Origin of the sequence: Sedimentibacter sp. B4, assembly GCF_000309315.1 — a bacterium.
GTDB classification, from domain to species: Bacteria; Bacillota; Clostridia; order Tissierellales; family Sedimentibacteraceae; genus Sedimentibacter; species Sedimentibacter saalensis.
In genome coordinates this window covers 57672-106890 of the sequence record NZ_CANG01000030.1, presented here as the reverse complement: position 1 = coordinate 106890, position 49219 = coordinate 57672, and the positions used below count along the sequence as shown (strand labels likewise).

The following is a 49219-nucleotide window of genomic DNA, read 5'->3' as shown; positions in this document are numbered from 1 at the left end:
TGAAATAAAATTTGGGAATCCAAAAGAAGAAGTACCTGGAACAAACATAATACTGCCAGAACATCCATCAATGATAAAAGCAGAAGATGCAGATTTAACGCACATGAGAAAATCACTGATAAAAAATGCAGTAGCAACATACAATGCAACACCTAATGATGCTGACATAGATTTCCTTGCAGAAGAAACAAACACAAATGTTGAATTTGTAAAAGAAGTATTAGCTTCATTGTAACAAAAAAATGGCCTAATTAAGGCCGTTTTTTTATTGTGAATAGAAAAAGTTTAAAATGATGTTTAAAAAAAATAGTGAGTGGTATAATCATTATATAACGATTTTTGGAGGGAATATGTACAAAGAAGAATTAGCAATTATTTCACAGGCAGCGTTGAATGAAGTTGAAGGATATGAATTTTACAAAATGGCAAGCGAAAGAGCATCATCGGACGGAACAAGGGAAGCTTTTAAAGAACTTGCAAACGAAGAATTGAAGCATGCTGAGTACTTAAGAAAATTGTGGACTCAGTTAAGTGGCGGCGGAGAAATAAAAATAGAAGATATTTTAGGCTCAGGTGTAGTTATTCCATCACCGGAAATTTATAGGTGGGATAAGGTAGATAAAAAAGACACTTCTGTTGCAATGTCTGTTTTTGGAATAGGAATGCAGATGGAGCAGAGTTCAATTGATTTTTATGAAAAAGCTAAAGTAAAAGTACAATCTCAAGCAAGTAAGGATTTGTTCGGCATATTATCAGGATGGGAAAAAGTACATCTTCTGCAGTTTAGTGAACAATATGGTATATTGAAGGAAGACTGGTGGGCTGAACAGGGTTTTGCACCGTTTTAAAAAATTTATCGGCAGTTGTGTGCAACTGCTTTTTTTTATTGCAAATATGGATTGTGAAAATTCTGAAAATATAGGATAATATGAAATGTATGAATAATGCTAAATCTTATAGGAGTGAAAAATGAAGGTATTTTCAATAATAGGAATATCAAAGTCTGGAAAGACAACAACAATAGAAAACATAATCAAGGAACTTATTAAAAGAAATTATTCAGTGGGAACGGTAAAAGAAATTCATTCTCACAATTTTAAAATGGATGTTGACGGGACAAATACACACAGGCATAAGAATGCTGGCTCCACACTTATTACAGCAAGAGGTGCTAATGAAACTGACGTATTGTTCCAAAGAAAATTGAATTTAAATGAAATTCTTGATTTTTACTCTCACGATTATGTAATATTGGAGGGAGTAAGAGGTACATGGGTGCCTACTATAGTTACAGCTCACGATGTTCAGGGGATTGAAGACAGAATCAGTGAAACAACATTTGCAATTTCAGGTGTGATTTCAGGAGATTTAAGCGAATACAATGAAATTCCTGCAATAAATTCTATTTCGGAAATAGAAAAATTAGTAGACTTAATAGAAGAAAAGGTGTTTGACCGCCTACCTGACATGAAAGATGAATGTTGCATGAAGTGTGGACATACTTGCAAGGAATTAAGCTCATTGATATTAAAAGGAGAAAAAAGTAGGTATGATTGTGTTTTAAGTGAACAGAAGGTAATTCTGAAAATTAATGGAAAAGAGATAACCATGGTTCCTTTTGTGCAGAAAATTCTTAAGAATTCTGTTGAGGCGGTTGCCGGAGAAATAAACGGTTTTTCAGAAAACGGAAATATAGAAATTCTGATAAAAAGATAATATTTACCTAGCTGCGCTAGCAGCTTTTTTGTTTTCTGTTTGTATCATAAACATTCAGTAACGTGAATCAGAAACCTGGAATATATTATATAAACAATAAAATGGAGGTTGAAATGAGCACTAACGAATCTAGTTTTAATTCCAGGAACCTAAATCCTTTAGATATATATGTGTTGCCGGGATACACAGTGGAGGTATTTGCTCAGGGTTTGAATTCACCGGTAAGCATGGTTTTTGATGAAGACGGCAGCATAATAATTGGAGAATCAGGGGAAGTAGATGGTAACGCAAGAGTAATGCGTATTAGAAACGGCAGCTATGAGGTTGTAGCTGAAGGCTTCAATGTTCCTCTTTCAGGAGTTAATGTACTGAATGGGGATAAATATGTCTCTCACAAGGGAGTTATAACGTTATTAAGACAAGATGGAACAAGATATAATTTAATAACAGGTCTCCCAAGTCTTGGTGACTATACAAACAGCCAGGTAGTGTTTGGTTCTGATGGAAAAATGTATTTTGGTCAGGGCTCAGCCACAAATTCGGGAGTTGTGGGGCCTGACAACAGCTGGACTGCATTTCATCCATATTTTCATGATTTCCCGGCAGAAGACATTGAACTGGTTGGACAAAATTTTGTGTCATACAACTTTTTTTCTTATTCTCCAACGGATTACGCATTCACAGGTGCATTTCGTCCTTTTGGAACACCAAACAGACCTGATTCTGTTGTGCTGGGAAACTTAAGGCCCACAAGCTGTATATACAGGGCAGAACTTGACGGTTCGAATCTTGAGGTTTATGCATGGGGTGTGACACAGCCGTACAGAGTAAAATTTGACCGGTTTAACAGATTGTATGCTACCAATCTCACATACGACGTGAGGGGAAGCAGACCCATAAAAGATTGTCCTGATGGATTTTTACTCATAAATCAAGGGTCATGGTATGGATTTCCTGATTTTTGTGTAGGCCTTCCTGTCACATTGCCTCAGTTCAGACCTGACGTAGGTCCTCAGCCTGAATTTTTAATGTCAAGGCATCCTATGATTCCTCCCAAACCCTTTGCAACCATTGAACCCCATGCAGGAGTTAGAGGTTTTGACTTTGACTACACTCAGGAATTCGGACCATATGGAGATGCTTATGTTGCACTGTCAGGAAGCATATATCCAGTAACAACAGGAGGGTATCCTCTTCCTGGAGTAGGCAGAAGAATTGTCAGGATTGACATGAACGACGGCAATGTGAGTACATTTGCCATTAACAGAACAGGACTCGGAGCTTCATTTACGGGAGGCGGCGGATTTGAAAGACCCATGGATGTTGTCTTCGGACCGGACGGAGCCATGTATGTGCTTGATTATAATGTGGCTGTCCCCATGAATCCAAATCTTTACGTTCCAAATACAGGAGTAATATGGAAAATCAGCAGGACATAAATAATATAGCTTATTGCAGAAAAAAGCAGACTAAGTCTGCTTTTTTTCTGCAAATATAATTTCATTAACTTTTCCTATGATAATCAACATATATTCCGCCTTTATTCATTAAATCTGTCAATTGGGCTTGGGGGAATTATGTATGTTTGCTCAGGTGCTCCTGTTTCGCCGGCAACTACCGGAACCATGTCAACTTTATAATCGGTTTTTATGCCGGGGAAAATTCGGAAATTTAAAACGTTCACAGTATAATAATTTTCAGCTAAAACTCTCATGTTGTACGTGGTATAATAATATTGTGAGGTATCCATGGGATCACGTATTACAGGCAGTAAAATATCCGGAACTCTTCCGCTTGAATCTGTTGTTTGCTGAGAATATGACTGCACTTCACCTCCTTCCATTGTCCTATATACCATAACAGATGCGTTTTCAACCGGAAGCGCTCCAAGTGCTGTAAAGACTCTGACAGTCAATGTTCCAGTTTCCGCACTCTCAGGAGTTTCTGATGGAGGCTGTGATGGTGTTTCTAAAGTTTTTACCATCATATTTTTAGCAGTATACGGTTTTGGAGTGATATATCTATTATTATATTTATAATAATCCATGAAAAAAAGTCACCTCTTAATTTTATGTATTTAAGATATAATATGATAAGAAAAAGATATTGTTAAAGTTTATATTTTCATTATATTAAACTAGTTTAATTTTTAGTCATTGAAAAAATACTGAAAATATAAGATAATATATATAATAAATATCATGATAAGGAGTATTATATGAGCGATCAAATAATATTAAAAGTAAACGGACAAGAGATAGCAATGGTTCCATTTGTGCAGAAAATTTTGATAAATTCAATCGAAGCAGTTACAAAGGAACTTAACGGCTGCCCTGAAAATGGAGACATAGAAATAAGCATAAAAAGACAGAAATAAGAAGGAGTGAAAAATGTACATAAAAGCATCTAAGGATTTAATTGAATTTATAAAAAAATCTCCGAGTGTTTTTCATGCAGTTGATGCATTGAAGACAGAACTTAAGTCAGAAGGATTTGAAGAACTGACAGAAGGAAAAAAATGGAACATTCAAAAAGGAAGCAATTATTTTGTTACCAGAAATCATTCATCGATAATAGCTATTAAAGTCGGAGAAAATTTAGATGACTACAGCTTCAACATAGTTGCTTCACACTGTGATTCTCCAAGTTTTAAGATTAAGGACAATTATAAAATTGAAGCAAGTAAAAAATATGTCCAGCTAAATACTGAAAAATACGGCGGAATGATTTATTCCACTTGGCTTGACAGGCCTCTTTCTGTTGCAGGAAGAATTATTGCAAAAAACGGAGAAAACTTTGAAACAGTACTGGTAAATATAGACAAGAACCTTGTTTTGATACCTAATGTTGCCATACATATGAACAAGGAAATCAACTCAGGCATGAAGTACAACGAGCAGGTTGACCTGCTGCCGCTGTACGGAATATGTGCAGAAGGAAAAGACAGCTTCATGGATTTAGTTAGCAGCTGTGCAGGGGTACAAAAGGAAAATATCATCAGCACAGACTTATTCCTTTACAACAGGACAGAGCCCACTGTATGGGGAGAAAAAGACGAGTTCATGTCATCACAAAAGCTTGACAATCTTCAGTGTGCATATGCAACACTGAAGGGATTTTTAAGAGGCAGCAACACAAAGTCAGTCAACGTTTATTGCTGCTTTGACAATGAAGAAGTTGGCAGTGGAACTAAACAAGGAGCAGCATCAACATTTTTGGAGGATGTTCTTAAAAGAATAAATGACAATCTGGGTAAATCCAGTGAAGAATATCTTTGTGCCCTTGCTTCTTCATTTTTGATTTCAGCTGACAATGCACATGCAGTTCATCCAAATCATCCTGAATTAAGTGATCCCACTAACCGAGTGTACATGAACGAAGGAATTGTAATAAAACACAATGCAAACCAAAAGTATACCACAGACGCAGTAAGCTCAGCTTTGTTTAAGGAATTCTGCAAAAGAGCAGATGTACCATATCAAAATTACACTAATCGCTCTGATGTTGCAGGAGGAAGTACACTTGGAAACATTGCATCATCAAAAGTTAGCATAAACATGGTTGATATAGGTCTTGCACAGCTTTCCATGCATTCATCCTACGAAACTGCCGGTATAAAAGACACATTGTATTTAATTAAAGCTTCAGAAGAATTTTTCAATTCACACATTATAGAAAAGTCATCTGGTGTTTTGTCCGTGACAAAGTAACAAGATGAATAGGAATAGGTGAACATATGAAAGAATATAAAAGACAATATCCGATTTTTTCTTTATGTGGTCTTAATTGCGGCTTGTGCCCAAGATACCACACAGACGGACATTCAAAATGTCCCGGATGCGGAGGCGAAGAGTTCCATTTAAAGCATCCCACATGTTCTGTCATCACATGCAGCAAAAGTCATGACAATGTAGAATATTGTTTCCAGTGCACTTCTTTTCCATGCGAAAAATACAGGGAAGAAAGCAACAAAGATTCTTTCATCACTTATAAAAATGTTCTTTTGGATTTCAAGAAAGCAGAAAGTGCGGGCATTGAAAAATATATAGAAATTTTAAATGAAAAAATAAAAGTATTTCAATATCTCATGGAAAATTTCAATGACGGAAGAAGAAAAAACTTTTTCTGCACAGCAGTTAACTTGCTTGAAATTGAAGATTTAAGAGAAGTCTTACTTTCAATAAAAAATCTTGATGTTCAAGATGAACAGAAAACAAAAAAAGCTGTTTTTCTCTTTGAAAAGAAGGCAAAAGATAAAAATATACAGCTTAAGTTAAGAAAATAAAGTATAAGACCCTTCAAGGGTCTTTTATTCTATTTTGCAGCCTGTTTGCTCAATTCGCTGCCTTATTATGCTTTCTTCTGTAAGATCTCCATATCCAACCTCTATGGATCCTCTTCCAATATCAATATTTATCATTTTAACACCTGGAATTTCGCTGAGGGCATTTTTTATTTGTGTCTTCATTTCAGTGTTTTGCAGTCTGTCAACGTTGTAATGAACTTTATTCATAATATTAATTCCTTTCAATAGTATTTAAATTAGTATTTGTTTAAAACATAAAAAATATTAAAAGTTTAACAGCATATTAAAAAGGGTATAAAAGGTAAAAACATAAGGTAATGAAATGGATAACTTTAAGGTCATTGAATGTGCTAAAAACATTTAGCAAAAAAGAAAAAATAAATTAAATTACAGAATGATTAAAGATATAGATGTACAGCAATCAGTTTGTTTCAGGAGGTGTTTATGCTTATAACATCAATGTTAAGGGTTGTTCTGACCCGCTCATTAAAGCCCTTTGTTTTTACGGGGAGAAACGAGAATAAACTTAAATTTGAATCTCTTGAAGATCTGGGATTGTACGTTCATATTCCATTTTGCAGGAGTGTCTGTAGGTTCTGTCCCTATTTCAAGGAAGTATATGACAAACATAAGGCTGAATCGTACAAAAAAGCACTTCTTAAGGAAATAGACATTGTGTGCAGAAATCTTAAGGAGAAAAAGAATGCTGCAAGCCTGTACTTTGGAGGAGGTACTCCTGCACTCATGATAGATGATATGAAAGAAATTATTGACAAGCTTAAAAATTATTTCATCATTGAAGGCGGCATAGGCGTTGAACTTCATCCGGAAGATATTAAAGAATCAACACTTGATAAATTAAAGAATATTGGTATTAATATGGTGAGTATAGGACTTCAGTCTTTTGATGAAAAGTGTCTGCAAAGGCTGGGAAGAAAAAATGATCTTTTTGAAGAAAAGCTGAATCTCATCAAAAGTTATGAATTTGATGTTGTTGATGTTGACTTGATCTTTGCTATTCCAGGTCAGACGGACAAAATTTTGCTGAAAGATATTACGGTTGCATTTGATAACGGAGCCACTCAAGTTTCAACATATCCTTTTATAGATTTTACTTTTACAGACAATGACTATAAGGCAATGCCGGAAAAAACAAAAAAAAGGATGCTTAAAAAGCTTACAGAATACTGCAGCAAAATTAACATAGAAAGAACTTCTGTTTGGACATTTGCAAAGAAAGGAACAAAACGCTATTCTTCAGTTACGAGAGATAATTTTATTGGTTTTGGTGTGTCAGCAGCAACTCTTTTAAAAAATACATTTAAAATAAACACATTTTCAATTTCTGAGTACATAAAAAGAATAAACAACAGCATTCTTCCATCTTCATTGACTCTGTATTTCACAAAAAGGCAAAGAGCAGTATATTATTTGTTCTGGAGCGCTTACTCCTTAAAAATTGATATTCAGAAATTTGAAAGAATCATTGGAGAATCCATTGATAAGATGTTCGGCTTTGAACTTTTACTGGCTGAAAAATTAAATCTCTTGGTTAAAAACAAAGATTTCTATGAACTAACACCGAAATCTTCATACTGGTATCATATTATAGAGCAGTCTTACACGAGAAAATACATCGATAAAGTATGGAATGTTTTAAGAAAAGAAGCATTTCCAGGTAAAATAGTCTTAAGATAAATATACTATTATGAAGAGTAAATTGCATAATTCGATTGGTAAAATATTGGAGGTAATTATGCTTTCGAAAATTAAGACCTGTGTTTTGTATGGACTTGAAGGATATGAAATTGATGTTGAAACAGATTTATCAGGAGGACTCCCGAATTTTAGCATTGTGGGACTTCCTGATATTTCAATTAAGGAATCGAAGGAAAGAGTTCGCTCAGCAGTGAAGAACAGCGGATACAGCTTTCCTGTAAGCAGGATTACCGTTAATCTAGCTCCTGCAAATTTGAAAAAGGAAGGAAGCCAGATCGACCTTCCTATTGCTGTGGGAATTCTTGCAGCCAGCAAAGTTATAAAGGAAAAAATCGGTAATAAGACAATAATTATAGGAGAATTGTCCCTGGACGGCAAAATTACCGCTGTTGAAGGGGCACTGCCCATGGTAATATCCATGAGGAATAATAATTTTGAAAGAATAATAATTCCTGAAGACAACAAGGAAGAATGCGGCGCCCTAGAAGGAATAGAAGTAGTGCCAGTCAATAATTTAATCAGATTGGTTGAATATCTTAACAAAGAAATTGAAATAGCTCCATTTAAAAAAGATTATGAAAAATTACATCAGTATGAAGTTTTCAATGAAGATTTTTCAGAAATTAAGGGACAGCCTGCCATGAAAAGAGCTGTAGAAATCGCTGCTGCAGGAATGCACAACGTGCTGCTCCTTGGATCACCGGGCTCAGGCAAGACTATGATAGCAAGAAGAATTCCAACCATACTTCCTGATTTAACATTTGAAGAGTCCCTGGAAGTTACAAAAATATACAGCATATCCGGTTTGTTGTCAGGCAAAGGTCTCATAAGGAAAAGACCTTTCCGTTCACCTCATCACACCTCCTCACGAGTTGCAATGGCTGGAGGAGGTTCAAAGCCAAGCCCTGGAGAAGTATCTCTGGCTCACTACGGCGTCTTGTTTCTCGATGAAATCCCAGAGTTTCCTAAAAATGTGCTGGAAGTTTTAAGACAGCCCATGGAAGACGGGAAAATTTCCATATCAAGGGCCAACGGCTCCTTTACATTTCCTGCTAAATTTATGCTTGTAGCCGCCATGAATCCGTGCTGCTGCGGGTACCTGGGCGACTCAACTCATGAATGCACCTGCACCCAGGGTCAGATAGATAAATACCTTGGGAAAATTTCTGGCCCCTTGTTAAACCGCATTGACATACAGGTTGAAGTTTCTCCGGTAAAATATGAAGATTTGAAAAATACAAATGAAGAGGAATCTTCTGCTGAAATCAAAAAAAGAATAATAAATGCACGCAATATTCAAAAGGAAAGATATAAGGAACTTGGTATCATAACAAATTCTGAGCTTTCAGGAAGATATATTTCAAAATACTGCAAAACAAACAGTGAATCAGAAAACCTTCTAAAAAGTGCCTTTGAAACACTTGGTTTAAGCGCCAGGGCATACAACAAAATATTGAAGGTAGCAAGAACAATTGCTGATTTGGAAGGCTGTGAGAATATAAAAACCATCCATGTGGCAGAAGCAATTCAGTATAGAAACCTTGACAGGAAGTACTGGAGGTAATAATGGACAGCTTGAACATAAATCAAAAAACCATTGGCTGGCTAAATTCTGCCAGAGGAATATCAAACGGAAAAATAGAAAAATTACTTAACTATTTTGAAGGAAACACAACATATCTGTGGGATAATTTTGAGTGTGAGAAAAAGAATCTGCAGCTAAAGGAAGAAATCATAAGAGAACTTTCAAGAACGAAAGACAGCTTTGAAGAAAACATGCTTAAAAAATTAAATAAACATAATGCATTTGCCGTGGCCATTTTTGATGATGATTACCCTTTGCTGCTTAAGGAAATAGCATTGCCGCCTTACATTTTGTATTGCAGGGGAAGCATAAAAAACATAGACAATCTATCAATTTCAGTTGTAGGTTCCAGAAAGGCAACAAGTTATGGAAAATGGGCTGCAGAAAAATTCACCAGGGAACTTTCTGAACTTGGAGTTAATATAGTAAGCGGTCTTGCTGCAGGAATTGATTCTGTAGCACACAAAACAGCACTGAAGTGCAGTACAAAAACAATAGGTGTAATTGGCTGTGGAATAGATGTTGTGTATCCTAAAATCAATGAGCAACTGTACAATGAAATAGCTGCACAAGACGGTGCTGTTATTACGGAATATTCTTTCGGTATGCAGCCCATGCCTAACAACTTTCATGACAGAAACCGCATAATAAGCGGATTATCTCATGGAATACTGGTGATTGAAGCACAGGAAAGAAGCGGAACACTAATTACAGCAGGACATGCGGCAGACCAGGGGAGAGAAATATTTGCAGTTCCCGGCAACATTGACAGCATCTACAGCAAGGGAACAAATGCTCTTATAAGGGACGGAGCCAAGATTACAACTTCAATAGAAGATATCGTGGAAGAAATTCCACAGCTTAAGGAAAAATTATCAAAAAGGAACAGCATAGACTTAACATCTTTAAGCAGTGACGAAATAAAAGTCATCAAAATCCTTTTGTCAGGAAACAAGACTGTTTATGAAATTGAAGGAGAAACAGGATTGGAAACCCCTCTTTTGTTAAGCATTCTTACATTTCTTGAAATGAAGGGAAAGATAATTCGGATTTCAGGAAACAAATTTGCACTCAATCAATAAAAGGATATTAGAGATCCAACGTTATTCTGCACGAAATAAGTATCTCATTAAAAGAAATATTCAAAATTTGAGTATTTCTTTTTTTATGAGAAATATTTTAAAAAAATGTACAATATTGTAAATAAATAATTGGATTATATGTAAAAATATATAGATTTCTACAAAAATAGCATGTCTAAATTGCTATACTGATTATATTTATAATAATATTATATAACGAAAGGGAGTGATGTAGTGTATTCAAAAATGAAAAGATTGCTTATTTTATTGTTTTGTATTTTATTTATGATTCCGAATATTTCATCGGCTCAAACCTTTTACAATCCTAATGTTCAAAATCATATAGAAGAAAGACAAGTCGGTAAATGGGCAGTTGGTTTATTTAATTATTTTATGAGTATGCAAAAAAAAGTTCTTACAATTGATAAGCCAGGCGTATATGAATTAGGAAATTATAAGGGTACAATAGTCATCTATAATGGAAATGTTACTTTAAAAAATACATATTTAACGGGTAACTTAATTATTTTAAAAAGTGCAAGCAATGAAGAGGTTAATCTTGAAAATGTAAATATCAGAGGAAATGTACGCATTTATGGCAAGAATGTTAAATTAGTGCTTAATGGAAAATTTAATCATATAACAGTTTCATCAAGCGGCCTAAATTTAAATCTGAGCAAAGGAAATATAGAAAATTTATCTGTAAGCAATGGTTTAGAAAATACAACAATTAATTTATTTGCCGGAACACAAATCAACAATTTATTATTAGATTCAGTTACTTATGTTAAAGGTAAGGGGGTTATAAGAATAGCAACAGTTACCATAAATGGAGTAAGGATGGAGCAGATTCCACAAGAATTAATACATGAAAATGGAATCAATGTTCAGGTTGGTTACTCAAGGAAGTCTGGTTCAGACAATTCAAACAGCAGCAACAGTCAAATTGACAATGAAATTGTTTCTGAAATAATGAAAGACTTAAAACTTGAACTTAAAGGTGCAGTAGGAAGAAAGGCAAACCCTGAAATATCTTTGCCTAGTACTGATGACAAAGGGTATCAATCAAATATAGCATGGGTATCTGATAATCTTGAATTCATACAAATTGAAGATAACAAGGCATTAATATATCGCAGGGGAATTAATGGAAGTCACTCAGAAGACCATGACGAGGAAGGATGTGAAAATGATGTGAATTCTTCTGCAACAGTATCGTTGATTAGTAAGGATTATACAAATTTTGAAAGTTTAAATCATGAGGAAAGCAGCGCTGGATGCAGCGGTTCTGGTGGTAAAGTAAATTTAGTTGGATTGACAGCAACTATTAACAAAGGAACTTTTTTTGATACTAAAACTTTTTATATTTTAATACCTTGGGGATGGGGTAAAGCCATAAATATTGTAGAAAACAATTCAGGGTCAGGAGAACATGAACATGGTGATTCTGCACCTATACCTAAGGTAATTCCTGATCAGGAACTGTTTATTGGTCAATATCCTTTATACATATCATCTGAAGACTTAGCTCAAAATGGAGAAATTATTTCTAATGTTCAGTATGAAGCAGTTAGTACAACAACTGCCAGTGCAATTACAGGTAGTGCAATTGCTGCTGTAAATGTAATAGATAATTCTCTTTTAAGAATTGAACCGTATTATCCAGGCTTTTTAATAATTACAACAGATGTTGGGAATTCATCAGGTAATGCAAATGTGACATTTAAAGTGTTAATTGAGAATCAGATTCAGGTTGATGATTTAAGTGCAGTAAATGATTCATGCAAAAGTTTAAGGTTGAATATAATTAGTAAAAGGCATGATTCAAGTCAGAAAAATTTTTTAATTTTGCCGGATACTGATTATTTAGGGCATGGAACGTCAATAACTTGGAAATGCAATAACAATGATTTTATAGTGATTAATGAAGATTTGAATCTTGCAATGATTTATAGACGTGGTTCTTCAAAAGAAGAAGGGGGTTGTGGAGAACATTCAGAATTGGAATATTTAAGTTCTATTGTTGGTGGAGAAGAAAAATCTGATGAAGAAAGTTGTGATGGAAGCTGTGAAGGCGAAGCTGACAGTGATGAAGGGGGAAGCTGCGGTGGTGATGAAAACAGTCATGAAGACAGCAGTAAAGGAGGCAAATCTACAGATGTAGAACTGACTGCTACAATTAAAAGAGGCGAAGCAGAAACAACTAAAAATATTTTCATTAAAATACCTTGGGGCTGGGGAAAGACAATATCTGTGAAATATTAGAAAGAATAATGAACTGCATTTTTGCAGTTCACTATTCTTTCTATTCCGTTATTAAAGATTTATTAACTTCTAGGCATTTGGAAACAACTTTAAATAATTCTGCTTTTGTCAGTGTATTGTTTGGTTTAAATGTATTGTCAGGATATCCGGAAATAATTCCCAAATTACATGCTGCAGCTACATAGCCTTTTGCATTTGAATCTATTTCTTCTCTGTCAATAAAGTTTAATGCTGGATTATCAATAGGTTCAATACCAAAGGATTCCATTAGCAATACTGCTGCTTGCTGACGGGTGATAGGAACATTTATTTCTTCGTATACTGTGGGTTCATATTCATTACCGTTATTAATGTATTCAACTAATTCAACCACGTCACTTAAATAAACGGTATTATTCAAGTCAGTTAACTTTTCGAATAGAGGCCTTGGCATATTTCCATTTTCAATTAAGTTATCTAGATAACTCTTCGACCAATGACCTTTAAATTTTGTAGTTTCATCAATCTTTACATTATCAGTATTTAAATTGTTAATGGCTGAACTGCCTATATCTGAACTTACTACATTAGAATTTCCTCCTCCAGTGCCTGATGATGGAGGAACATCATCGTCATTATCATAAACAGGAGGTTCTTGAGGATCATTTACAGGAGGGTTTTGGGTGTCAACAGGATCATCAACCGGGGGAATAACCGTGTCTCCAACTTGATTGCTTTCTCCAACGTATATGTTTGTAACTTTAATATCTATGAAACTGTCTCTCATTAAAGTAATCTGTTTTAACAGCTCTCCATCATCTGAATCAGGATTAACCATACTTAAATTGTCTTTATATTTTAACGGAGTTACTTCCAGCAATAAATAACCGCCAAGTTTCAAAGTTTCTCTGGGTGGTATCCATTGGACAACCCCATTGTGATCAGTTATGCCTATCATTTTGACTTCATCTACGAAACTATTTACATCTACTCCATCCAATCCATTAGGCGGATATGGATCTGCAGGAGGTGTTCCATTGTAAAATTCTCTCCAAGAAACTTCCTCTAAAGTTGTACCAAAGAATTCTTCTCTTGCAAGCAGGAACACAATACCTTCAGAAGTTGTTTTTCCTCCATACATTGTCAGACTTACATCAACATTTTCAATAGGTATAGTAGGGGTTGAACTTCCTCCCATAAAGTTTGTCATTAGTGTTTTTTCATCGTCCTTAGGATAATTTGGATCTTGGCTCATGTAAACAAAGTATCTGTCGCTGTAATTTTCTGTAGCATTAAATTTTGTTGCGTCATATAAAGAAAACATAATTGTATCTTCATATACTGTGACTATACCTTCTCCCAGAGGATCAGTACTGCCTTTTTCAGTAACCTTAACGTAGTATGTAATTCCATCATTTGTTATTGAGCCTTCACTTATAAGTTTTTTAACAAGTTCTTCAACATTAATAAAGACTTTGTAAGGATCATCGAAATGTTCTGTGTAGCTATCTTCTAAGCAAGGGAAAATATATGAAATTTCAGGAGCAGCTCCTACTGATACTTGAGCGTATCCTTCATATCCACCATCTAATGTAGTGACAGTTATAACAGCATATCCAGTTGATTTTGCCGTTACAATTCCTAATTCATCTACAGATGCTACGCTTTCATCTGATGAAGTCCATATGACATCTTTAACAGCTGCATTTTCTGGGCTGACGTTTGCTAGAAATTCATAAGTGTTATTTTCGCCTAAATTTAAATTTACTGAATCAGTATTTAATGTTATACTGGTTACACGTACTGCGGAATCCAATGATTTTACAGTAACATTACAAGTGGTATATATACTTTCCACATCTGCAGATTTTACCGTAATGACTGCAGTACCTATGCCTAAAGCTTCCACAACTCCATTATTGACTGATGCAACTTCCGGTGAACTTGACAACCATGTCAAAGATTTATTATTGGCATTTGTAGGATACACTGCAGCATTCAATATGGCTTTGTCACCAGTTAAAAGTTCCAGTGTTGTCTTGCTAAGTTCAATGTTTTCAACATGTATAGTTCCCACTTTATAAACGAGAGTCGCACTTACAATTTCATCGGTACCTTTTATTGCTACACTTACTTCAGGAATTATAAAGCCCTGGACAGATTGGCCAACTAAAACCCATTCATCACCCGGTTCGGTGTAAAATGTAACTTTACCATCTACTGACAATTTAGATTCGGAAGAATCAGAGTTCATTAAATTAACTACTACTTCAGTAGGATGCTCAACATTTTCAGGCCATATTACAGAAACATTTAATGTTTTTAAAGCTTCAGTAGTATCCGGCTTACCTCCGCCAGATCCTCCAGAGCCTCCTGAAGCTCCGTTTCCGGAACCTGATCCGCCAGAACTGCCTGAACCTCCTGACCCTCCTGAACCATTGACACCACCTTTTCCAGAACCTCCTTGACCATTTCCCCCTTGGCCAGAGCTTCCGCCAAAACCATCATGCGTTTCTTCCACAGCAGATATTTCGGCTGCAATTAATACTGAATCTTTTACATTGTTTTCAATAAGGCTTATAGCTAGTATAGGTTGTACAAAAAGCAAAAGAGTAGTAAAAATTGACAGCATAAAAAGAATTTTTTTATGCTTATTCATAAAACACCTCCCTTCAAATTTAGTTTATTATATGTTTTAAATATCGCATTATTCTATAAGATGTATATATTTATCCAAATATTAATAATATAGTAAAAGATTGCGGAAATAATAAATAATTTTTATTGATTAAGGGATGAAATTTAAATATTTACTAAATAACAGAATTTATTGCGCTCAAAGATTTATAAATTTACGTATAATATAGCGGGGGGTGTATAAAATTCTCTTACTCGAAAGAATCAAAATAATAAAAGAAGGCAATTTGCAAGAAAGAGACCTATTTATACAGGAGTATATTCCTTTCATTTTAAAAACCATATCAAATATTTTAAACAAATATATTGAAACTGAAAATAGTGAAGAGTTTATAATAGGCATGGAAGCTTTTAATGAATCCATAGATAAATATGACGATTCCAGAGGTAGTTTTATTTGCTTTTCTTCTGTTGTCATTAAAAATAAAATTATTGATTATATTCGAAAAGAAAAATCAAATAACAAAATTATGTATATAGATGAATATGATGACAGCCAGTGTGGCAGTAACTATCAAAATGAAATCAATAAGTTTAACGAGAATTTATCCATGCAGATGGAACTTATGGATTTAAAAAATAAATTATGGGAATTTAAAATTACTCTTGATGATTTGGTAAAAGATTCACCAAAACATGAGGATACAAGGAATAATGCAATCCGTGTTGCAAGGTTTATTCAAGAAAATACCAATATAAAGGAAAAACTATATTTAGACAGAAAGCTTCCATACACCCATATAATATCAGAATATAACAGCAGCAGGAAATTTCTTGACAGGAACAAAAAATTTATAGTTGCAACTGTTCTTATATTAGACAGTAATTTAGAAACACTTAAAAGCTATATATATGATGCAGAAAGGAGGGCTTCATTTGATATATAAAGGTAGCATAGTAGACATTAAAACAAATTACGCTATAGTAATGACGGATAAGGCTGAATTTTATAAAGTTAAAAAAAAGATGGGGTGCTTCTTGGCAACAAGATTATATTTCTTGAAGATGATTTATATAAAGAAATGAATATAAAAGTTACAAAAATAATTGGTTATGCTGCTGCTATAATGCTGTTATTGGTATCTTCATTATTTTTAATTCAATTTATGACATTTAACAAGATTTCTTATATACCCGTAGCAAAATTGAGCGTTGATATTAACCCAAGTGTTGAATTGGAAATAAATAAGGATTATAAGGTTATTAATATTGTATCGAAGAATAGTGAAGGGGATTTTATTGCTGATAAACATATGATTGGAACAGAAATACAAGAAGCTTTATATACAATGCTGATTAAGGCCAAATCAAAAAATTATATTACAAAAGAAAAGAATGCTGTTTTAATAGGAATATGCAAAATAAATGATGTCTTTCCAGATGACTTAGGTAATTTTGAAAGTGATTTGAACAATAGATTAAATAGTAACAATGAACTTGATTATGTTAATATAATTTTACTCCAAGGCGATAATCAAAAGTTGGAATTATCAAAACAATATGATTTAACTATTGGGAAATATCTTCTATATTTAAAAGTGAATTCAGAAGGTTCAGATTTAAAGTTAGAAGAAGTGAAAAAAATGACCACCCAGGAATTGGTCATATATTCTACTCAAAACAGAAACAGATTTCATGGGAACGAGTCAGAAGACCATGAAGTTGATGAAATTGTTATACCGGATAATAATTTAATAAATCAAAACGAAAATCAAAATCAAAATCAAAATCAATATAAAAATGAAAATCAAAATCAATATCAATATCAATATCAAAATTCTGATGCTCTATCTGAAAATAGTACTGAAGTTGAATGTGAAAATAACCAGCAAACTGTAAATGAACAGGAAAATGACAATAAAACAGTTGATCCCAGACAATTAAATGCGCCAGAAGTCAACAAAAGTCCTTTGAACAATAATATGATGCAGAAATTTAAAAATATTTTTGAAAACAATATAAGTATTCCTGCTCAAGAACAAAATGAAAATAAAGACAGAGAAACTCCTCAAAAAGAATCGAAAGGTGAAAGGGGTAAATTTAAATAATAAGTTAATATATTAACCTAAAAATCATTTTAATTTCGTATCCTATAATAAAAATAAAGGAGGTGTTTTTATGAAAAGTAAATGGAGAGTAATGATTACAATTATCATGGTTGTATCTCTTGTAATAATTGGTTCCATGGGGGCGCTTGCATTTGCTCAGGACAGGGTCCAAACAAGAGACAGAGATTGCAAAGATGAGCCTAATCACAAATATTGTGACAAGGAATTAACCGATTGTGATCAAGAACAGGATAGGTTAAGACAATGTTTATTGGATTGTGATTGTAATCAGGATAGAATAAGAAAATGTTTAACATATTGGGAAAATGATTGGAATCAAATTAGACTCAGAAACAGATTAACTCAAATTTTATTGTTATCAATCTGATAAGATATAATATTCAACAGAAGTTATGTCACAAAAGTGTATAAACTAAGTTTATACACTTTTTCTGATAATTAACCTGAAGAATACTGAATTACGAAAAATTTTACTATCATAATATAAAAAATATGAAATTAATTTTTATTAAAGTAAAACAATGATGAGTTTTGCTTAATTGATAAGCTATTGACAAATAAAAAAATCTATTATATGTTATAATAGAATTATACGGTAATTATTGTTAAAATTAAACGTATACGGGTATTGGAGGAAAAATGAATAATTTGTTAATAGTTGAATCTCCGGCAAAAGCAAAGACAATTGCTAAGTTTCTAGGAAAAAACTATACTGTTAAAGCTTCGGTTGGTCATGTGAGAGATTTGCCCAAAAGCAAGCTTGGCATTGATGTTGATAATAATTTTGAACCTAACTATATTACCATAAGAGGTAAAGGGGATGTAATAAAGGAACTGAAAAAGGAAGCAAAAAAAGCAGACAACGTCTATCTTGCAACGGACCCTGACCGAGAAGGTGAAGCAATTTCATGGCATCTGGCTAAAATACTCAATCTTGATGAAAGCAAGGATATAAGAGTAGAGTTCAATGAAATTACTAAAGAAGCCATTAAAAAAGCAAGCAAAAATCCCAGGAAAATAAATATTGATCTTGTTGACGCCCAGCAAGCCAGGCGAATTCTTGACAGGTTGGTTGGTTATAACATAAGCCCTCTGTTGTGGAAAAAGATCGAAAAGGGATTGAGTGCCGGAAGAGTGCAGTCTGTTGCGTTGAAACTTGTAATAGACAGAGAAAGAGAAATAATGGATTTTGTTCCTGAAGAATATTGGACACTGGAACTTGAAGTTAAAAAAAACAAAAAGAAGTTTATTGCCAAGTATGCAGGAATTCTTAAAAATGATAAGTTAAGCAAAGTAAAAATAAAAAATGAAGATGAAGTAAAAGAAATCATAAATAGTATGGATAAAGAAAAAATATCCGTATATAAGACTGAAAAAACAAAGAGTTATTCAAAGCCAAGCGCTCCTTTTACAACAAGCACCCTGCAGCAGGAAGCAAACAGAAGGCTTAACTTCCCTGCAAAGAAAACAATGATGATTGCTCAGCAGCTATATGAGGGAATCAACATTAAGGGAGAAGGAAGCGTAGGTTTGGTTACATATATCAGGACTGACTCATTCAGACTTTCTGACGAAGCAGTGACAATGGCCAAGGATTACATAGTTTCAAACTACGGTGAAAAATACTACATGAACAGGGTGTTCACAAAGCCTAAAAAAAATGAAAACAAGGTTCAGGATGCCCATGAAGCCATAAGGCCAACATATGTAAACAAAAATCCTGATCTCATCAAGGACAGCCTTTCATCAGACCAATACAAGCTTTACAGCCTCATATGGAAAAGATTTATTGCATGTCAGATGGTTGAGGCAGAATATGATGTTACAAAGGTACTTTTAGACGGAAACGGAAATATTTTTGAAGCAAGCGGTAAAATATTAGTTTTCGACGGGTATAAAAAAGTCTACAAGTATTCAGATGATTCGGAAAGCAAGCTTCTTCCGGAAGTTGAGAAAAGTGAGATGTTAGAAATCAGCCAGATAGCTCCAGAGCAGCACTTCACACAGCCCCCTGCAAGATACACGGAAGCAAGCCTTATAAAGGATCTTGAAGAAAGAGGAATAGGAAGGCCAAGCACATATGCTCCTACAATTACAACCATTACAAGCAGGGAATATATAGTCAAGGACAAGGGCAGTCTTTTTCCTACTGATATGGGATTTCTTGTTACTGAAATGATGGAAAAGTATTTTTCCAAGGTAATAAATGAGAAGTTTACAGCTGAAATGGAAAATATGCTTGATGAAGTTGCTTCCGGTAAAGTTGAATGGCATGAAGTAATAAATGAATTTTACAAGGACTTTAAAGAAGAACTTGATGTTGCTGAAAAGGAAATGGAAGAAATTGAAATTAAGGATGAAGTAAGCGATGTACAGTGCGAGAACTGCGGTGCCTTCATGGTTATTAAAAAGGGAAGGTACGGTAAATTTCTGGCATGCCCCAACTATCCGGAGTGCAAGAATACAAAACCTCTGGGAGGCAAAGATGCTGTTGAGGAAACTGATGAAGTTTGCGAAGTTTGCGGAGCTAAGATGCTCAAAAGAAAAGGAAGATACGGTGAGTTTCTTGCCTGTTCAAATTATCCTAGCTGCAAGACCACAAAGCCTATAGTAAAAACAATAGATGTGAATTGTCCAAAGTGCGACGGTAAGATTGCAATTAAGTTTTCCAAGGCTGGAAGAAGATTTTTTGGATGTACAAATTATCCTGAGTGCAATTTCATGTCATGGCTTGAACCTACAAAAGAAAAATGTCCTGTATGTGGTGAGATGATGGTTATTAAAGATAACAAGCCAACATGCATCAATAAAAAATGCGGGAAAACAGAAGAATAAATTATAATTATTTGACTTTATGCAGCTTTCAATAAAATATGCAATTAATTTACAATTTGTTGTTGCAATTAAAAAATGGCTGTGTTATACTAAACATAATTACGCACAGATTTAGATTATGCAGGAGTTGTGCCGAAAGGTCTTCTGCATGGGATGATATTTCTGGAGGTAAAACAAAAGGAGGAAAAAATAATGGCAATAATTAGCATGAAAAAATTGCTGGAAGCAGGAGTTCACTTTGGTCATCAGACAAGAAGATGGAACCCTAAGATGGCAGAGTACATTTTTACAGAAAGAAACGGTATCTACATAATCGACTTGCAGAAAACAAGCGATAAAGTAGACGAAGCTTACAACTTTGTTAAAGAAGTTGTTGCAAGCGGAGAAGAAGTATTGTTCGTTGGAACAAAAAAACAAGCTCAGGAATCAACTAAATCAGAAGCTGCAAGATGCGGAATGCACTTTGTAAGCCAAAGATGGTTGGGTGGTATGCTTACAAACTACCAGACAATCAGAAGAAGAATTGACAGACTCAATGAGTTGAAGAAAATGGAAGAAGACGGAACATTTGCTCTTTTAACTAAGAAAGAAGTTATAAAGTTGAAAGGTGAAGCTGAAAGACTTGAAAAATTCTTAGGCGGAATCAAGAACATGGAAAAACTTCCTGGAGCATTGTTCATAGTTGACCCAAGAAAAGAAAGAATAGCTGTTCAGGAAGCTAAAATATTGGGAATACCAGTTGTAGCAATAGTTGATACTAACTGCGACCCTGATGAAGTAGACTATGTAATCCCTGGAAATGATGATGCTATCAGAGCCGTAAAACTTTTAACAGCTACAATTGCTGATGCTATCCTTGAAGGAAGACAAGGCGTTCAGTTGACTGAAGAAGAAGTTGAAGATGAAGTATCAGAAGAAGAACTTGAAAAAGTTGAAGAAACAGAAATAGAAGAATAAAAATAAAAAATAAAATAAAAATCAAAGTAAGGGGTTAGGAATTTTTTCCTTACGCCTTGCTTTTTTAAATTTTGGAGGTATTTAAATGGAAGTTACAGCTTCAATGGTAAAAGAACTAAGAGATAAAACTAATGCAGGTATGATGGACTGCAAAAAAGCCTTAAAAGAAACAGATGGAGACATGGAAAAAGCAATAGACTATTTGAGAGAAAAAGGACTTTCTCAAGCAGCTAAAAAAGCTGACAGAATTGCTGCAGAAGGTCTTACAACTGCTATAATTTCTGCAGACGGAAAAACTGGTGTTGTAGTAGAAGTAAACTCAGAAACTGACTTCGTTGCAAAAAATGAAGAATTCCATAACTTTGTACAGGAAGTTGCCAAGGCTGTAGTTGAAAATACACCTGCAGATGTTGAAGCATTAAAAGCAGTTGTTCTTGAAACAGGCAAGACTGTTCAGGAAACATTGACTGACAAAATTGCTAAAATAGGCGAAAATATGTCAATCAGAAGATTTGCAGCTGAAAAAGTAAACAACGGAGCAGTTGTAGGCTACATTCACGGCGGCGGAAAAATTTCTGTTATAGTTGCTCTTGAATCAGAAGGAGACAAAGAAGCTCTTGAAGTTCTTGGAAAAGACCTTGCAATGCAGGTTGCAGCTATGAATCCTAAATACATATCTACTGATGATGTTGATCAGGAATTCATTGCACATGAAAGAGAAGTTCTTATTGCTCAGGCATTAAATGAAGGAAAACCACAAAACATTGTTGAAAAGATGGTTGAAGGAAGACTTCAGAAAGAACTTAAAGAAGTATGTTTGTTGGAACAAGCATTTGTTAAAGATGCTGATTTGACAGTTAAAAAAGTTATTGCAAACACAGCTGCTAAATTAGGAAAAGACATAAAAATTGCCGGAGTTCAAAGATTTGAAGTTGGCGAAGGCATTGAAAAGAAATCAGAAAACTTTGCTGATGAAGTTGCAAAACAAATGGGTAAATAATCCTGATAGAATATGATACAAATGGAGAACTTTTTTAAGTTCTCCATTAATAAAAATACAGTCTTCAGGAGGATAAGATGGATTGCAAATATAAGAGAATAATATTAAAAATAAGTGGAGAAGCTTTATCCGGCAATGCTGGTCATGGCATAAGCCCTGAAATAGTATCTAGAATTTCTAATGTTGTGAAGAATGTCATAAACATGGGAGTTGAAGTTGCTATAGTAGTCGGAGGAGGAAACTTCTGGAGAGGTGCAAGTGCTAAAGACATGGACAGAACAACTTCTGATTACATGGGAATGCTGGGCACAATAATCAACGGACTTGCTTTGCAGGATGCTTTAGAAAAGATTGGCGTGGAAACCAGAGTTCAGACTGCTATAGAAATGCGACAAATAGCAGAGCCTTACATCAGGAGAAGAGCAGTACGTCACTTGGAAAAAGGCAGAGTTGTTATTTTTTCCGGTGGTTCAGGAAATCCATATTTTTCAACTGACACTACAGCAGCATTAAGAGCTGCAGAAATAAATGCAGATATAATACTCCTTGCTAAAAATGGCGTAGACGGAGTCTACAGCGATGATCCTAACAAAAATCCGGATTCGGTGAAGTATGACGAGCTCAATTACATAGATGTGTTGAATAAAGGTTTGAAAATAATGGACTCCACAGCAACGTCATTGTGTATGGATAATAAAATTCCTATTTTGGTCTTTGGAATTGAACAACCTGAAAGCATCGAAAAGATTGTAATGGGAGATAATATAGGAACAATAATCAAGGAGGCGTAGTAATGTATAGAGAAGTAGTAGCAAAATCAGAAGAGACAATGAGAAAATCAATGGGTTTTCTTAAAGAAGACCTTGCCACAATCAGAGCCGGTAAAGCAAATCCTAAACTGGTTGACAAAATTCAAGTAAGTTATTACGGAACAATGACCCCCCTTAACCAAGTAGCAAACATATCTGTGCCGGAACCAAGAGCAATTATGATACAGCCTTGGGATGCAAGCTTGGTAAAAGAAATTGAAAAAGCAATTTTAGCATCAGAATTAGGAATTACACCTTCTAATGACGGAAAGGTTATAAGACTTGTTATTCCTGTTTTAACAGAGGAAAGAAGAAAAGATCTTCTGAAGATTGTAAAAAAAGAAACAGAAAATGCTAAGGTTGCAGTGAGAAATATAAGAAGAGATGCTAACGAAGAACTGAAAAAACTTGAAAAATCAAGTGAAATTACTAAAGATGATCTGAAAAAAGCAGAAGAAGACATGCAAAAGCTCACTGATAAATACATCAAATTTGTTGAAGACATCTACAAGGAAAAGGAAAAAGAAATTTTAGAGGTTTAACAATGGATACTTTAATTGGTTACCCGCTGTTAGAAGCTCTTAAAATATTAGAAGAAAACAACAATAAGATTATAAATATAAAGAAAGTTATCGGCTGGAATAAAAAATTCAATGAACTTCACAAGCCGTATGTAATAAGGGAACATTACAAAGACAATTATGTAACTTTGTATGTTTCATACTATTAGTCTGAAGTACAGGCTTATGATTTCATAAGCCTGTTTAGTGTATTTTTTGAGAAATGGTGAGGATATTATGAATTTAGAGGAGCAAGTGCTGAGTGGTACAATTCCTGCACATATTGCAGTAATACTCGACGGCAACAGAAGATGGGCAAAACAACGAAATCTGCCTACAAAAATGGGACACAAAGAAGGTGCCTTAAGAGTTACTGATTTGGTAAGAAACTGCGCTGACATAGGCATAAAATATTTGTCTGTATACGCATTTTCAACTGAAAACTGGAGAAGAGAAAAAAAAGAAGTCGATTATTTGATGAATCTCCTGGTGGAATTTGTGGTGAAGGAGCTTGACTACTTAAATAAAAATGACGTTAAGATAACAATGATGGGCAACATGGACGATTTGCCTGAAAAAACAAGGCAGGAAGTCAAACGCTCTGTGGAACTTACTAAAAACAATCATACACTTCATTTGAACATAGCCCTCAGCTATGGTTCAAGATTCGAAATTATAAATGCTGTAAAAAACATAGTTAAAGATTATGAAAACAATGAAATTGACATAGATGAAATAAATGAAGAAAGCTTCAAGAAATATTTGTTTACCCATGACATGCCAGATCCGGATTTGTTAATAAGAACAAGCGGTGAAATGCGTGTAAGCAATTTTCTTTTATATCAGCTTGCATATACAGAGTTTTATTTTACAGATATAATGTGGCCTGATTTTGGAAAAGATGAATTATTGAAAGCAATACTTAACTATCAAGCAAGAAAAAGGAGATTCGGAAATTAAGGCGGTGTTGTTATGAGACAAAGAGTGTTGACCGGATTGGCAGGAGGAGCATTTATTGCTGCTGTTACATATTTTGGAGGTACCCTTTACGACTTTGTGTATTTTGGTATTATATGCATAGGAATATATGAGCTTTCAAAAGTATTTTTCAATAACGGATTTGATTACGGTGCTGTTGTAAACTATATGTTTGCAATTGCTTTATTCATAGAAAAAACAACAAAATACCAGCATTTTTTTGATTTCTTCTTATTCATGTACATATCATTGAACTTTCTGATTTTTGTGTTCAATAAAAAAACAGACATAAAGAAAATTTCAGAAATAGTATTTATAGGCTGCTATGTAGTGTTTTTTATGTACCACATGATGCTTATGAATGGTTCTGTCTATGTGTGGCTTGTGTACATAATAGCATTCGGATCAGACACATTTGCTTATTTTACAGGTAAATTTTTCGGAAGACACAAGTTGTATCCTGAAGTGAGTCCCAATAAAACAATTGAAGGTGCAATTGGCGGTGTAATAGGAAGCACGCTTTTATCGTTAATTTATTTTAATTATTTAAGCATAAATAAATATATTTACATTATAATATTTAGTGTCAGCGCATCTGTATTTTCAATTGCAGGCGATCTGGCTGCATCAAAAATAAAAAGAGAACACGGAATAAAGGATTTTGGCTACATGCTTCCCGGACACGGAGGAATACTGGACAGATTTGATAGCGTGCTTTTCGTGGCACCGGTTGTTTATTACTTTGTTCGTCACTTCTTATAACATGGAGGGAATATATTGTTAACATTAATAGCATCTATACTTGTTTTTTCAGCCATAGTACTGGTTCATGAGTTTGGACATTACAAGGCTGCAAAAAGTGTAGGCATAAAGGTATATGAATTTGCCATAGGTATGGGACCAACAGTTCTGAAAAGGGAAAAAAACGGAACAGTTTATTCCATAAGAGCCATTCCCATAGGTGGATTTGTGCAAATGGAAGGCGAAGAAGAAGATGTAAGAACTTCCACGAGTTTTTCCACAAAGTCAGTATGGCAGAGATTTAAAGTTGTGGCCGCAGGACCTGTAATGAACTTTGTATTGGCTCTTGCCTTATTTTTAATTGTTGCTTTTTCTTTTGGAGTTTATGGAAACACAATTGACTTTATTGATGAAAATTCAAATGAATATGCAGAAGGACTAAGAACCGGAGACAGTATTGTTTCTGTAAATGGTGACAAATCCTACATCTGGGAAGACATTTATTATGAAATTACAAATCCGGACAATACATATTACACAGTGGAGTACGAAAGAGACGGAGTTTTAAAACAAGCTAAGATTTCAAACAACTACAGAAAAATTGTTGGAGTTACTTCAAAGCTTGTAGATGGAAAAACAACAACAACAGTGTCTCCTTCTGATGTCACCTCTCCTGCATATGAAGCAGGTATAAATGATGGAGATGTAATAACAAAAATCAATGATGTTCCGGTTTCCACATGGGAAGAAATAACTTCAAACATTGAAAAAACTTCAGATAAGTCTGTAAAGATAACCGTTGATAGAAACGGTGAAACAATGGATTTTACAATTGTTCCTCAAACACAAATTTCAGTGAAATTCAATACAGCTCTTGATAAGTCTTTTTCAACAGCTATATCATCATCAGCATACAAGACTGTTTATTTCATTAAATTGATGTTTAAAACAATATCTCAGCTGGTTACAGGAAAGCTTGGAAGCGACTCCCTTGGAGGACCTGTAATGGTTATTTCCATGGTAGGGGAAGCTGCAGAAAGCGGAATTTTATCACTTTTAAACTTAGCAGCCTTCATCAGCATCAACCTTGGATTCATGAATCTTTTGCCTATACCGGCACTTGACGGAAGCAAACTTGTATTCCTTGTTGTTGAAGCTATAAGAGGCAAATCAATTCCCGTGGAAAAGGAAGGATACATTCATTTCATAGGATTTGTTGTGTTAATCGGATTCATGATTTTCATAACATACAAGGATATACTGAGACTATTTAGAATATAAAATCATTTATAATTAAGAATTAAGAGTTAAGAATTAAGAATTTATGGTGGGATTTGTGCTTGCACAAATCCTTTCATCAATTTTTCACTCTTTATTCTTCATTATTATTGTGCGGAGGATTTATGGATACAATAATTAGAAGACAAAGTAAAAAAGTCATGTGCAGAGATGTACAAATTGGCGGAGGAGCTAAAATTCCTGTGCAGTCCATGACAAACACATTCACGAAGGATGTAAAAGCGACGGTAAATCAGATTTTAGGACTTGAAGAAGCAGGCTGTGAAATAATAAGGGTTGCAGTTGCAGATACTGAAGATGCTGAAGCTATAAAGGAAATTAAAAAACAAATACACATACCTATTGTTGCTGACATTCACTTTGATTACAGATTGGCCTTAAAAAGCATAGAAAACGGCATTGACAAATTAAGAATTAATCCCGGAAATATTGGAAGCATTGACAGGGTGCAAAAAATCGTGGAAATGGCCAAACCAAGAAATATTCCCATAAGAATAGGCGTGAATGCAGGAAGCATACACAAGGAAATACTTAAAAAATACAACGGTGTTCCTACTTCTGAAGGTATGGTTGAATCTGCTCTTGAACATGTTAAGATCCTTGAAGATCTGGATTATGACAACATTGTAATTTCCATGAAGGGTACAGACATTAAAATGACCATTGAAGCATACAGAAGCATGGCAAAGAAAGTATATTACCCACTTCATCTTGGAATAACCCATGCAGGAACTCTTTTTGAAGGAAGCATACGCTCAGCCATTGGAGTTGGAAGTCTTCTTGCTGACGGTATTGGAGATACCTTAAGAATTTCATTAACTGACGACCCAAGAGAAGAAGTAAAGGTTGCAAGAGAAATTTTAAAGAGTCTTGGTCTTAGAAATTTTGGAATTAACTACATAACATGTCCCACATGTGGAAGAACTAAAATACAGCTCATTGAACTTTCAAAAAAAATTCAGGAAGGGCTTAAAAATGTTGACAAACCCATAACTGTTGCAATAATGGGCTGCGCCGTAAACGGCCCCGGAGAAGCAAGACAATCCGACATAGGAATAGCCGGGGGAGCGGGTGAAGCGCTTTTGTTTAAAAAAGGCGAGATTATCAGAAAAATAAAGGAAGAAGACATAGTAAACACTCTTCTTGATGAAATCGAAAAGATGTAAAACATTACATAAAAATGCAGCCTAAGGGCTGCATTTTTTAACTACAGTTCTTCTATGTGAATTAATCCGTCAAAAGAACTTAAATGCTGCAATGTTTCCACATGATTCAGGCGTTTGTCAGCTTCAAGCTGCAAAATAGCCACAACTGCAGCTTCATTCAGATGAGGGTTTTTTGTAATTTCTATGTCACGTACTTTATATTTTGATTTATAGCAATATAAAATGAATTTGTCAAAGCTTTCAACGGATGAAAATGAAGTGTAGACTGTGATGGCCTTGTTTGTTGATGTAAGGTAGTTGTCAAGTTTTTTAAAGACTGTAATGACAAGAAACACTGAAATGGCAACTATTAAGGCTCCGTCATAAAAACCAATTCCTATGGCTAGACCAAGACATGCAGAGGCCCACAAACCTGCAGCAGTGGTAAGTCCTTTGACCTGAGATCTGCTTGTGACTATTATGGCACCGGCACCAAGAAAGCCTATGCCGCTTATGACCTGAGCTCCAAGTCTTGCTATGTCTGTTCCTTCAAAATGGATAAACATGTATTGATTTGTCATCATTACCAAAGTGGAGCTAAGTGAAACAATCATATATGTTCTAAAACCTGCCGGTCTGCTTTTTCTGCTTCTCTCCAGTCCTATTATTCCTCCGAAAATAAGCGACAGAAATACCCGAAAAGAAATTGACACAATGTTTAACTCGTGCAACATTTCCATTTTAACACTCCTTTGACACTGTTGAATACTATATATTATAGCAAATCATTGTCTGGGTGTATATATTTATAAATTATTTTGGATTTAATTAATTAAATAACATCCGGAAGCCAAGCCTGGTCGTCTGTTACTTCAATAGTCATTATTCTTCCCTGATCTTTTTCATATTTTGTCTGGTGGTATTTAAAAAGAATTTTATTGTTTTCGATTTCTCCAAGAATTTCTATTTTTCCTGTTGGGTGGCTCATGGCATATTTGAAGCTTTTGCTTATGCCATTAAGACGAGCTCTTGCTCCGTCTACAATTTTGCATGATGTTTTGAAAGGTACCTGAAATTGATTTTTAACACCTGAAACAGGTCTGCATTGAAATACATAGTAAGGAACAGCTCCGATTTCTGTAAGTTTTCTGAGCAGAGTGGCAAGTGTTTTTGAATTGTCGTTAATGCCTTTTAGAAGCACGGTCTGATTTCTTACAATTATTCCTTGTTTTTTCAATGCATCAATTGCTTTATCTGATTCTTTCGTAATTTCATTTGGGTGGTTGAAGTGTGTTATTACGTATATTTGTTTTTGCTTGTTGTAATGGCTCAGTATTTCAAGAAGCTCTTCATCGCCATATATCCTTGAAGGGAGAACAACCGGTGTTCTTGTGCCGAAGCGTATAAAACTCAGATGATCAATTTTTACTAATTCACTTAAATAATGTTTAATTTGTTCATTGGAGTTCATGAAAGAATCTCCGCCGGAAATAAGTACATTTGTCATTTCTTCATGATTGTTAATGTAATTTATTATTTCATCAAAGCTGTTGTTGATTTCATCATCGCTTTGGCCAACAAGGCGCTTTCTGAAGCAATGCCTGCAATACATGGCACATTTGCTCGTTGATAGTATCATTCCGGTCTGTCTGTACTTGTGCTGAAGTCCTTTTACAACAGTGTTGCTGGCTTCGCCGCTTGTATCAAGGCTGCCGCTTAGATCAGTTTCTTTTATTGAAGGTATGCACAGCTTCTTGATAGGGTCCTCTGGGTCATTGTGATTTATAAGGGACAAATAGTATTCGGGTATAGACATAGGATATCTTTTTATTATACTTTTTAATTTTTCCTCGTCTTCGGCATCCATGTCCCAGTTCAATGCCTTTTTAACCCCTTCTGCAGTCTTGATGTTAGTTTCCAATTCTTTTTTCCATTCCATATGGTTCTCCTTTAATAATAATAATAATTTACCATATATCAAAAATTTCAACAGCAAATCTAAAGTTAAATAATACTATGTCAAAGAAATTTAACTGATAATAAAATGAATTTGTAGAGTAGTTTTTGAGATATGATAATTTTTCATGTAATTGATTAGGATTAAATGTTACGCTTGTTAATTATTTTATCATTAAAATTGAAAATGGTAAAGCTTTTCATCAAAATTAATGAAATTATTACTAATCGTAAGAGTACGAAACGTCAAATGATAAGACAATAATATAATTTTTTGAAACTGTAATAATAAATTAGAACAAATGTCATGTAAAGCTGTTTTGATTTAATATAACTGATTGACATAACTGCAGTGAATGATTTATGATTAATTTTTATTCAATAATTTATGAAAAATTAAATTTATATTTGATTTTTCGTAAATTTTGTGTTATACTACACAAAAGATGATTTTTGACGGAAAGAGTGGGATATCCCACTCTTTCTGATTGTATACTTACATAACGAGATAAGGAGAGAGAATGAACAAAAAATCTATTGAATCATCAGTTCAGGACCTTGTAGAAGATATTATCAGATCTTCGGAAATTGAACTGGTGGACATTGAATATGTTAAAGAAGGTCCTTTTAAATATCTGAGAGTTTACCTGGATAAAGCTGAAGGAATAACTGTGGACGACTGTGCAGATGTCAGCAGGGCACTAAATAAAAAACTTGATGAAGTTGATTTAATAAAAGAACAGTATTTTCTGGAGGTTTCTTCTCCCGGAGTAGAAAGACCCTTCAAGACAGATGCTGATTATCAGAAAAATATAGGTAATTTTGTTGAAGTGAAATTTTACAAACCCATTGACGGCAGAAAATCAGTTGAAGGAATACTTTCTGAAAAACAGGATAATCAAGTAATTATACAAGCGGGCGAAGAACAAATTAAAATTGAAGTTAAAGATATTTCAAAAATAAACAGAGTTCTAGAAGATTTTTAGTGGAGGATATATGAACAAGGAGATTTTAAATGCGTTAAGCGAACTTGAAAAAGAAAAAGGAATTCGCCAGGACGTAGTGTTGGAGGCTATAAAAGCTGCACTTGAAACAGGATACAAGAAAAATTTTGCTAAGGCAACTAACTTCAGCATAGACATAGATGAAGCAAACGGTGAATACAAACTTTTTCAGGATAAGAATGTAGTAGAAGATGTAAATGACGAGAATCTTGAAATATCATTGGAAGATGCCAGAAAGATTGATTCAAGATATGAAGTAGGAGACGTAGTAAAAATTGAAATAAAGCCAAAGAAAGATTTCGGACGTATTGCTGCTCAGACTGCAAGACAGGTAATTCTTCAAAAAATAAGAGAAGCTGAAAGAGAATCTATTTTCAGTGAATTTTATGGCAGGGAGTCAGACATATTGACAGGAGTTGTACAAAGAGAAAGCAAGGGAAACATTTATGTGGATCTTGGAAAAATTGAAGGCGTAATCACTGCCAATGAACAGATACCTGGAGAAGTTTACAATCCTGGAGACAGAGTCAAGACTGTAATAGTGGAAGTTAAAAACTCCGGAAAGGGCGCAAGCATAATGCTTTCAAGAAGCCATCCGAACCTTGTGAAAAGATTGTTCGAACTGGAAGTTCCTGAAATTCACGACGGAACAATTGAAATATATTCAATATCAAGAGAAGCCGGCTCCAGAACAAAAATTGCCGTGTTCACTCATGACCCCAACGTTGAGCCTATTGGATCATGCGTAGGAAACAAGGGTACAAGAGTTAAAAATATAATTGATGAAATTTGTCAGGAAAAAATTGATATAATAATTTATGACAAGGACCCTGAAAAGTTTATAGCAAACAGCCTTGGACCTGCTAAAATAGTCAAGGTAACAGCAAATGAAAAAGAAAAAAGTGCGGTTGCTGTTGTTCCGGACAATCAGCTTTCTCTTGCCATAGGCAAGGAAGGACAAAACGTAAGGCTGGCAGCAAAACTTACAGGATGGAAAATAGATATTATCAGCGAAATGCAGGAGAAGGAAAGAAACTCTAAGGAGGAAGTATGAAAACCCGTAAAATACCTATGAGAAAATGCATTGGCTGCATGGAGAGCTTTCCAAAAAAAGAATTGTGCAGAATTGTTAAGAACAAAGATAATGAAATTTTGTTTGATTCAACAGGAAAAATTAACGGCAGAGGCACTTATATCTGCAAAAAAACTGAATGTTTTGAAAAAGCAATAAAAACAAAAAGATTGTCAAAATCTCTTGAAGCAGAAATTCCTGAAGAAATATATGAATCAATAAAATTGGAGATTGCCAAGAATGAATAATAAGATATATTCAATGATTGGCATTGCAAACAAAGGCGGCAAAGTTGCTATCGGATATGATGTGACTTGTTTGAATATAGAAAAAAATAAAAGTGTATTGGTTTTGATTGCAGCAGATGCATCAGAAAAAACCAAAAAAAATATTCTGTATGTGTGCGAAAAACATAACTGTAAACATATAGAGTATGGAGAAAAGGAACTCCTGGGTAAATGTCTCGGGAGGAAGATGGTGAGTGTTCTTTCGGTAAATGACGAGAACATTGCGTCATACTTACTAAATAACCTATAACCGGAGGTGGTTGCATGAGAATATACGAACTTGCAAAGGAATTAGACTTGAACAGTAAGGATTTAGTTGGAATTGCAGAACAGGAACTGGGCATTTCAATTAAAAACCATATGAGTTCATTAACTGACCTTGAAGTAATAAGGCTCAGAAAAGCATTAAATTTAATTAACAACAATAAAACTACAACAAAGACAGTCAAAGGCGGTAAAAATATTATAATAGACGATGAACCATTAGTAGATGAACATATTGATTTAAACCAGGCAAAACTTAAAAAAGTTGACAAGAGCCTGATCTCGCCGGCTAAAAAACCGGTACAGCAGCCTGTAAAAGCACAGCAGCAGACAAGAAACAACAATTCAAACAACAATAACAACAATTCAAATAACAACAATAACAACAATTCAAATAACAACAATAACAATTATAACAACAAGAAGAAGCCTTTCCAGCAGAAAAACAAGCCTCAGTACCAGCAGCAAAAACCTGCTGAGCTTGAGCAGAAATCACATCAAGTGAAGATTAAAAATGTGGAAATGGAAGACACTATAGTTGTAAGAACTTTTGCCGACAAGCTGGGAGTTCCTGTTAATGCAATTATTTCAAAACTCATACTTCTTGGAATAATGGCAAACATGAACCAGGAAATTGATTTTGACACAGCTGTGTTAATAGGTGAAGAACTGGGTGCTAAGGTTACAAAAATTGAAATGGTTGATGAACTTCAAAATCTTGAAGATTCCATGTTCAAGGAAGACAAAGACGATGAAAAAGATCTTATGCCAAGACCTCCAATAGTAACTGTAATGGGCCATGTTGACCACGGCAAGACATCTTTATTGGATGCTATAAGAAACACATCCGTAACAGAACATGAAGCTGGCGGAATTACTCAGCACATAGGAGCTTCACAGGTTGAGATAAAGGGCAAGAAAATTACATTTTTGGATACACCTGGGCATGAAGCTTTTACATCCATGAGAGCAAGAGGAGCTAAGGTTACTGACATTGCAATTTTGGTTGTTGCTGCAGACGACGGAGTTATGCCTCAGACAATAGAAGCAGTAAACCATGCAAAGGCTGCAGGAGTTCCTATAATAGTTGCAGTTAACAAAATCGACAAACCTGCTGCAAATATTGACAGAGTTAAACAAGAGCTTTCCGAACAAGGAATTGTTTCTGAAGAATGGGGCGGAGACACTATATTTGTTCCAGTTTCAGCAAAGCAGCACATGGGTATAGAAGATTTGTTAGAAATGATTCTTCTTGTAGCTGAAGTTCAGGAACTCAAGGCAAATCCAAACAGAAAAGCAAAAGGAACAATCATTGAAGCAAAGCTTGACAAAGGAAGAGGACCTGTTGCTACAGTATTAATAGACAAAGGAACATTGAACAAAGGTGATGTTGTTCTTGTAGGCAGCGCTTACGGCAAAGTAAGAGCAATGTTCAACAGTAAAGGAAAAAGAATCAATCAGGCTGGTCCATCAGTTCCTGTTGAGATACTCGGACTTTCTGAAACTCCTCATGCAGGAGACATCCTTGCTGTTATGGACAGCGAAAAAGATGCAAAAAACATAGCTGAAAAACGTAAAGACAAACGCCACATGGAACACATGAACGCTTCTTCAAAAGTTTCACTGGATGACTTGTTTGATAGAATCCAAAAGGGTGAAGTTAAAGATCTGAACATCATAATTAAAGCAGATGTAAGCGGCTCCATAGAAGCTGTAAAGCAATCTCTTCTGAAACTGAGCATGGAAGAAGTTAAAGTTAATCCAATTCACGGCGGTGTAGGCGGAATAAATGAAAATGACGTTCTTCTGGCTTCAGCGTCAAATGCAATAGTTATAGGTTTTAACGTAAGACCTTCAATTGCAGCCATGGAACTTGCAAAGAGAGAAAATGTTGATATACGTACGTACAACATAATTTATCAGGCAATAGAAGATATTCAGCAGGCCGTAAAGGGTATGCTTGCTCCGATTTACAGGGAAGTTGTACTTGGAAGAGCAGATGTTCGTCAGACATTCAAAGTTCCTAACATAGGTACAGTTGCCGGAGTTTATGTAACTAGCGGAAAAATTACAAGAAAATCTAAAATCAGAGTTTTAAGAAACGACATAGTTATTCATGACGGAACAATTTCTTCATTGAAGAGATTCAAGGATGACGTTTCAGAGTTGAATTCAAACTATGAAGGTGGTATAGGCATAGAAAAATACAATGACTTAAGAGATGGCGACTCTCTTGAAGCTTATATCATGGAAGAAATTAAAAGATAGTAAAAGAAAGAAGGTATAACATGGCAAATAGAAGAAACAGCAGATTGTCAGGTGAAATGCAAAGAGTTATATCTGAAATAATCAGAACCGAACTTAAAGATCCAAGATTGTCTGAGCTCACAAGCGTGACTGATGTACATGTTACTGAGGATTTAAAATTCGCCAAAGTATTTATATCAGTATACGGTGACACAAAATCTACACTTGATGCTCTTCACAGCGCCAAAGGATTTATAAGAAGAGAAATCGGCAAGAGAATAAAAATGCGCATAATTCCGGAACTCATATTTGAAAAAGATGACTCCATTGAAAAGGGAATTTACATGAGCAGTTTGATAAACAAAGTTATTGAAGAAGAAGCAAGCAGGAAGGTCGAAGATGAATCTGATGATGAATGATGTAGAAGAAATATTTGAACTTGTAAATAATTCTTGTAATATCGGCATCGCAGGACACAAGGCGCCTGACGGAGATTGTATAGGGTCTGTAATGGCCCTATACGAATTTTTAAAACCATTAAATAAAAAAGTTGATGTTTTTATTGATGGAGATGTGCCTTTTAATTACAAGGCATTTGCAGAAGAAAATGCAATAATGAAAGAAATTGACCATACCACATATGACATTTTATTTATGCTTGACACAAGCGACGCTGATAGGCTTGGAAAATTCAAGGATGTAACAAATAACGCTAAAAAGACCATATGTATAGATCACCACAAAACAAACCAAAGTTTTGCAGACATAAACATAATAGACCCGGAAATGAGTTCAACGGGAGAGCTTTTGTACGACATCATGAAAATGTCAGGAACGGAAATAAATAAAAAGACTGCAACTCTAATTTATGTTGCCATTCTTACAGATACAGGTAAGTTCAGCTATTCAAACACAAGCAGCCTCACTCACATAAAGGTCTCAGAGCTCATTGAACTTGGAGTTGATGTTTCAGATGTTGATAACATAGTGTACAATTCAAAGCCTGCTAATGTGGTAAAGGCTTTTATTGACTGTATAAAGGGAATTGAACTTCACTACGGTAACAAATTTGGCATCACTGCCATAACCCAAAAAATTCTTGAAACAAACAATGCATCAATGGGTGACATTGACGGTGTGGTGGAATTCATAAGAGAAATAAAAGAAGTTGAAGTTTCATGTGTTCTTAAAGAAACAGAGGACAATAATACAAAAGTAAGCCTAAGATCCAAAAATGATATTGACGTTTCTGAAATATCTCTGAAATTCGGAGGCGGAGGACACAAAAAAGCTGCAGGCTTTGAGATTAAGGACACGGTTGAAAACACTAAAAAATTAATGATTAATACTTTTAAAGAATATTTTGGAGAATAATGAACGGAATATTAAATATTTTAAAACCTACAGGAATGACGTCTCACGATGTTGTAAGCTCCGTGCGCAAAATATTAAACACCAAGAAGGTCGGCCATGCAGGCACACTTGATCCTAATGTGGCAGGAGTGCTTGTTATTTGTGTGGGCAAGGGAACAAAGTTCAGTGAATATCTCATGAACGGAAGCAAGGAATATATCTGTGAAATGATATTGGGAGAAAAGACTGACACCCAGGACAGCTATGGCAAAACAATTGAAAAAAAAGAAAATGTTCACGTAAGTTATGAAGAAATAGAAAGAGTTTTAAAATGTTTTGAAGGAGAACAGCTTCAGGTTCCTCCGGCATTTTCGGCTGTGAAATTAAACGGCAAGAAACTCTATGAATATGCAAGACAAAACATAGTAGTGGAAAAACCAGGAAAAACTGTTGATATAAAAGAAATAAAGCTTATTAAGTTTGACGGCAGTAGAGTTCTCATGAGAATCAAATGTTCAAAGGGAACTTATATGAGAACACTTTGCAATGACATAGGTGACATGCTTGGAACTCTGGGACATATGGGTGTACTGGTTAGAACAAATGCAAAAGGTTTACATATCGAAAATTCTGTAACCCTTGATGAACTTAAATTTTTAAACGACAATAACAGATTGCATGAATGCCTTATTCCGGTGGATGTCATATATCCCCTTGAAAGAGTGGAAGCAGATGAACTTTATTTTGACAGACTTGTTTGCGGCAATGAAATACCGGCCGACACAAGCAGTATTTTAAGTGATGAATTTTACATATACTGCAAAGACAATCTTGTGGGCATTGGAAAAAAAGTGCATGAAAATATAATAAAAGTAGAAAAATTACTAATGTAAAAGCCGGGTGAAGATATGAAAAATGCATCATGTATTGCAATTGGTAATTTTGACGGCATTCATATAGGTCATGACACACTAATCAGACGGATGATTGAATTAAGCCGCGAAACCAATGAAGACAGCATAATAATAACATTTAAATTTGTAAAAAAAGATTTGAAAAAATCTACTTTCAACATAAAGTATATAAACAGCCTTCCTACAAGACTAGATCTACTCAAATTATACAACGTCACAGATGTTGTTGAAATAGAACTGGATGAAGTTATTTCAAAGTATACTCCGGAACAGTTCATTAAGGAAGTACTTGTGGACAGATTCAACGCAAAAAATATCGTGGTAGGCTACAATTTTACATTTGGATACAAGGCAGCAGGCAGCATTTCCACACTTAAGGAGTTTGCGGACAAGTACGGATATGATGTAGAAGAAATATATCCTGTGAAGTACAACGGCGTTGTTGTTAGCAGCACACTTGTGAGAAACCTTCTTCAAGAAGGCAAAATTCACGAGGCCAACAATTTGTTAGTTGACAACTACACAATTTATTGCGAAGAAATTGAAATGGATTATAATAAAAACATAGGTTTTGTAGATAATAAGAGCAGCATTGTTGTACCGGCCGATGGAAGATATTTTGTTTTGGCAGGTGATGAGAAGGCAGTCCTTACAATAGTTACCAACAAGTCAGGTTCGGTGCTCACATTTGACAAAGCAATAGGAAAAAATCAAAACATTGTTTTTCTTGACAAGGCTTTGTAAATAATTGTAAATATTCAAAATTTTTATTTACAAAAATAATGTAATATGGTAGAATTTATTGTGTTTCCATAGCCTAAGTTTTACGAATCCTCAACGTATTGCTTGGATTATGGTGAAATAAAACAGAAACCATGGAGGTATGAAATGAATAAAGAACAAAAAACACAAATTATCGAACAATACAGAATCAACGAGAAGGACACAGGTTCTCCGGAAGTTCAAGTTGCATTGTTGACTTTCAGAATTAACAACCTTACAGAGCATTTAAAAGGAAACAAAAAAGACCATCACTCAAGAAGAGGTCTTCTGCAAATGGTTGGACAAAGAAGAGGTTTTCTTAACTACTTAAAAGATAATGATATCGAAAGATACAGAAGCATTGTTGCAAGATTAGGATTAAGAAGATAATTTTAGGAGCGGGGGATACCCGCTCTATTGTTTATGTCCTAACCCCATTTTTTCGACCGAAGGAAGAAAAAAATGGCGGTAGGTCAAACGCAATGAGTTCCCAATTTATGCGACCGTTAGGGAGCTGATAAATTGGTGAACGAAACTGCGATATGTTCCGCGAGAACTTTTCCGTTAGGGAAAGAGAAATCGTTGGTAGAACAAACGCAATGAGGTAATAGCCTTACAGAAAAATATAAAAGGAGGTACTAATGGAAGAAAGAGTATTTAAATACATGCTTGCCGGAAGAGAATTAAAAGTTACTGTTGGCAAAATAGCAGAGCTTACAAATGGTAACTGTATTGTACAATATGGCGACACAGTCATAATGGCCAATGTGGCAGCATCAAAAGAGCCTAGACAAGGCATAGATTTTTTCCCGCTGAGTGTGGATTATGAGGAAAAACTTTACTCCGTAGGAAAAATTCCTGGAGGATTCATTAAAAGAGAAGGAAGACCGGGGGAAAAGGCAATTCTTACATCTCGTTTGATTGACAGACCTTTGAGACCGTTGTTCCCTAAAGGATACAGAAATGACGTATCTGTTGTAGTAACAGTGTTGTCAGTTGATCAGGATTGTTCTCCTGAGATTGCCGGCATGATAGGTTCATCAATTGCATTGTCAATTTCAGACGTTCCGTTTGAAGGACCAACTGGTGCAGTTAATGTAGGACTCATTAACAACGAGTTTATAGTTAACCCAAACAGCAAAGAAAGAGAAGCAACTATCTTAAACCTTACTGTGGCAGGAACAAAAGACGCTATAATGATGGTTGAAGCCGGTGCAAATGAAATTAAAGAATCTGTTATGCTTGATGCCATAATGTTCGCTCATGAAGAAATAAAGAAAATTTGTGATTTCATAAGCGAAATTCAAAATGAAGTCGGCAAATTAAAAACAGACTACGTTAAGTTTGTTGCGGATGCAAACATAGAACAGGAAATAAGAGAATATGCTGCTCCTATAATCAATGAAGCTATAATTGTTGAAGATAAACTAGAAAGACAAGAAAAAATCGACAATTTTAAATCAGTGGCAAAAGAAATATTCCTTGAAAAATATCCTGAAAATGCAGCTGACATAGATGATTCTCTGTACAAAATCGTAAAAGAAAAAGTAAGAGAAAACATACTTGTTAGAGGCATTAGACCTGATAACAGAACAATAGATGAAATAAGAAAAATTACATGTGAAGTTGGTTTATTGCCAAGAACTCACGGTTCAGGACTTTTCACAAGAGGCCAGACACAAGTTCTTACAGTTGCAACACTGGGTGTTTCCAGCGATGAACAAACTTTAGACGGAATTTCCGAAGAAACTTCTAAACGTTACATGCACCACTACAATTTCCCTTCATATTCAGTTGGTGAAACTAAACCATCTAGAGGACCTGGAAGAAGAGAAATAGGCCACGGCGCGTTGGCTGAAAGAGCATTGGAACCTGTTATTCCAAGTGTTGATGTATTCCCTTATACTATAAGACTTGTTTCAGAAGTTTTAAGCTCAAACGGATCAACTTCTCAGGCAAGTGTGTGCGGCAGCACAATGTCTTTAATGGATGCTGGTGTTCCTATTAAAGCTCCTGTAGCAGGCGTTGCAATGGGATTAATAAAAGAAGGCGATGATGTGGCTGTTCTTACTGATATTCAGGGAATGGAAGACTTTTTGGGAGACATGGACTTCAAGGTTGCCGGAACTGCTGAAGGAATAACAGCAATTCAAATGGATATGAAAGTTCATGGAATTGACAAATTGATTCTTACTCAGGCACTTGAAAAAGCACATACAGGCAGATTGTTCATTCTTGACAAAATGCTTGCATGCATTGACAAACCTAGAGAAGAAGTTAGCAAGTACGCTCCAAAGATAATCAAGATGACAATTAAACCTGACAAGATAAGAGACGTTATTGGTGCAGGCGGAAAAGTAATCAACAAGATTATTGAAGAAACTGGAGTTAAAATTGATATTGAAGACGACGGTTCAGTATTAATAGCAGCAGAAAACGTTGAAAGTGCTTACAAAGCTAAGAAAATAATTGAAGGCATCGTAAAAGAAATCGAAGTCGGAGAGATAATACTTGGTAAAGTTGTAAGATTGGCAACATTCGGAGCTTTCGTAGAACTTACTGACAACAAAGACGGACTTCTTCACATATCACAGATTTCCGACAAGAGAGTTGCAAAAGTTGAAGATGTGCTGAATGTTGGAGATGAAATCCTTGTAAAAGTAATTGAAATTGACCAGCAAGGCAAAATCAAACTTTCAAGAAAAGATGCTCTGAAAGAAACTGAAAATAACTAACAACTATAAGATAACAATATCATGACAAAGGTCATTGATTTTGTTATTTTTTATTTTATATAATTTTACGCTTCTTTGATCAGTAATATCATGTTGCTTCAGAAGTGCTTTTATTTCAATTAATCTAATACATTGTGAATATAGATTTCATTACACATAAAACAGTTGTATTTTTTGCAAAAATTTGATAATATACGAATGTAGTAAAATATTTATTTGGCAAATCATAAATAGACCCTTTTAATAATACATTATTATAAGGGGGATTTTTATGAGATTTTTTTTAAATAACATAGCGTTTATCAGAAGAATTATAGTAATAATTCTTATGGCAGCAATTATTGTGCTTCTATTGGCTACAAGGTGCAGCAATTCTAGGATGAGATTTTTAAGCGAAGTTTATGCTTATGAGCTGTTAGAATGCAAATGATAAAATAATGGAGGAAATATGATTAAGAAACACACTTTGGATAACGGCATCAGAATTGTGATGGAAAAAATAGATTATGTAAAATCTGCATCCATTGGAATTTGGGTTAATGTGGGTTCAAACAATGAAAATGAAGAAACAAACGGATTGTCTCATTTCATTGAACACATGCTTTTCAAAGGAACAGAAAACAGAAAGGCAAATGAAATTGCAGAAGATATTGACAACCTCGGGGGTCAGCTCAATGCTTTCACAAGCAAAGAATGCACATGCTTTTACGTTAAGGTGCTTGATGAAAATATAAAAGACGCTGTAGACATACTTTCTGACATGTTTTTCAATTCCTTGTTCCAGCAGGAAGAAATAGACAAGGAAATATCAGTTGTAATAGAAGAAATTAAAATGTATGAAGATTCTCCGGAGGACGTTGTACACGATAAGCTTACAGAGTTGATTTTTAAAAACAGTCCTATGGCTTACAACATTCTTGGTACAGAAGAAAATTTAAAAACATTCACAACTAAAAAAGTTGTGGAATACATGAAAAAGAACTACACACCTTACAACACTGTTATTGCAGTGGCAGGAAGCTTTGACGAACAAGAATTCGTGCAGATGATCAACGAGAAATTCAAGGACTGGAACAATGACAACATTAAGCACGTTGATCCGGAAGCAGAATACAAAAGAAGCGTTGTGGGTGTCAACAAGGATTTAGAACAACTGCACATGTGTATAGGAAACAAGACAATCGGAAGACACGATAAAAATTACTATCCTCTTCTGGTGCTGAACAACCTTTTCGGCGGGACAATGAGTTCAAGAATATTCCAGGAAGTCAGAGAAAAAAAAGGGCTTGTGTATTCAATTTATTCCTTTGTTTCTAATTATTCCAACACAGGAATTTTCAGCATTTATGCAGGAATGTCCTACAATCAGGCAGAAGATGCTTTGAGGACAATTTTAAAAGAAATGATAAGCATTAAAAATGGAAACATCTCTGATGAGGAGTTCAACAGAGCAAAACAGCAGATTAAAGGAAACTACATACTGGGCCTTGAAAGTACATCCAGCCGCATGTCATCCATAGGGCGAAGAGAGCTTTTATACAATGAAATACAATATCCTGAAGAAGTGATTGAAAGTATCAACAACGTTAAAAAGGAAGATGTTTTAAATGTTGCAGCAAAGTTGTTCGACATTGATAGTTTAAGCATAACATTTACAGGAAATCTGAACAAAAACAAAGACATTGAAGATAAAATAAATAAAGTGCTTGGAGAAAAATATGAAGATTAAAATTGTTAAAAACAATCCGTTCAAATTACCGGAATATGAAACTAAAGGTTCAGCAGGAGTTGACCTTCAGGCAAATGTTGAAAGCCCTGTTGTTTTAAAACCAATGGAAAGATATCTTGTGCCCACAGGACTGTTCATTGAAATACCACAAGGCTATGAAGCACAGGTGAGAGCAAGAAGCGGTCTTGCAATAAAACACGGCATAAGCCTTGTTAATGGAATAGGCACAATTGATTCCGACTACCGCGGAGAAATAAAGGTTATTTTAATAAATCTTGGAGAAAAAGACTTCACCATCAATTCAGGAGACAGAATTGCTCAGATGGTATTTATCAAACATGAACAGGCAGATTTTGAACTGGTTGAAGAATTAAATGAAACCGAAAGAGGAGCAGGCGGTTTCGGCCACACCGGCGTATAGTAAATTAAGAATTAAGAGTTAAGAATTAAGAATTAATAGCAATAAAAATTTCAGAGTAGCTGAAATTTACCACAATTCTTCATTCTTCATTCTTCATTTTTCATTGTAAAAGGGGGGATATTGTGAAGCTCAGCGAACTTTACAGCAAGGAAATAATAAACGTGGACACAGGAGAAAATTTGGGGATTTTTGGTGACTGTGACTTGGTTATTGAAGAAAAAACAGGAGAAATAATCAGTTTTATTTCCGGAAATTCATCACATTTCGGATTTTTCAAGGAACCGAAAAGAAAAGAAATATTGTGGAAAAATATAAAAAAAATCGGCAGTGATATGATAATCATTGAAAACGAATAGAAATTTATGATGCGGTGAATAAAATATGCAAAACTTCAAAGAATAATCAGGATATCAAAAACCTGATTATTTTTTTGGAGGTAATATGGAAAACAAGAATATGCAAGTTAATAATAAAGTGGCATTAAATAATTTGGACTTAAGTATGAAAACAAATATTTCCGGCAACAATCAAAATGAAAGACAAAGTTCAGTACAATACTCAAACAACATTAATAAAAACTCAAACAGCAGGTACGAAGGCAACACAAATCAGGACGGAAGAACCAACATAAACAACAATCAAGAGCCGGCAAACCCATTTTTGTTCAGCGGAAGCAACAACAAAAATGATTCTGATTCCGATGAGCAGCTTGAAAATGTAAAAGAAGTCGGTAGCGTAACAGACATAAATCCTGTGAAGGATATTTGCTTTATAAGCATCATAGGAGAAATTGAAGGACACAATTCACTTCCTCCACAGAGCAAGACAACAAAGTACGAGCACATAATACCTATGATAATAGGTGCTGAAATGGACCCTCAGATAAAGGGAGTTTTATTGCTTATAAACACCATAGGAGGCGATGTGGAGGCTGGTCTTGCCATATCAGAGCTTATTGCAAGCATTACAAAACCAACCGTATCACTGGTTCTTGGGGGAGGGCACAGCATTGGAACAGCTCTTGCTGTATCAGCAAGATATTCTCTTATTGCACCAACAGGAACTATGACAATACATCCCATACGCACAAACGGTTTTGTAATAGGTGTTCCTCAAACCTTCAGATATTTCCAGAAGATGCAGGAAAGAATCACTAACTTCATTGTTTCTAATTCAAGGGTAAACAGGGAAGCTCTTCTTAAGTACATGTATGACACAGATGAAATAGCTAATGATGTGGGAACAGTATTAAATGCTGATGAAGTTGTTGACATAGGGCTCATTGACGAGATAGGCGGATTCAGCAGCGCTATGACTATACTAAGAGATTTAATCGACAAAAATAGCAACTCATGATGATTTTGAGAGTCAAATAATCATTGCGGATTAGCGTTGTAATATGATATAATTAAATTTAGAAAAAACAGGGGGACGCTGTATCAAATGGCTAAGTCACAAACTGAAAATAAAACAAAAGCAACTGTAAGAAAAAAAAGTACAAGCACAAAATCATTGAAAAATGACAATGTTGAATTGCTTAAAAAAGAAATAATGGGGATTTTTATTGTAGCTTTTGCTGTGTTTTTAATAGTTGTAACATCCAAGGAAAACCAGACAGGCATCGTAGGAAAGACAATAAACTTATTTACCCATTCTGTTTTTGGCAAGGGTTCGGAAGTTCTTCCGTATTTTATTTTGACAATAGGAATAATGCGTTTATTGAATATAATAGTATTTAATGACAGCAACCAGGTTGTTGCTGTACTTGGATTTTTTACATGCTACATCATGTATTCAGCTCTTTCCAACAGCAGTATTTACAGTCTGCTCACGGGAACAAGCACTTTTAATGAAATAATGAAATCTTCCATTAACAATGGCATAAATAATCTAGGCGGAGGCCTGATTGGAAACCTGCTCACGTTTATTTTTGTTAAGCTGGTGGGAAAAAACGGAACCTACATAATTCTTGGGGCGCTTTTATTCTCATTCTTCATACTTCTGACAAACCAGAGCTTAATTGGAATTTTTAAGCTAGTAATGGGATACATACAGAAATTTGTGAGAGCTATATACAATTTCATGTTTACGGAAACAGAAGATTCACAAAAGAAAGCTCAATCAAAACAGGAAAAAAAGACAAAAGAACTTGAGGAACAGGAAAACATAAAAATTTACGATTATTTAAACCCGTCTTCTGATAGTAAGAAAGCAGAAATTACTCAGCTTAAGCTTGATGACTATAAAAAAGATGAATCAAAATTATTGCAGGAAGCTCAGCAAGTCAGAAAGACAGAAACAAAAGAACCGGTAATTCATGACATGCATGACAACATAGCAGCAGTTGAAGATAAAAATCAGGAAAAAACCGAAGATAAGAAGATTAAGGAAAAATTCGAAGCAAAAGAAATTACTGATGACATCATAAACATTGCAGGAGTAAAGGCAGACAAATATAAACTTCCTCCAACATCTCTTTTAGATCCAATTCCACAGCAGGCAAAAGGGGACAAGGAAGATTTGAAGAAGGACGGAGAAAAACTTATTGAAACGCTGAACAATTTCAATATTCCGTGCAATATCACGCAAATAAACAAAGGTCCTACAATAACAAGATATGAGATTCAACCGGCACCGGGAATAAAGGTAAGCCGAATCACAGGGCTTTCAAATGACATAGCTCTTGCCCTTGCAACTTCAGAAATACGTATGGAAGCTCCCATACCGGGTAAAGCTGCCATAGGAATTGAAGTACCAAACAGGAACAAGACCAGCGTTTATTTAAGAAGCCTTATTGAGTCAAAAGAATACAAAGCAGTTTCTTCAAACATTCCTTTTGCTCTTGGAAAAGACATTGCCGGCAAAAATATTATTGCAAGCATTGACAAGATGCCTCACCTTTTAATAGCAGGAGCAACAGGTTCAGGTAAGAGCGTGTGCATCAACTCACTCATAATGAGCATTTTATTCAAGGGAAAGCCTGATGAAGTAAAACTTATACTTGTGGACCCAAAGGTAGTTGAACTGAGCGTCTATAACGGACTGCCTCATTTATTGATACCTGTTGTTACAGATCCCAGAAAAGCTGCTAATGCTCTTAACTGGGCGGTTTCAGAAATGACAAACCGCTACAAGGTTTTTGCATCTAACAGCGTAAGAGACATTCATACTTATAATGAAAAGATGCTTAGGGAAAATGGCGAAAAAATGCCGCAGATTGTAATAATAATAGATGAACTTGCAGATCTCATGATGGTTGCTTCCACTGAGGTTGAGGAATACATCACAAGAATTGCCCAGCTTGCAAGAGCCTGCGGCATACATCTTGTAATTGCAACTCAAAGACCTTCTGTTGACGTTATAACCGGTGTTATAAAGGCTAATATACCATCAAGAATAGCATTTGCTGTTTCATCCCACATAGACTCAAGAACTATACTTGATACGGGGGGGGCAGAAAAGCTTCTGGGCAAGGGAGACATGCTTTACCATCCAATGGGGCTTCCAAAGCCTGTTCGTATTCAAGGAACATTTATATCAGATGATGAGATTAAAAGAGTTGTAGAAAGCATAAAGGAACAGCAGATAGAAATAAAAACAGGCAAACAAAACGAAATAATAGAAGAAATTGAAAAAGCACAGGTACAAGATGAAGATGCTGACGAATTCCTGGAACAGGCAATTGAAATGGTTGTTCAGGACGGCCAGGCTTCAGCTTCGTACATTCAGAGAAAGTTCAAGGTTGGTTACTCGAGGGCTGCAAGAATCATTGACCAGCTTGAAGAAAGAGGCATTGTGGGCGGGCACGAAGGAAGCAAACCTCGTAAGGTACTTATAACAAAAGAAGAATTAGACGAAATGAGAGGAAATTAATGAAGAAAATTTACATGCATTCCCTGGGATGCTCAAAGAATCTTGTGGATTCAGAAAACATGCTGGGTATATTAACAAAAAAAGGATACAAAGTTACAGACTATGCTGACAAGGCAGATTACATCATAATCAACACATGCTCGTTCATAAACGACGCTCAGCAGGAGTCTGTAAATGCAATCATATCAGCAGCAGACATAAAAAACAATGTGAACAAGAAAGCCAAAATAGTTGTTACAGGCTGTCTTTCTCAAAGATTTGGTGAAGAGCTTGCCAAGGAAATTCCTGAAGTGGATGTGATAATAGGAACAAGCGGATTTGAAAAAATCGATGAATACATCGATGAATATGAAAAGAAAAAAGAGCTGGTTGTTGACACAAAAATTGAGCTTGACATCGATATGGATCTTCCTAGAAACCCTTTGACTTCAAAGTGGTACGCTTATCTGAAAATTGCTGAAGGTTGCTCCAACAACTGCACTTACTGCGTTATACCGCAGCTTAGAGGCCCTTACAAGAGCCGTAAAATAGAAAGCATAGTTGAAGAAGCAAAATCACTTGCTAAAAATGGAGCAAAAGAAATAATTATTATCGCTCAGGATACAAGCAAGTATGGACTTGATATTTACAATGAAAGAAAGCTTCACGAAGTTATACAAAAAGTATCGGAAATAGAAGAAGTCCAGTGGATAAGAGTACATTATCTCTACCCAGAAGATATTTACGATGAACTGATTGATGAATTTAAAAATAATCCAAAGCTTCTTAAATATTTTGACATACCAATGCAGCACATAAATGACAGAATTTTAAAAAGAATGAACCGTAACACAAGCAGTAAAGAGATTAAGGGTTTAATTGAAAAAATAAGAAAAGAAGTTGAAGGTGCTGTAATCAGAACTTCTCTCATAACAGGCTTCCCTGGTGAAACTGAAGAAGAACATGAAGAACTGAAACAGTTTTTACTTAAGTACAAGCTTGACAGGGTAGGAATATTCAAGTATTCAAGAGAAGAAAACACTCCTGCTTACAAACTTCCGGATCAGATTGATGAAGAAGTTATGGAACAAAGACACAATGAACTCATGGAGCTTCAGCTTGGAATATCCTACGAAAACAGCCTTTCAAAAATCGGCAGAACATATGATGTTCTCATTGAAGAAAAAGATGTGGAGAACATATATGTGGGAAGAACATACATGGATTCCATAGAAATTGACGGCTGTGTATATGTTACATCTGATGAAGAACTTGTTATAGGCAATATTTACAAAGTCAATATAAATGATGCCTTAGAATATGATTTGATAGGAGATGTGGTTGATGGATTGGTTTAAAAAAATGAATTTGCCAAACAAGCTTACAGTTCTCAGAGTTTTGGCAATACCACTGTTTTTGTTTTTTCTTTATGTTACAAAGGGAGTGTTCCGCTTTTTGCCTCTTATAATCTTCATAGCTGCTGCAGTAACTGATGCAATTGACGGATACATTGCAAGAAGAGATAATTTAGTAACTGATTTCGGTAAGTTCATGGATCCTTTGGCAGATAAACTTCTGACGGCTTCAGCATTTATTGCGTTTGTTGAAATGGGATACATGAGCGCTTGGGTTGTTGTGCTTATAATTTCCAGGGAGTTTCTTGTTTCAGGCTTCAGAACCCTGGCTGCTTCCAAGGGAGTTACAATAGCTGCAAATCCATGGGGCAAGATTAAGACTGTTTTCCAGATGATTTTGATTGTTGTGGTTCTTTTTAACTACACAGGATATTTTGCATTTACAAACGGCTGGGTTAATCCATTAGTTGCTGTAGTTGTTCTTTTGACAGTAACTTCAGGTGCAACTTACATTTATGAAAATATGAATGTTATAAGGGATTAAAGTATTAAACGCCTCAACAGAGGCGTTTTTGATTAAATTATTGTGAGCGAGAGTATCCCGGAAACGTTCATGAGTTTAAAATATAATGAACGGCATAAGTTTTAGTTGACAAGGCAAAGATTTATATATATAATTAAAGAGAACAAATGTTCTAAGAAGGAGTCGTGAAATGGAAAAAGATAAGGCCCTTGAGCTGGCAATTGCTCAAATAGAAAAACAATTTGGAAAAGGTTCTATAATGAAGCTTGGAGAAAATGCCAAATTGAATATAGAATCCATACCAACAGGTGCGCTGCCTCTTGACATTGCAACAGGAATCGGCGGAGTACCTAAAGGAAGAATCATTGAAATATTTGGACCTGAGTCATCTGGTAAGACAACAGTGGCATTACATATAGTAGCTGAATCACAAAAAAGGGGTGGCATAGCAGCATTCATAGATGCAGAACACGCCCTCGATCCTGGATATGCCAAAAAACTTGGAGTTTCTATTGAAGATTTAATTATATCCCAGCCGGACACAGGAGAGCAAGGACTTGAAATTGCAGAAGCTTTAGTAAGAAGTGGTGCTGTGGATGTAATAGTTGTTGACTCTGTTGCAGCTCTTGTTCCTAAAGCTGAAATCGACGGAGACATGGGAGATTCTCATGTTGGTCTGCAGGCAAGACTCATGTCACAGGCTTTGAGAAAGCTGGCCGGAGCCATAAGCAAATCTAACACAGTTGCCATATTTATAAATCAGCTCCGTGAAAAGGTAGGCATAATGTTTGGAAATCCTGAAGTAACAACCGGCGGACGAGCACTTAAATTTTACTCATCAATGAGGCTTGATGTAAGAAGAATCGAATCATTGAAAAAAGGCGATGAAGTATATGGAAACAGAACAAGAGTAAAAGTAGTGAAAAATAAGGTTGCTCCTCCATTCAAGCAGGCTGAATTTGACATTATATACGGCAAAGGAATATCAAAGGAAGGCTGCATT

General features: G+C 35.2%; 49 protein-coding genes and 1 pseudogene (1 of these 50 running past the window's edge). 45 read left to right on the top strand and 5 right to left on the bottom strand.

The window, feature by feature from the left end:
• The 4 genes and pseudogenes from BN358_RS25985 to BN358_RS05440 all read left to right on the top strand — a co-directional run.
• Nucleotides 1-235 (top strand): annotated as a pseudogene (locus tag BN358_RS25985) (PLP-dependent lyase/thiolase); the annotation flags it as partial.
• A 115-nt stretch (nt 236-350) separates the two neighbouring features.
• A complete protein-coding gene (locus tag BN358_RS05450; protein WP_019226947.1) occupies nt 351-848 on the top strand; it encodes a ferritin family protein in 498 nt (165 codons plus the stop codon).
• Between the two features lie 121 nt (nt 849-969).
• Nucleotides 970-1716: a molybdopterin-guanine dinucleotide biosynthesis protein B gene (mobB, locus tag BN358_RS05445; RefSeq protein ID WP_019226948.1), complete on the top strand. Its 747-nt coding sequence runs from the start codon at nt 970-972 to the stop codon at nt 1714-1716.
• 113 nt (nt 1717-1829) lie between these two features.
• Nucleotides 1830-3155 carry a sorbosone dehydrogenase family protein gene (locus BN358_RS05440; protein WP_019226949.1) on the top strand — a complete coding sequence of 442 codons (1326 nt, stop codon included), beginning with the start codon at nt 1830-1832 and terminating at the stop codon, nt 3153-3155.
• A gap of 101 nt (nt 3156-3256) precedes the next feature.
• On the opposite strand, the gene BN358_RS05435 is transcribed toward BN358_RS05440, so the two are convergent.
• Nucleotides 3257-3763: a hypothetical protein gene (locus BN358_RS05435; RefSeq protein ID WP_019226950.1), complete on the bottom strand. Its 507-nt coding sequence runs from the start codon at nt 3761-3763 to the stop codon at nt 3257-3259.
• A gap of 171 nt (nt 3764-3934) precedes the next feature.
• On the opposite strand from BN358_RS05435, the gene BN358_RS25980 reads away from it, so the two are divergent.
• From BN358_RS25980 to BN358_RS05425, 3 genes are read left to right on the top strand one after another with little or no spacing between them, the layout of a single operon-like run.
• The gene (locus BN358_RS25980; RefSeq protein ID WP_019226951.1) at nt 3935-4093 is read left to right on the top strand and encodes a hypothetical protein; all 159 of its coding nucleotides are present in this window, start codon (nt 3935-3937) and stop codon (nt 4091-4093) included.
• 13 nt (nt 4094-4106) lie between these two features.
• Entirely contained in the window at nt 4107-5426 is a 1320-nt protein-coding gene (locus tag BN358_RS05430) for a M18 family aminopeptidase (protein WP_019226952.1), read from the top strand.
• A 26-nt stretch (nt 5427-5452) separates the two neighbouring features.
• Nucleotides 5453-6001 carry a DUF3795 domain-containing protein gene (locus BN358_RS05425; protein ID WP_019226953.1) on the top strand — a complete coding sequence of 183 codons (549 nt, stop codon included), beginning with the start codon at nt 5453-5455 and terminating at the stop codon, nt 5999-6001.
• Nucleotides 6002-6025: 24 nt separating this feature from the next.
• Here BN358_RS05425 and BN358_RS05420 read toward each other — a convergent pair whose 3' ends face one another.
• Complete coding sequence (locus tag BN358_RS05420; protein WP_019226954.1) at nt 6026-6229, bottom strand: heavy-metal-associated domain-containing protein; 204 nt, start codon at nt 6227-6229, stop codon at nt 6026-6028.
• 237 nt (nt 6230-6466) lie between these two features.
• Between BN358_RS05420 and BN358_RS05415 the strand changes: the two genes are divergently transcribed.
• From BN358_RS05415 to BN358_RS05400, 4 genes are all read left to right on the top strand, one after another.
• A complete protein-coding gene (locus BN358_RS05415) occupies nt 6467-7720 on the top strand; it encodes a radical SAM protein (protein WP_019226955.1) in 1254 nt (417 codons plus the stop codon).
• Between the two features lie 58 nt (nt 7721-7778).
• Nucleotides 7779-9305, top strand: a complete 1527-nt coding sequence (locus BN358_RS05410) for a YifB family Mg chelatase-like AAA ATPase (RefSeq protein WP_019226956.1) — start codon at nt 7779-7781, stop codon at nt 9303-9305.
• Nucleotides 9306-9307: 2 nt separating this feature from the next.
• Complete coding sequence (gene dprA, locus BN358_RS05405; RefSeq protein WP_019226957.1) at nt 9308-10408, top strand: DNA-processing protein DprA; 1101 nt, start codon at nt 9308-9310, stop codon at nt 10406-10408.
• A 234-nt stretch (nt 10409-10642) separates the two neighbouring features.
• Entirely contained in the window at nt 10643-12673 is a 2031-nt protein-coding gene (locus BN358_RS05400; RefSeq protein ID WP_019226958.1) for a hypothetical protein, read from the top strand.
• Nucleotides 12674-12713: 40 nt separating this feature from the next.
• On the opposite strand, the gene BN358_RS05395 is transcribed toward BN358_RS05400, so the two are convergent.
• A complete protein-coding gene (locus tag BN358_RS05395) occupies nt 12714-15311 on the bottom strand; it encodes an Ig-like domain-containing protein (protein WP_019226959.1) in 2598 nt (865 codons plus the stop codon).
• Nucleotides 15312-15576: 265 nt separating this feature from the next.
• Between BN358_RS05395 and BN358_RS05390 the strand changes: the two genes are divergently transcribed.
• From BN358_RS05390 to ispG, 14 genes are all read left to right on the top strand, one after another.
• A complete protein-coding gene (locus BN358_RS05390) occupies nt 15577-16236 on the top strand; it encodes a sigma factor (protein WP_232233027.1) in 660 nt (219 codons plus the stop codon).
• Nucleotides 16202-16375 (top strand): anti-sigma factor domain-containing protein, encoded by a 174-nt coding sequence (locus tag BN358_RS28565; protein WP_156804711.1) that lies wholly within the window; start codon nt 16202-16204, stop codon nt 16373-16375. The genes BN358_RS05390 and BN358_RS28565 overlap by 35 nt, the downstream gene beginning before the upstream one ends.
• Nucleotides 16321-17397 carry a hypothetical protein gene (locus BN358_RS05385; protein WP_232233026.1) on the top strand — a complete coding sequence of 359 codons (1077 nt, stop codon included), beginning with the start codon at nt 16321-16323 and terminating at the stop codon, nt 17395-17397. The genes BN358_RS28565 and BN358_RS05385 overlap by 55 nt, the downstream gene beginning before the upstream one ends.
• 70 nt (nt 17398-17467) lie before the next feature.
• On the top strand, nt 17468-17785 hold the full coding sequence (locus BN358_RS05380) for a hypothetical protein (protein ID WP_019226963.1): 318 nt from the start codon (nt 17468-17470) through the stop codon (nt 17783-17785).
• A gap of 272 nt (nt 17786-18057) precedes the next feature.
• The gene (topA, locus tag BN358_RS05375; protein WP_019226964.1) at nt 18058-20253 is read left to right on the top strand and encodes a type I DNA topoisomerase; all 2196 of its coding nucleotides are present in this window, start codon (nt 18058-18060) and stop codon (nt 20251-20253) included.
• A 192-nt stretch (nt 20254-20445) separates the two neighbouring features.
• The gene (rpsB, locus tag BN358_RS05370) at nt 20446-21210 is read left to right on the top strand and encodes a 30S ribosomal protein S2 (protein WP_019228199.1); all 765 of its coding nucleotides are present in this window, start codon (nt 20446-20448) and stop codon (nt 21208-21210) included.
• 85 nt (nt 21211-21295) lie between these two features.
• Nucleotides 21296-22210, top strand: a complete 915-nt coding sequence (tsf, locus tag BN358_RS05365) for a translation elongation factor Ts (protein WP_019226966.1) — start codon at nt 21296-21298, stop codon at nt 22208-22210.
• Between the two features lie 77 nt (nt 22211-22287).
• The gene (gene pyrH, locus BN358_RS05360) at nt 22288-23001 is read left to right on the top strand and encodes a UMP kinase (RefSeq protein WP_019226967.1); all 714 of its coding nucleotides are present in this window, start codon (nt 22288-22290) and stop codon (nt 22999-23001) included.
• A 2-nt stretch (nt 23002-23003) separates the two neighbouring features.
• The gene (gene frr, locus BN358_RS05355) at nt 23004-23561 is read left to right on the top strand and encodes a ribosome recycling factor (RefSeq protein WP_019226968.1); all 558 of its coding nucleotides are present in this window, start codon (nt 23004-23006) and stop codon (nt 23559-23561) included.
• A 2-nt stretch (nt 23562-23563) separates the two neighbouring features.
• Nucleotides 23564-23749 (top strand): hypothetical protein, encoded by a 186-nt coding sequence (locus BN358_RS05350; RefSeq protein WP_019226969.1) that lies wholly within the window; start codon nt 23564-23566, stop codon nt 23747-23749.
• A gap of 67 nt (nt 23750-23816) precedes the next feature.
• Nucleotides 23817-24539, top strand: coding sequence for an isoprenyl transferase (locus tag BN358_RS05345; RefSeq protein ID WP_019226970.1), 723 nt, complete (start codon nt 23817-23819; stop codon nt 24537-24539).
• 12 nt (nt 24540-24551) lie between these two features.
• Nucleotides 24552-25319: a phosphatidate cytidylyltransferase gene (locus BN358_RS05340; protein WP_019226971.1), complete on the top strand. Its 768-nt coding sequence runs from the start codon at nt 24552-24554 to the stop codon at nt 25317-25319.
• 15 nt (nt 25320-25334) lie between these two features.
• A complete protein-coding gene (gene rseP / locus BN358_RS05335) occupies nt 25335-26579 on the top strand; it encodes an RIP metalloprotease RseP (protein WP_019226972.1) in 1245 nt (414 codons plus the stop codon).
• A gap of 122 nt (nt 26580-26701) precedes the next feature.
• Entirely contained in the window at nt 26702-27763 is a 1062-nt protein-coding gene (gene ispG / locus BN358_RS05330) for a flavodoxin-dependent (E)-4-hydroxy-3-methylbut-2-enyl-diphosphate synthase (protein WP_019226973.1), read from the top strand.
• A gap of 41 nt (nt 27764-27804) precedes the next feature.
• On the opposite strand, the gene BN358_RS05325 is transcribed toward ispG, so the two are convergent.
• Complete coding sequence (locus BN358_RS05325; protein ID WP_019226974.1) at nt 27805-28482, bottom strand: MgtC/SapB family protein; 678 nt, start codon at nt 28480-28482, stop codon at nt 27805-27807.
• A gap of 92 nt (nt 28483-28574) precedes the next feature.
• Nucleotides 28575-29681: a KamA family radical SAM protein gene (locus BN358_RS05320; protein ID WP_019226975.1), complete on the bottom strand. Its 1107-nt coding sequence runs from the start codon at nt 29679-29681 to the stop codon at nt 28575-28577.
• 538 nt (nt 29682-30219) lie between these two features.
• Here BN358_RS05320 and rimP point away from each other — a divergent pair.
• The 20 genes from rimP to recA all read left to right on the top strand — a co-directional run.
• Nucleotides 30220-30684 carry a ribosome maturation factor RimP gene (rimP, locus tag BN358_RS05315; RefSeq protein ID WP_019226976.1) on the top strand — a complete coding sequence of 155 codons (465 nt, stop codon included), beginning with the start codon at nt 30220-30222 and terminating at the stop codon, nt 30682-30684.
• Between the two features lie 10 nt (nt 30685-30694).
• Nucleotides 30695-31756 carry a transcription termination factor NusA gene (nusA, locus tag BN358_RS05310; protein WP_019226977.1) on the top strand — a complete coding sequence of 354 codons (1062 nt, stop codon included), beginning with the start codon at nt 30695-30697 and terminating at the stop codon, nt 31754-31756.
• Nucleotides 31753-32022, top strand: coding sequence for an RNase P modulator RnpM (rnpM, locus tag BN358_RS05305; protein WP_019226978.1), 270 nt, complete (start codon nt 31753-31755; stop codon nt 32020-32022). Before nusA ends, rnpM begins: the two co-directional genes overlap by 4 nt.
• A complete protein-coding gene (locus tag BN358_RS05300; RefSeq protein ID WP_019226979.1) occupies nt 32015-32311 on the top strand; it encodes a ribosomal L7Ae/L30e/S12e/Gadd45 family protein in 297 nt (98 codons plus the stop codon). The genes rnpM and BN358_RS05300 overlap by 8 nt, the downstream gene beginning before the upstream one ends.
• Nucleotides 32312-32325: 14 nt before the next feature.
• The gene (gene infB / locus BN358_RS05295) at nt 32326-34593 is read left to right on the top strand and encodes a translation initiation factor IF-2 (RefSeq protein ID WP_019226980.1); all 2268 of its coding nucleotides are present in this window, start codon (nt 32326-32328) and stop codon (nt 34591-34593) included.
• A gap of 20 nt (nt 34594-34613) precedes the next feature.
• Nucleotides 34614-34991 carry a 30S ribosome-binding factor RbfA gene (gene rbfA, locus BN358_RS05290; RefSeq protein ID WP_019226981.1) on the top strand — a complete coding sequence of 126 codons (378 nt, stop codon included), beginning with the start codon at nt 34614-34616 and terminating at the stop codon, nt 34989-34991.
• Nucleotides 34972-35946 (top strand): bifunctional oligoribonuclease/PAP phosphatase NrnA, encoded by a 975-nt coding sequence (locus BN358_RS05285; RefSeq protein WP_019226982.1) that lies wholly within the window; start codon nt 34972-34974, stop codon nt 35944-35946. The genes rbfA and BN358_RS05285 overlap by 20 nt, the downstream gene beginning before the upstream one ends.
• The gene (gene truB / locus BN358_RS05280) at nt 35946-36818 is read left to right on the top strand and encodes a tRNA pseudouridine(55) synthase TruB (protein WP_019226983.1); all 873 of its coding nucleotides are present in this window, start codon (nt 35946-35948) and stop codon (nt 36816-36818) included. The genes BN358_RS05285 and truB overlap by 1 nt, the downstream gene beginning before the upstream one ends.
• 15 nt (nt 36819-36833) lie before the next feature.
• Entirely contained in the window at nt 36834-37583 is a 750-nt protein-coding gene (locus BN358_RS05275) for an FAD synthetase family protein (RefSeq protein WP_019226984.1), read from the top strand.
• 144 nt (nt 37584-37727) lie between these two features.
• The gene (rpsO, locus tag BN358_RS05270) at nt 37728-37991 is read left to right on the top strand and encodes a 30S ribosomal protein S15 (RefSeq protein WP_019226985.1); all 264 of its coding nucleotides are present in this window, start codon (nt 37728-37730) and stop codon (nt 37989-37991) included.
• Nucleotides 37992-38242: 251 nt separating this feature from the next.
• The gene (locus tag BN358_RS05265; RefSeq protein ID WP_019226986.1) at nt 38243-40336 is read left to right on the top strand and encodes a polyribonucleotide nucleotidyltransferase; all 2094 of its coding nucleotides are present in this window, start codon (nt 38243-38245) and stop codon (nt 40334-40336) included.
• Nucleotides 40337-40607: 271 nt separating this feature from the next.
• Complete coding sequence (locus BN358_RS25975) at nt 40608-40766, top strand: hypothetical protein (protein ID WP_019226987.1); 159 nt, start codon at nt 40608-40610, stop codon at nt 40764-40766.
• Between the two features lie 18 nt (nt 40767-40784).
• Nucleotides 40785-42065 (top strand): pitrilysin family protein, encoded by a 1281-nt coding sequence (locus BN358_RS05260; RefSeq protein WP_019226988.1) that lies wholly within the window; start codon nt 40785-40787, stop codon nt 42063-42065.
• Entirely contained in the window at nt 42055-42486 is a 432-nt protein-coding gene (gene dut, locus BN358_RS05255) for a dUTP diphosphatase (RefSeq protein ID WP_019226989.1), read from the top strand. Before BN358_RS05260 ends, dut begins: the two co-directional genes overlap by 11 nt.
• A 122-nt stretch (nt 42487-42608) precedes the next feature.
• On the top strand, nt 42609-42842 hold the full coding sequence (locus tag BN358_RS05250) for a YlmC/YmxH family sporulation protein (protein ID WP_019226990.1): 234 nt from the start codon (nt 42609-42611) through the stop codon (nt 42840-42842).
• 85 nt (nt 42843-42927) lie between these two features.
• On the top strand, nt 42928-43842 hold the full coding sequence (locus BN358_RS05245) for an ATP-dependent Clp protease proteolytic subunit (RefSeq protein WP_019226991.1): 915 nt from the start codon (nt 42928-42930) through the stop codon (nt 43840-43842).
• 87 nt (nt 43843-43929) lie between these two features.
• Complete coding sequence (locus tag BN358_RS05240; RefSeq protein ID WP_019226992.1) at nt 43930-46359, top strand: DNA translocase FtsK; 2430 nt, start codon at nt 43930-43932, stop codon at nt 46357-46359.
• The gene (rimO, locus tag BN358_RS05235) at nt 46359-47696 is read left to right on the top strand and encodes a 30S ribosomal protein S12 methylthiotransferase RimO (protein ID WP_019226993.1); all 1338 of its coding nucleotides are present in this window, start codon (nt 46359-46361) and stop codon (nt 47694-47696) included. The genes BN358_RS05240 and rimO overlap by 1 nt, the downstream gene beginning before the upstream one ends.
• On the top strand, nt 47683-48237 hold the full coding sequence (gene pgsA, locus BN358_RS05230) for a CDP-diacylglycerol--glycerol-3-phosphate 3-phosphatidyltransferase (RefSeq protein ID WP_019226994.1): 555 nt from the start codon (nt 47683-47685) through the stop codon (nt 48235-48237). The genes rimO and pgsA overlap by 14 nt, the downstream gene beginning before the upstream one ends.
• A 169-nt stretch (nt 48238-48406) precedes the next feature.
• Nucleotides 48407-49219, top strand: partial view of a recombinase RecA gene (gene recA / locus BN358_RS05225; protein WP_019226995.1) — the 5' portion only. 219 nt of this gene lie beyond the right edge of the window; the window shows 813 of its 1032 coding nt (coding positions 1-813); the start codon lies at nt 48407-48409; its stop codon lies beyond the right edge, outside the window.

Bases quoted from the DNA above. Each gene is read 5' to 3' on its own strand.
- BN358_RS05450 (WP_019226947.1), top strand. From the start codon at position 351: ATGTACAAAGAAGAATTAGCAATTATTTCACAGGCAGCGTTGAATGAA.
- mobB (WP_019226948.1), top strand. From the start codon at position 970: ATGAAGGTATTTTCAATAATAGGAATATCAAAGTCTGGAAAGACAACA.
- BN358_RS05440 (WP_019226949.1), top strand. From the start codon at position 1,830: ATGAGCACTAACGAATCTAGTTTTAATTCCAGGAACCTAAATCCTTTA.
- BN358_RS05435 (WP_019226950.1), bottom strand. From the start codon at position 3,763: ATGGATTATTATAAATATAATAATAGATATATCACTCCAAAACCGTAT.
- BN358_RS25980 (WP_019226951.1), top strand. From the start codon at position 3,935: ATGAGCGATCAAATAATATTAAAAGTAAACGGACAAGAGATAGCAATG.
- BN358_RS05430 (WP_019226952.1), top strand. From the start codon at position 4,107: ATGTACATAAAAGCATCTAAGGATTTAATTGAATTTATAAAAAAATCT.
- BN358_RS05425 (WP_019226953.1), top strand. From the start codon at position 5,453: ATGAAAGAATATAAAAGACAATATCCGATTTTTTCTTTATGTGGTCTT.
- BN358_RS05420 (WP_019226954.1), bottom strand. From the start codon at position 6,229: ATGAATAAAGTTCATTACAACGTTGACAGACTGCAAAACACTGAAATG.
- BN358_RS05415 (WP_019226955.1), top strand. From the start codon at position 6,467: ATGCTTATAACATCAATGTTAAGGGTTGTTCTGACCCGCTCATTAAAG.
- BN358_RS05410 (WP_019226956.1), top strand. From the start codon at position 7,779: ATGCTTTCGAAAATTAAGACCTGTGTTTTGTATGGACTTGAAGGATAT.
- dprA (WP_019226957.1), top strand. From the start codon at position 9,308: ATGGACAGCTTGAACATAAATCAAAAAACCATTGGCTGGCTAAATTCT.
- BN358_RS05395 (WP_019226959.1), bottom strand. From the start codon at position 15,311: ATGAATAAGCATAAAAAAATTCTTTTTATGCTGTCAATTTTTACTACT.
- BN358_RS28565 (WP_156804711.1), top strand. From the start codon at position 16,202: ATGATGCAGAAAGGAGGGCTTCATTTGATATATAAAGGTAGCATAGTA.
- BN358_RS05380 (WP_019226963.1), top strand. From the start codon at position 17,468: ATGAAAAGTAAATGGAGAGTAATGATTACAATTATCATGGTTGTATCT.
- topA (WP_019226964.1), top strand. From the start codon at position 18,058: ATGAATAATTTGTTAATAGTTGAATCTCCGGCAAAAGCAAAGACAATT.
- rpsB (WP_019228199.1), top strand. From the start codon at position 20,446: ATGGCAATAATTAGCATGAAAAAATTGCTGGAAGCAGGAGTTCACTTT.
- tsf (WP_019226966.1), top strand. From the start codon at position 21,296: ATGGAAGTTACAGCTTCAATGGTAAAAGAACTAAGAGATAAAACTAAT.
- pyrH (WP_019226967.1), top strand. From the start codon at position 22,288: ATGGATTGCAAATATAAGAGAATAATATTAAAAATAAGTGGAGAAGCT.
- frr (WP_019226968.1), top strand. From the start codon at position 23,004: ATGTATAGAGAAGTAGTAGCAAAATCAGAAGAGACAATGAGAAAATCA.
- BN358_RS05350 (WP_019226969.1), top strand. From the start codon at position 23,564: ATGGATACTTTAATTGGTTACCCGCTGTTAGAAGCTCTTAAAATATTA.
- BN358_RS05345 (WP_019226970.1), top strand. From the start codon at position 23,817: ATGAATTTAGAGGAGCAAGTGCTGAGTGGTACAATTCCTGCACATATT.
- BN358_RS05340 (WP_019226971.1), top strand. From the start codon at position 24,552: ATGAGACAAAGAGTGTTGACCGGATTGGCAGGAGGAGCATTTATTGCT.
- ispG (WP_019226973.1), top strand. From the start codon at position 26,702: ATGGATACAATAATTAGAAGACAAAGTAAAAAAGTCATGTGCAGAGAT.
- BN358_RS05325 (WP_019226974.1), bottom strand. From the start codon at position 28,482: ATGGAAATGTTGCACGAGTTAAACATTGTGTCAATTTCTTTTCGGGTA.
- BN358_RS05320 (WP_019226975.1), bottom strand. From the start codon at position 29,681: ATGGAATGGAAAAAAGAATTGGAAACTAACATCAAGACTGCAGAAGGG.
- rimP (WP_019226976.1), top strand. From the start codon at position 30,220: ATGAACAAAAAATCTATTGAATCATCAGTTCAGGACCTTGTAGAAGAT.
- nusA (WP_019226977.1), top strand. From the start codon at position 30,695: ATGAACAAGGAGATTTTAAATGCGTTAAGCGAACTTGAAAAAGAAAAA.
- rnpM (WP_019226978.1), top strand. From the start codon at position 31,753: ATGAAAACCCGTAAAATACCTATGAGAAAATGCATTGGCTGCATGGAG.
- BN358_RS05300 (WP_019226979.1), top strand. From the start codon at position 32,015: ATGAATAATAAGATATATTCAATGATTGGCATTGCAAACAAAGGCGGC.
- infB (WP_019226980.1), top strand. From the start codon at position 32,326: ATGAGAATATACGAACTTGCAAAGGAATTAGACTTGAACAGTAAGGAT.
- rbfA (WP_019226981.1), top strand. From the start codon at position 34,614: ATGGCAAATAGAAGAAACAGCAGATTGTCAGGTGAAATGCAAAGAGTT.
- BN358_RS05285 (WP_019226982.1), top strand. From the start codon at position 34,972: ATGAATCTGATGATGAATGATGTAGAAGAAATATTTGAACTTGTAAAT.
- truB (WP_019226983.1), top strand. From the start codon at position 35,946: ATGAACGGAATATTAAATATTTTAAAACCTACAGGAATGACGTCTCAC.
- BN358_RS05275 (WP_019226984.1), top strand. From the start codon at position 36,834: ATGAAAAATGCATCATGTATTGCAATTGGTAATTTTGACGGCATTCAT.
- rpsO (WP_019226985.1), top strand. From the start codon at position 37,728: ATGAATAAAGAACAAAAAACACAAATTATCGAACAATACAGAATCAAC.
- BN358_RS05265 (WP_019226986.1), top strand. From the start codon at position 38,243: ATGGAAGAAAGAGTATTTAAATACATGCTTGCCGGAAGAGAATTAAAA.
- BN358_RS25975 (WP_019226987.1), top strand. From the start codon at position 40,608: ATGAGATTTTTTTTAAATAACATAGCGTTTATCAGAAGAATTATAGTA.
- BN358_RS05260 (WP_019226988.1), top strand. From the start codon at position 40,785: ATGATTAAGAAACACACTTTGGATAACGGCATCAGAATTGTGATGGAA.
- dut (WP_019226989.1), top strand. From the start codon at position 42,055: ATGAAGATTAAAATTGTTAAAAACAATCCGTTCAAATTACCGGAATAT.
- BN358_RS05245 (WP_019226991.1), top strand. From the start codon at position 42,928: ATGGAAAACAAGAATATGCAAGTTAATAATAAAGTGGCATTAAATAAT.
- BN358_RS05240 (WP_019226992.1), top strand. From the start codon at position 43,930: ATGGCTAAGTCACAAACTGAAAATAAAACAAAAGCAACTGTAAGAAAA.
- rimO (WP_019226993.1), top strand. From the start codon at position 46,359: ATGAAGAAAATTTACATGCATTCCCTGGGATGCTCAAAGAATCTTGTG.
- pgsA (WP_019226994.1), top strand. From the start codon at position 47,683: ATGGATTGGTTTAAAAAAATGAATTTGCCAAACAAGCTTACAGTTCTC.